Source organism: Sulfoacidibacillus thermotolerans, assembly GCF_003144315.1.
In the GTDB taxonomy this organism is placed as follows: domain Bacteria; phylum Bacillota; class Bacilli; order Alicyclobacillales; family SLC66; genus Sulfoacidibacillus; species Sulfoacidibacillus thermotolerans.
This window is the reverse complement of the sequence record NZ_MPDK01000024.1, coordinates 1-41,869: the sequence shown is the minus strand read 5'-3', so window position 1 is coordinate 41,869 and position 41,869 is coordinate 1. Positions and strand designations below refer to the sequence as shown.

43 protein-coding genes, 2 tRNA genes and 1 other RNA gene are annotated in these 41,869 nt (G+C 46.5%); 16 read left to right on the top strand and 30 right to left on the bottom strand.

Annotated features, from left to right (window positions below; genetic code table 11):
• Nucleotides 1–111 precede the first annotated feature (111 nt).
• A tRNA-Ser gene (locus BM613_RS11740) sits at nt 112–202 on the bottom strand.
• Nucleotides 203–353: 151 nt separating this feature from the next.
• On the opposite strand from BM613_RS11740, the gene BM613_RS11735 reads away from it, so the two are divergent.
• Nucleotides 354–1,922 carry a hypothetical protein gene (locus BM613_RS11735; protein ID WP_109431376.1) on the top strand — a complete coding sequence of 523 codons (1,569 nt, stop codon included), beginning with the start codon at nt 354–356 and terminating at the stop codon, nt 1,920–1,922.
• 24 nt (nt 1,923–1,946) lie between these two features.
• Nucleotides 1,947–3,224 carry a cation:proton antiporter domain-containing protein gene (locus BM613_RS11730; protein ID WP_181363109.1) on the top strand — a complete coding sequence of 426 codons (1,278 nt, stop codon included), beginning with the start codon at nt 1,947–1,949 and terminating at the stop codon, nt 3,222–3,224.
• Here the strand turns inward: BM613_RS11730 and BM613_RS11725 are convergent.
• The 5 genes from BM613_RS11725 to BM613_RS11705 form a co-directional block, all read right to left on the bottom strand.
• Nucleotides 3,184–3,684 (bottom strand): GtrA family protein, encoded by a 501-nt coding sequence (locus tag BM613_RS11725; protein ID WP_146192806.1) that lies wholly within the window; start codon nt 3,682–3,684, stop codon nt 3,184–3,186. The genes BM613_RS11730 and BM613_RS11725 overlap by 41 nt on opposite strands.
• An 11-nt stretch (nt 3,685–3,695) precedes the next feature.
• Nucleotides 3,696–4,919, bottom strand: a complete 1,224-nt coding sequence (locus BM613_RS11720; protein WP_181363108.1) for a molybdopterin molybdotransferase MoeA — start codon at nt 4,917–4,919, stop codon at nt 3,696–3,698.
• 94 nt (nt 4,920–5,013) lie between these two features.
• Complete coding sequence (locus BM613_RS11715) at nt 5,014–5,226, bottom strand: heavy-metal-associated domain-containing protein (RefSeq protein ID WP_109431372.1); 213 nt, start codon at nt 5,224–5,226, stop codon at nt 5,014–5,016.
• Nucleotides 5,227–5,247: 21 nt separating this feature from the next.
• Nucleotides 5,248–6,357 (bottom strand): glycosyltransferase, encoded by a 1,110-nt coding sequence (locus tag BM613_RS11710; protein ID WP_146192805.1) that lies wholly within the window; start codon nt 6,355–6,357, stop codon nt 5,248–5,250.
• Nucleotides 6,358–6,612: 255 nt separating this feature from the next.
• Nucleotides 6,613–6,696, bottom strand: a tRNA-Leu gene (locus BM613_RS11705).
• A gap of 109 nt (nt 6,697–6,805) precedes the next feature.
• Between BM613_RS11705 and BM613_RS11700 the strand changes: the two genes are divergently transcribed.
• Nucleotides 6,806–7,231, top strand: a complete 426-nt coding sequence (locus BM613_RS11700; RefSeq protein WP_109431370.1) for a holo-ACP synthase — start codon at nt 6,806–6,808, stop codon at nt 7,229–7,231.
• Between the two features lie 189 nt (nt 7,232–7,420).
• Here the strand turns inward: BM613_RS11700 and BM613_RS11695 are convergent, their stop codons facing one another.
• Nucleotides 7,421–7,921, bottom strand: a complete 501-nt coding sequence (locus tag BM613_RS11695) for a hypothetical protein (RefSeq protein ID WP_109431369.1) — start codon at nt 7,919–7,921, stop codon at nt 7,421–7,423.
• Nucleotides 7,922–8,128: 207 nt separating this feature from the next.
• Between BM613_RS11695 and BM613_RS11690 the strand changes: the two genes are divergently transcribed.
• From BM613_RS11690 to moaA, 5 genes are all read left to right on the top strand, one after another.
• Nucleotides 8,129–10,042: a spore germination protein gene (locus BM613_RS11690; RefSeq protein ID WP_109431368.1), complete on the top strand. Its 1,914-nt coding sequence runs from the start codon at nt 8,129–8,131 to the stop codon at nt 10,040–10,042.
• Nucleotides 10,039–11,190: a GerAB/ArcD/ProY family transporter gene (locus BM613_RS11685; RefSeq protein WP_109431367.1), complete on the top strand. Its 1,152-nt coding sequence runs from the start codon at nt 10,039–10,041 to the stop codon at nt 11,188–11,190. The genes BM613_RS11690 and BM613_RS11685 overlap by 4 nt, the downstream gene beginning before the upstream one ends.
• A complete protein-coding gene (locus BM613_RS11680) occupies nt 11,126–12,421 on the top strand; it encodes a Ger(x)C family spore germination protein (protein WP_109431366.1) in 1,296 nt (431 codons plus the stop codon). The genes BM613_RS11685 and BM613_RS11680 overlap by 65 nt, the downstream gene beginning before the upstream one ends.
• Before the next feature lie 60 nt (nt 12,422–12,481).
• Complete coding sequence (locus BM613_RS11675) at nt 12,482–12,667, top strand: hypothetical protein (protein ID WP_109431365.1); 186 nt, start codon at nt 12,482–12,484, stop codon at nt 12,665–12,667.
• A gap of 196 nt (nt 12,668–12,863) precedes the next feature.
• On the top strand, nt 12,864–13,874 hold the full coding sequence (gene moaA / locus BM613_RS11670) for a GTP 3',8-cyclase MoaA (protein WP_245926377.1): 1,011 nt from the start codon (nt 12,864–12,866) through the stop codon (nt 13,872–13,874).
• On the opposite strand, the gene BM613_RS11665 is transcribed toward moaA, so the two are convergent.
• Nucleotides 13,857–15,659 (bottom strand): ABC transporter ATP-binding protein, encoded by a 1,803-nt coding sequence (locus tag BM613_RS11665; RefSeq protein WP_245926375.1) that lies wholly within the window; start codon nt 15,657–15,659, stop codon nt 13,857–13,859. The two genes, moaA and BM613_RS11665, sit on opposite strands and share 18 nt — an antisense overlap.
• Nucleotides 15,656–17,383, bottom strand: a complete 1,728-nt coding sequence (locus tag BM613_RS11660) for an ABC transporter ATP-binding protein (protein WP_245926374.1) — start codon at nt 17,381–17,383, stop codon at nt 15,656–15,658. Before BM613_RS11660 ends, BM613_RS11665 begins: the two co-directional genes overlap by 4 nt.
• A gap of 93 nt (nt 17,384–17,476) precedes the next feature.
• Between BM613_RS11660 and BM613_RS11655 the strand changes: the two genes are divergently transcribed.
• Nucleotides 17,477–18,316, top strand: a complete 840-nt coding sequence (locus tag BM613_RS11655) for an ABC transporter permease (protein WP_109431363.1) — start codon at nt 17,477–17,479, stop codon at nt 18,314–18,316.
• Nucleotides 18,317–18,339: 23 nt separating this feature from the next.
• Here the strand turns inward: BM613_RS11655 and BM613_RS11650 are convergent, their stop codons facing one another.
• Nucleotides 18,340–18,828: a PaaI family thioesterase gene (locus tag BM613_RS11650; protein WP_181363106.1), complete on the bottom strand. Its 489-nt coding sequence runs from the start codon at nt 18,826–18,828 to the stop codon at nt 18,340–18,342.
• A 112-nt stretch (nt 18,829–18,940) separates the two neighbouring features.
• Between BM613_RS11650 and BM613_RS11645 the strand changes: the two genes are divergently transcribed.
• The 3 genes from BM613_RS11645 to BM613_RS11635 are packed head-to-tail and all read left to right on the top strand — an operon-like array spanning nt 18,941 to nt 21,641.
• On the top strand, nt 18,941–20,023 hold the full coding sequence (locus BM613_RS11645) for a type III polyketide synthase (RefSeq protein WP_109431361.1): 1,083 nt from the start codon (nt 18,941–18,943) through the stop codon (nt 20,021–20,023).
• A 55-nt stretch (nt 20,024–20,078) separates the two neighbouring features.
• Nucleotides 20,079–20,648, top strand: a complete 570-nt coding sequence (locus tag BM613_RS11640; protein ID WP_245926373.1) for an isoprenylcysteine carboxyl methyltransferase family protein — start codon at nt 20,079–20,081, stop codon at nt 20,646–20,648.
• 27 nt (nt 20,649–20,675) lie between these two features.
• Entirely contained in the window at nt 20,676–21,641 is a 966-nt protein-coding gene (locus tag BM613_RS11635; RefSeq protein WP_181363105.1) for an inorganic phosphate transporter, read from the top strand.
• A gap of 41 nt (nt 21,642–21,682) precedes the next feature.
• Here BM613_RS11635 and BM613_RS11630 read toward each other — a convergent pair whose 3' ends face one another.
• The gene (locus BM613_RS11630; RefSeq protein WP_181363104.1) at nt 21,683–22,120 is read right to left on the bottom strand and encodes a DUF309 domain-containing protein; all 438 of its coding nucleotides are present in this window, start codon (nt 22,118–22,120) and stop codon (nt 21,683–21,685) included.
• Nucleotides 22,121–22,199: 79 nt separating this feature from the next.
• Nucleotides 22,200–22,630: RNase P RNA component class A (gene rnpB / locus BM613_RS11625), an RNA gene on the bottom strand.
• Nucleotides 22,631–22,765: 135 nt separating this feature from the next.
• Between rnpB and BM613_RS11620 the strand changes: the two genes are divergently transcribed.
• From BM613_RS11620 to BM613_RS11605, 4 genes are all read left to right on the top strand, one after another.
• A complete protein-coding gene (locus BM613_RS11620) occupies nt 22,766–23,368 on the top strand; it encodes an undecaprenyl-diphosphatase (protein ID WP_181363103.1) in 603 nt (200 codons plus the stop codon).
• A gap of 29 nt (nt 23,369–23,397) precedes the next feature.
• Entirely contained in the window at nt 23,398–23,916 is a 519-nt protein-coding gene (locus tag BM613_RS11615; protein ID WP_109431357.1) for an RNA polymerase sigma factor, read from the top strand.
• 69 nt (nt 23,917–23,985) lie between these two features.
• On the top strand, nt 23,986–24,393 hold the full coding sequence (locus BM613_RS11610; protein ID WP_109431356.1) for a hypothetical protein: 408 nt from the start codon (nt 23,986–23,988) through the stop codon (nt 24,391–24,393).
• A 4-nt stretch (nt 24,394–24,397) separates the two neighbouring features.
• Nucleotides 24,398–25,267, top strand: coding sequence for a hypothetical protein (locus BM613_RS11605; protein WP_109431355.1), 870 nt, complete (start codon nt 24,398–24,400; stop codon nt 25,265–25,267).
• Here BM613_RS11605 and BM613_RS11600 read toward each other — a convergent pair.
• The 18 genes from BM613_RS11600 to rpsU form a co-directional block, all read right to left on the bottom strand.
• The gene (locus tag BM613_RS11600; RefSeq protein WP_109431354.1) at nt 25,264–26,046 is read right to left on the bottom strand and encodes a tRNA (adenine(22)-N(1))-methyltransferase; all 783 of its coding nucleotides are present in this window, start codon (nt 26,044–26,046) and stop codon (nt 25,264–25,266) included. The two genes, BM613_RS11605 and BM613_RS11600, sit on opposite strands and share 4 nt — an antisense overlap.
• Before the next feature lie 84 nt (nt 26,047–26,130).
• On the bottom strand, nt 26,131–27,273 hold the full coding sequence (locus tag BM613_RS11595) for an acyl-CoA dehydrogenase family protein (protein WP_109431353.1): 1,143 nt from the start codon (nt 27,271–27,273) through the stop codon (nt 26,131–26,133).
• A 268-nt stretch (nt 27,274–27,541) separates the two neighbouring features.
• A complete protein-coding gene (gene rpoD / locus BM613_RS11590; RefSeq protein ID WP_109431352.1) occupies nt 27,542–28,687 on the bottom strand; it encodes an RNA polymerase sigma factor RpoD in 1,146 nt (381 codons plus the stop codon).
• Nucleotides 28,684–30,594, bottom strand: a complete 1,911-nt coding sequence (dnaG, locus tag BM613_RS11585) for a DNA primase (RefSeq protein WP_245926376.1) — start codon at nt 30,592–30,594, stop codon at nt 28,684–28,686. Before dnaG ends, rpoD begins: the two co-directional genes overlap by 4 nt.
• 320 nt (nt 30,595–30,914) lie before the next feature.
• Nucleotides 30,915–31,733, bottom strand: a complete 819-nt coding sequence (locus tag BM613_RS11580; protein ID WP_109431350.1) for a pyruvate, water dikinase regulatory protein — start codon at nt 31,731–31,733, stop codon at nt 30,915–30,917.
• An 18-nt stretch (nt 31,734–31,751) separates the two neighbouring features.
• Entirely contained in the window at nt 31,752–32,381 is a 630-nt protein-coding gene (gene ccpN, locus BM613_RS11575) for a transcriptional regulator CcpN (RefSeq protein ID WP_109431349.1), read from the bottom strand.
• 418 nt (nt 32,382–32,799) lie between these two features.
• Complete coding sequence (gene recO / locus BM613_RS11565) at nt 32,800–33,573, bottom strand: DNA repair protein RecO (protein WP_109431347.1); 774 nt, start codon at nt 33,571–33,573, stop codon at nt 32,800–32,802.
• A 33-nt stretch (nt 33,574–33,606) separates the two neighbouring features.
• A complete protein-coding gene (locus BM613_RS11560) occupies nt 33,607–33,753 on the bottom strand; it encodes a YqzL family protein (RefSeq protein WP_109431377.1) in 147 nt (48 codons plus the stop codon).
• A 116-nt stretch (nt 33,754–33,869) separates the two neighbouring features.
• The gene (gene era / locus BM613_RS11555; RefSeq protein ID WP_109431346.1) at nt 33,870–34,775 is read right to left on the bottom strand and encodes a GTPase Era; all 906 of its coding nucleotides are present in this window, start codon (nt 34,773–34,775) and stop codon (nt 33,870–33,872) included.
• Nucleotides 34,768–35,169 carry a cytidine deaminase gene (locus BM613_RS11550; protein ID WP_245926372.1) on the bottom strand — a complete coding sequence of 134 codons (402 nt, stop codon included), beginning with the start codon at nt 35,167–35,169 and terminating at the stop codon, nt 34,768–34,770. The genes era and BM613_RS11550 overlap by 8 nt, the downstream gene beginning before the upstream one ends.
• Nucleotides 35,162–35,668 carry a diacylglycerol kinase family protein gene (locus BM613_RS11545; protein ID WP_181363101.1) on the bottom strand — a complete coding sequence of 169 codons (507 nt, stop codon included), beginning with the start codon at nt 35,666–35,668 and terminating at the stop codon, nt 35,162–35,164. Before BM613_RS11545 ends, BM613_RS11550 begins: the two co-directional genes overlap by 8 nt.
• Complete coding sequence (gene ybeY, locus BM613_RS11540) at nt 35,658–36,143, bottom strand: rRNA maturation RNase YbeY (RefSeq protein ID WP_245926371.1); 486 nt, start codon at nt 36,141–36,143, stop codon at nt 35,658–35,660. Before ybeY ends, BM613_RS11545 begins: the two co-directional genes overlap by 11 nt.
• A gap of 24 nt (nt 36,144–36,167) precedes the next feature.
• Complete coding sequence (locus BM613_RS11535) at nt 36,168–38,291, bottom strand: HD family phosphohydrolase (RefSeq protein ID WP_109431342.1); 2,124 nt, start codon at nt 38,289–38,291, stop codon at nt 36,168–36,170.
• A complete protein-coding gene (locus BM613_RS11530; RefSeq protein ID WP_109431341.1) occupies nt 38,288–39,274 on the bottom strand; it encodes a PhoH family protein in 987 nt (328 codons plus the stop codon). The genes BM613_RS11535 and BM613_RS11530 overlap by 4 nt, the downstream gene beginning before the upstream one ends.
• Before the next feature lie 26 nt (nt 39,275–39,300).
• Nucleotides 39,301–40,500, bottom strand: coding sequence for a sporulation protein YqfD (locus BM613_RS11525; protein WP_109431340.1), 1,200 nt, complete (start codon nt 40,498–40,500; stop codon nt 39,301–39,303).
• Between the two features lie 12 nt (nt 40,501–40,512).
• Nucleotides 40,513–40,791, bottom strand: a complete 279-nt coding sequence (yqfC, locus tag BM613_RS11520) for a sporulation protein YqfC (RefSeq protein ID WP_181363100.1) — start codon at nt 40,789–40,791, stop codon at nt 40,513–40,515.
• A 113-nt stretch (nt 40,792–40,904) separates the two neighbouring features.
• Complete coding sequence (locus tag BM613_RS11515; RefSeq protein ID WP_109431338.1) at nt 40,905–41,369, bottom strand: GatB/YqeY domain-containing protein; 465 nt, start codon at nt 41,367–41,369, stop codon at nt 40,905–40,907.
• A 55-nt stretch (nt 41,370–41,424) separates the two neighbouring features.
• Nucleotides 41,425–41,604: a 30S ribosomal protein S21 gene (rpsU, locus tag BM613_RS11510; protein WP_109431337.1), complete on the bottom strand. Its 180-nt coding sequence runs from the start codon at nt 41,602–41,604 to the stop codon at nt 41,425–41,427.
• Nucleotides 41,605–41,869: the final 265 nt, after the last annotated feature.

Below are 41,869 nucleotides of genomic sequence, written 5' to 3'. Positions count from 1 at the left end.
GTAGGTTTGTCGCCAACCCCCGTTCGGGACTTACACCCTAAAGATTCCGCCCATGCCGGGCGTACAATAAAAAACGGCTATCCAAAAATCAGATAGCCGTTTTTTATTCTTTGGCGGAGAGGGTGGGATTCGAACCCACGAACGGGTATTAGCCGTTGCTCGTTTTCAAGACGAGTGCCTTCAACCACTCGGCCACCTCTCCAAGCGAACAGGCATTATTATAGCACAATTTGCGCGTTTGTCCACCCTTATTCAATAAGAAAACCTTTACAGCATGTCATTCCTCCTCTGCGCGCACACTACTTATACAGCTTTACATTCTGAATGACCTCACCAAGAACGAGGGATGATGTATGAACTTGCTGCGCACACTGACGATCAGTCTTCTGCTGACCTCTGCTCTTATGATTGTCGATGCGCGCTTCCTGCTGCGTCCCGCTTTGCATAAAGGACTAAGCGCCGCAAATACAGACAAACAGTCAACCGCATCGTCTACTGCCAAACCATTGACTCATCGCGAGTGGCCAAAACACCGCGCGCGCGCTTCGCAAACACAGCAGCTACACTCTCTTTCTCCCTTCATCAACAATGGAGAGAAGCTGACTCGCGAATCTATCCAGCTACGTAAATTTCCTTATCCATATGATGCGATGCTTGCAATCACATCTGATACCGATGGAATGACCTTGCAAAAATTCGAACTTATTCACCGATTTTTAAATACGAAAGAAGACACTCCGCTTGGTCGTGGACTAGGCCTTGATGTTGGAGATTCCTTTTTTTTCTTTATCGGCACCGACCGTCCAGGATTTCTCGACAAGTCTTTACACACGGTTTGGCAAGATCAAATGAGCTATTTTTATCGCCTGTCACCAAATCTTTTACACGATGCCAAAGAGATCATTTTCTATAGTAAGGTCGGATGGATCGATTCCTTGCATTCCTTAGGGGATTTTTCCATGATGGACTCGCATGCAACTCTCTTTCAACGTCACTTTGCCGAAATTGCAATGAATGCTCTAAAAGAAAATCACCTTCAATATGCAGTCTGGATCAACCATGGCAACGAAAGCAACGTTGGTAATTTTGGAAATCCTGACTCAAACTATCAACAAGGAGATCTCCCCGCTTCACCTTACTATATTGCAGATCTCATGTTAAAAAGTGGCGTTAAATTTATCTGGACACGTCGCGACAGCAAGTTTGGTGAGCGCACAATGCTTTATCCCATTGAATTGCGCGATGGACACAAATGCTGGGGATTTTATCGATATACAGACGATGGGTACCAACCGCTTTTAGGCGTATTATGGAATTGGAATCCGCGTCAATTGCATAGTCAACTCTCAGTCCAGCACCTCGCTGATCTAAAATTACATCACGAATATTCGATTGTCGCACAACATCTGGGGGGAAATCCAAATCGTATGCCTTTTTATGGAGACAACCTCAAAGCTCTGATTCGCCTAAAACAGGAATATGAACAGGGACACATCCTTGTCGCACGCACAAGTCGATTATTACAGTATAATGAGGTACAACAATATTTGCATGCTAACGTGAAAATCCACGATCATCACGTAATCATTGCGATTGACGAAGTACGTGACCCTGTTTTAGGGACATATCGCCCAACTTTAGAGCAGTTACGAGGAATCACTTTCTATACGCCAAACCCTTTTGCGACATCACTGCAAATTGGCACAAACCTTGTCTCGCAAAGTCAACTGACCTATAATCCGCCTGATTCGACAGGATTGCCGAGTCTTTCAATCAAATGGTGGCCTGCGGATGTCACGGATTATACAAAGCAAGCGCCACATAACAGGTCTCATGCGCAAACTGTAAAGATCGACAAAAACTGGCTTCCACGCATAAATGAAGACAACTTGCCATGGATCTTTAAGGAAGACCATCTGTAAATCGCTAAATTAGAAACAAAGGACGTGATCGCGCTGCTCACAAAAACTGCCGCCGCCTTGGCGCTGCTCGCGGTATTAAGTCTATTTGCATATGTGTTGCCACGCCTTCCACGACTGAAGCGCTTTTTTATTCCGGACGTCGCACTTTTACTATTGCTTGGTGGCGTAATCAATGCAATCATTCCCTATGTACACACCCTCATCCTCTTTGCGACTTCTCGCACTTCATTAACAATCGCCGCTTCCTTGCTCATTTTTTATGGTGGAGCAGAACTCACAAAGGAGACGATGCGCAAAATTTGGAAACCAGTTCTTTTTTTGGCCACGATTGGCGTTGCCGTCAGCGTGAGCGTACTTGGATTTGCACAGTTTAGTTTTTCTTTAGGACATTTCACACTATTTACGGATTTATTAATGGGTGCAATTCTTGCAGGAACTGATCCAACTGTACTCATCTCGCTTTTAGATGTCATTGCACTGCGTGATCGCATAAAAGAATTACTCATCGCGGAATCTGCTTTAAACGATCCCGTATCTGCACTATTTGCAACAACTCTACTTAGCATCGTAAAACCGAATCACTCCGGACTTAGCATCCAGTTTTTAGATCTTTCGTGGCAAGTGATAAGTGCTGTAGCATTTGGTTATATGCTAGGACGCGTACTCGAAAAACTTCCGCAGCAAAGCCTCTGGAAGTTTCGCACGGTGCGCGTGATCAGTTCTTTTTTGCTCTCGAGTCTTCTCAGTTCACTCGTACATAGCAGTCCTTTTTTAATGGCTTTCACGACAGGTTTTTTTGCGCGTCCACTCGATTCACAAAGTACGTTTGATGACGAATCAGGGGAGCACAAAAGAGTCCATCTCCCAAACCGCAGTGCACTAGATCATCAGATCTTTGAATGGCTACTGTATGCCGTACGCAGTTATCTTTTTCTCGCTCTGGGTTTATCCTTCCCAATGAGAGCTTCCGCAGATGAAATCGTGGGTGCGATCTTAACTAGCTTATTATTGATCCTTGTGGCTCGTCCTCTCTCGGTGTTCACAGTAAAAATCTTAATTTGGCGCGATTTCCCTATGCGTGAGGCAATTTTTTGTGCTTGCAATCGGCAAACAGGTGTCATACCTGCGCTTTTCGCAAATGAATTGTTACAAATGCATTTTCCTCATGCCAAATCTATTGATCTTGTCGTGACTTTTTCTATCCTAGCAACTTCTGTTTTCCTTTTACCCGCCTTTCGACCTCTCGCCAATTTTTTAAAACTCAGCGAAGAAACAGGCGTGAGCGTTTCTGATCATGCATGATGCAATCCGACCAAATCCACAAATGATTCATGGGGCCTGTGAAAGCAAAGCTAATACAAATGGCAGCTGCGTTTGCCAAGTGCGGACTCCAGTTCAACAAATGTCCAAACAAGTGAACGGACAACACTTCGATCAAAAGTCCAATCACATAGACGATAAAGTAACGAATTGCGCGTTTCCAGCGCGAGGAAGAACCAATTTGCCAAGTAAGCTGTTCTCCAGCCAACCAATTGATTGGCATTGCGACACAAGCTGCAAAAATAGTTGCAGTCTCATATGACCAAACAAAGCTGACTAAAGCCAATCGAAAAACGAGCATAGTGACCAAAACATTCGCGATACTCGCAAGAAAGTAGCGCGGCCAAAAGCGACGTGCAGATATCATCGAGCGATCTCCTAGGCTGTCAAGTAGCGCAATGCGCAATTGTATTACCATTGTCGCCGAATCCCTAAGGTTCATACCCGCCACTTTTACAAAAGAATGACAGACACAAGTGTTCCTTCTACCAGTTCATCTTCTGCATCTAATCGAGCTAACGCAGTTTTCCCAATAAAATTTGTCATGACGCCAGACGAGTGTTCTCCGCTTACATCAATCCACCACTCATTGTCTAGATACACAAGGTTCCCTGCAAAAAACCTCGTATGCTTTACTTGCCTTTTATGGGGAGGATTTTTCAAGCGAGCTTTTACTGTAGGCAATACGTCCTTCTGACCTACCGCCATTTTTAACAGCGGCATTAACAAAACAAGCGAATTTACAAAAGCTGCAGCCGGATTCCCTGATAGCGAAAGAACTACCCGATCTTCGTAAGTTCCAGCATACACAGGCGTACCAGGTCGCATCCACACTCCCCAAAAGAGTCGTTTTACACCCAGTTGCTCAAGCACCATAGGGGTTAAATCATAGTCACCTACGGATACCCCTCCTGTCGTCACAAGGATGTCACAAACTGTAAGCGCCTCTTGTAAACGCTCTTTCAACTTTTCTGGTTCATCGCCCACAGGCGGAAACACTACTGCAGTACCACCTGCCTTTGTCACGAGTGCACGGATGAGAGGAGTATTGCTGTTGTATAACTGACCAGGTTGAAGCATTTGGCCAAGTGGTGTCACTTCACTGCCTGTCGCTACAATTGCTACACGCGGCTTCTGGATAACTTGTACCGAATCGTACCCTTGTGCAGCTAGTACTGCAATTTCAATTGCACCAAGTTCTGTCCCTGCGGCCAACAGCAGTTCACCCGCACCTATATCATGCCCCTGCTCTTGGATGGCTTCACTTTTAGGAACAACTCGTAACACCTGTACCATGCGCTCCCCACCGCGCGCAACTTCCTTTGTATACTCAAATCGTACAATCGCATCCGCTCCATGGGCGATAGGCGCTCCTGTCATCGTGCGTACCGCCGTACCCTGTGTTACCCTTACCTCTGGCATCTTCCCGGCCCCAACCGTTGCAATCACCTTTAGTTCAACAGGTTGTTCGCGCGTCGCATGCGCAATATCCTCGACTTTCACAGCATAACCATCAAGCATCGCACGATCATAGTGCGGAACATCTAGCAACGCGTGAACGTCGTTTGCCAATACACGCAAAAATGCCTCATCCAGTGGCACTGTTTGCGCAGGTAAAATTCTCGCAGCAGATCGTAGACGACGAAGTGCTTCTTCAATTGCAATCAGAGCATCCATTTCCATTCCCCCATACTTTTTTGGCAGATCCTACGAAAAAAAGAAGCAGACCGCATTCGCGATCTCGCGAATCCAATCTGCATCGCACACTTTGTTATGCCTTGCCGCCCCAATCATACCCTGCGTCTTCGATCGCTACTTTGACAGCCTCTTCGCTCAGTTGTTTTGTAAACTCAATAGTGGCAAGTCCAGCTGCGACATTCGCCTGTGCCTTACTGACACCTGGGAGCGCTTGAAGTGCTTGTTCGACCGCGCGTTTGCAGTGATCGCAAGTCATCCCAAGCACTTTTACCGTCATTTCCGCCATCTTTTTCACCTCCCTATTAATCTAGCCTACACTTTCCTTTCCGTCAACGCGCTTTGTTTCCATACTCAGACGCCTTAAGAAACTAACCATCTCAAGCTGTGCAGTCTCATCTACTTTTGTGATAAATCGTGTCGCATGTTGGAGAATCTCCGCTTGGGATGCTGTCCCGTCAAAGATCCTTTGCAATACTTGCAGTGCTTCATCTTCGGTGTCATATGTAAATGTGGTTTGTGAGGGGAGAACATGCGGACAAATTACTTGTCTGCTAACCAGTGTCGGGCGCTTCATCCACATGGCCTCATAAATCGATGCAGAAACGTCAAAACTTGCCGTCGGATCCCATACGACTTCTGCTTGTGCGAAAATATCAGACATAAACAGGTGGTCAACTGCGCCAATATACGCAATGTGCGCATCTTGCAACTGCTGCAAAAGTGGTTTTGCCGCCTCTATCTCTTCAATTGGACCTACCATCATACCACGCACTCCAGAAAATTGCTTTTGTAACTTCTCCATGACGCGAACAAACACCGTGAGTGATCGATCTTTTGCAATGCGACCCGCGTATAGCACGATCCGCTTGCCCGCTCGGGCAAACTGTAAGCGTCGTTGCAGTTCATGATGCTTTAATGCAATAGAGTCTGCCTCGACTCCGTTATCTTTTATTAATTTAAAATCTTGTAGATCCATTCCTGGCGCAAGGAGTTGAACTTTGTGCGCATGACGGAAATACCTCTGTGTAAACTGATGTGCAAGTTTTGGAGCAGAGATAAAAATGACCCTCGCTTCCGTGAATACTGCCTCAAGAAAATCACTCATCCCCTCCACTGCATCAAGAGTTATGGGGAAACGTGTCACTTGCACACTGAATCCAAAGCCACATTGCCGCAACCAAGTTGCAAGCGTATGCAGTTCACCGCGACCAAACTGTGACCAGTGCCATGCAACGCCATGTGGATCAAGCATGTGTATCCATGTCTTCGCCTGTACATTTACAGATATATCGGCCGCATCTACACAAGTCGTTTCTATACCAAACCTTTGTAACATTCGTTCATAACGCCGCAAGCGTGTGGTAATTCCCACTTCTTCCTGCGTCGCCGGTGCAAACAACAGTATGTGCTTAACCAATGCCAGCCCTCCAAAAAACGTTTCATGTCGCTCAAAAATAAAACAGACGTGCACTCTGCACGCCGCCTTATAGGATTTCCAACTTTATATAGAAATATGAACAACAAGCTTTCTCTAGGAAATAAAGAAAAGGGCATAATAAATGACAGTCTTCTTCCACATGTGCGAATCAACACCATGACTTATAAAAAAAAATAAAAAAATCTACAACTAAAAAGTTGCAGAATTTCCTGTACTTTTGTACTGAATCTAGGATGCGGTCAAGAGGACTTGAACCTCCACGGGGTTACCCCCACAAGAACCTGAATCTTGCGCGTCTGCCAATTCCGCCATGACCGCGTAACGTTAATGATTATAGCGATCCAAAATTAGTTTGTCAAATCCCGCACAGACTTTATGGTACACTACGAAGTAGAGTTGTCTATACAAAGTTCGGAGGGAATCGTAGATGGTGCAAGGTGTTGATATTGTGGAAATCGCACGCATCGCGCGCTTAGCACAGCGATCGCGCTTTTTGAAACGCATCTATACAGTTCAAGAATTAGCACTCATAGAAGGCGTGAATGCTGCGCGCCGCGCAGAGATTTTAGCAGGTCGCTTTGCCGCCAAGGAAGCTGTCATGAAGGCTTTTGGCTCTTTGCTCCTAAACTTCCCCTCAAATGCAAAACGCCAGCTTGCCGCTGTAGATCACAAAGCCAGGTCGATGGGTGTTTCTTTCCATGAAATTGAGACGCTCTCTCACCTGTCAGGCGCTCCTCTTTTACGATTGCACGGAGAAGCGGAGCAAATCGCGCGCCACTACAAGCTCTCTCGCTTTTCAGTAAGCCTTTCCCACACGCGTGAAGTCGCCATCGCATTTGTCATTTTAAGCTAATCGTAAAACGGCGATCCGCTTTCACTCAGTCTTATCCCTTAGGTGGCTCTATGGGTGCCGGACGCGTAAAAAAGAAGAAAAACACGACAAGAAATGCCAAGATATAAAAAATCGCCCCCTCGCTGAGCTTCCACTTTTCATTCGCCACTGAGCGTTCCTCCATTTCGCTCAAAACCATCTTAGACCATCTTAGCGCTTTCGTTTTCTTCTTAGCATCCCATTGCCTACATCTCTTTTTCTTCGCTTCATTAAACCAAAATGGCGCATCAACAGCGCCTCATATTGATGTAACACCTGTTCTGGAACCCCTGGCAGTGCTGCCACAGGTGGGGCGCTGCCTATCGGCAATCCGGCAACGACAATCGAAAAGCGGTGTGATGATACGTAGACACCAGTCGTTCCAAATACGCGCGCAATCAAAAACACTGCGGTGATCACTTCGAGTCCAGCCATAACAAACTTTGCTCCTGAAGTTGTTGTTTTCATCGTGACACCACCGAGTAAGGGACCAGACAGAGATAACATAAACCCTTCAGGAACAACAAACATCCCAACTGGCTGTAACTGCCCTGAAAGTAACAACGCAGCAGTCAACAGATCAATTCCATAATGAACTGACTTGACACCGATCAATCGCTTCAAGAGAGCGAGGTTCGTCGCTTGTGCACGTTCCTCTTGATCTCCATTCAATGTCCCCCCTCCCTTGCGTAAAGGACAGGTATTAGGTGGCCTCTGTCTCCTTTTATCTTATGTCTTCAAGCAATAAAACGTATAGACGCTCTACTTTCAAAACACTTGCTTTGACACATAAGTCACCCATAAATTGGGTAACGTAGTGCAAGACACCCACTACTGAGGCGAAACTGACATCTAACGGCTGATCGGGAGGAATATACGGTGAACGCATTTCAGGAGATACTCCGCTGGATCGTGAAGTTATCCGAAAGCGAGTCAACTTATCGCACCCGCTTTAGCTTAAGTCCTTCCGCAAGTGATCGAGAAGGGATACAAAAGCAAAGCACAAGCGCCAACGAGTCACCGTCCCCCTCGTCTGCAAAAGAAAATAAAATCACAAAAAACTCCTCCCCCTCCTCTGCTCCTCCCAAAGCAGAGAAACATAACCAGGAAAAGAAAACACCTAAACGCCTCGATCAGGCGATCCCTATTCATGATCTCAAACGAATGAGCATTGTCGAACGTCGTCAGAAAAAAGTTGGCGAAGAACGCGGAACAACCTATAATCCAATGAAACACTTGGACGATGCGGAAAAAAAACATCACCTCCCTCTCACATTTTCTGATCAAGTCGAGTATTTGCAACGCTTATTGCATTATCCGCGCAATACAGACATTCATTTTGTCACGCATTACACAAAAGCGAAGCAAAAAGTAGTGACTGCATTCTCCCATATTGCGATTGATACCAAAGAATTTGAAGACTTCATTCTCACATCAATCGTTCATCTTGAGGAACCCATTCATCATATGGAAGAACTTGCTGCACGTCTGCCTTGTAGGCAATATACTCTGGAAAACGAGCTGCCAAAACTTGCTGACGCGGTGATCGAAGGCAATGTCGTCCTTTTCTTAGGCATGGCAGAGGCGCTTGTCTGCTCTTTTTCACGCTTTGAAAAGCGCTCCATCTCTATGCCAGTCAATGAAATGGTGATTCGTGGTGCCCAAGAAGCATTTACAGAGAGCATTGAGGGCAATATGTCGCAATTGCGCCGGATTTTGCGTTGTCCAGACCTAGTTCTCGAATCAATCACGCTCAAAGACACAGCCCGTACACGCGTTTGTGTATGCTCGATGACACACGTCACAAATCCGCGCCTGCTCGCAGAAATGCACCGCCGAATCGCCAATATCGGTCCAGTCCCACTCGTCGCCTCAGGATTGGTTGAGCAGTATCTAGAAGATCATTGGCGCTCGATCTTCCCAACTCTCATCTACACAGAACGCCCCGATCTGTGCGCGCGCTATATCGCACAAGGCCAGGTTGCGGTACTCGTAGACAATGTGCCACTCGCCATCATTGCACCTGCGACATTTTGGATGCAACTGACAACTGCTGAAGACGCCGAGCTTCGCGTCTGGTATGCGAATTTTTTGCGTTTCATCCGCTTTATCGCGCTGCTCATCGCACTCATATTACCTGGTGTGTATGTAGGACTTACCAATTTTCAGCAAGAAATGATCCCATCTGACCTATTGATCGCAATGACCGCCGCGCGTCAAAATCTTCCTTTCCCAACCATTGTGGAAGTATTGATTCTCGAATTGTCCTTTGAACTGATTCGCGAGGCGAGCGTTCGCGTTCCACATGTCATCGGTTCAACGATCGGGATTGTCGGTGCATTGATTTTAGGTCAATCTGCAGTCGACGCGAACCTCGTAAGTCCTGTCGTCGTCATTGTCGTCGCTTTGACTGGACTTGGTTCCTACGCCATCCCCAACCAATCGATCGGCTACGCGTTTCGCATTCTGCGTTATAGCTTTACGATTGACAGCTTCTTTTTTGGTTTTTTTGGCATTGCCTTGATGTTTAGTCTCATGGTCGTCTATATGAGTTCGATGCAGTCATTTGGCTTGCCTTATCTCACTCCACTCGCTCCTTTGCGCAGTAAAGAAGAAGGATTTTTGCGCAAATCTGTTCTCGCCTACAAGACACGACCAGCTTCTTTGCGTACTTTGCCAACCGATCAACCGAAAATTTTAGAACAAGATGACTTACTAGAAGACGCGTCAAACCAAGCGAAAGCACCTGTAACAGCGAAGAATAGCGCGAAACAAAAGGAGACCCGTGAATGATCAAAGATGGTCACATCAGCTCCATGCAATTAATCGCGATCATGTTGATTATTATCATCGGCAAAGGTCTTGATTCAGCGATCCTGATTCTCATTCACTGGGGCCACAGCGCCCCAGAACTGTTGATGCTCGTCGGAGAAATCGGAATCGTAACCATTGTGGCACTGCAATTGCCCCTTTTTAAAGACCCAAATAAAAATCTGATCGACTTACTCATTGACACATTTGGCGGAGTAATGGGTAGCCTCTTTGGCTTTTCGCTTTTTACCTCCCTGTTACTTGATCTGGCGATGAACGTCTACTATGACATCGAACAAATTCGCGTTGTCTTTTTGCCGACCACGCCTCCCAACCTCGTGTTGTTTTTGTCAATTGTCGCCATGATCATCCCGGCGTATTACGGCATCGAAGTGCTCGGACGTACAAATCTCATCATGTTCGCGCTTATGATGGTCGTGATTCTCTCCCTGATCGCCATTTCTTTTACACTGATTAACATCGATTACATGCCCCCACTTCTTGGTCCGGGCATTCCCCAATTACTTAAGCAAGGTGTTTTGCACTCAGGATTTTTCGGCGAATATCTCGTATATCTGATGCTGCGTCCATATGTTCGCAGCTATCGTTCGTTTCGCAATAGCTTTTATATAATTGCCGGAATCTCTATCCTGTTTGGTGCAATTGGCCTGGTAATTATCCAACTTGTCTTTCCTTATCCAATCGACGATCATCTGTTTTTCCCGTTTATCGAACTTGCAAAGTTAATCTATTTTGGTAGATTCATTCAACATATTGAAGCTGTATACGCTGTAACTTGGCTCGCTGTCACTTTTGCGCGCCTTAGCTTACTGCTTTACGTCCTTTCCCTGATGGCAGCAAGCGTTGCACGCACGCCGCACTTTCGCCGCTTTGCCCCATCGATCGGTGCCATGATCTACTATGGTGCCTTGCTTCCCCCCACACTGTCGGATGCCATTGACTTTAAAGACATCATGTTGGAGAAACGCGGGTTCCCTTTCTATGGTGGCATTGCAATCTTATTTCTAATCGTGGGATATCTAAAGAAGTGGAGGAATAAACCAAATGGTGGGCAAAACCCCAGCGCCGAACAGCAAGCAGCCCCCGACGCAGCCACAGTACAACCGTAAATCCAAACGCAGAATTCAATTCAGACGAATTCTTTTGATCTGTCTTGCCAGTGTGTTCCTAGGAGGTTGTTGGGATAACCATGAACTCGAGAGCTTAGCGTTCATCACCGTCATTGGGATTGACAAAGGAAAACACAATAACTTGAAGATTACTTACCAATTTTTTACGCCCGCAACTGAATCCCCTAAGCACTCTGGTGTTCATAAACCGCTTGTCACAACGTTTCAAGCTCCTTCATTTGGCGTTGCCGAAAATATCGCCAATGTCAGCAGTGACCGCATGATCACCTCACAACAGTTAAAAGTAACGATTATCTCAGAAAGTTTCGCTAAGAAAAATGACGTTGCACGCGTATTAGAAGGGATGGTGCGATCGCGCAGTTATCGGCGTGACATCTTATTAGTCACTTCACTCGATGATGCAAGCGACACGATACGGGCTAATCTGAGTAAACTCGGTTCTACGAGTCTAGATTTTATTGAGAACATGCGCAACCAACACACTTTTACAGGATTTCTCCCTGTTGAAACACTCAATGATTTCTTGATTGCCAATGAGTCTGGCGACACCTTAGCGTTTACGGGGCTTGTCGCTCTCAACAAACAATCCTCCTCTGGAGAAAGTACTAACCAGTCTGAAAATCGAATCGCAGGACAGTTCCCAATAAAAAATGGCGATGACCCGCTGCAGTATATCGGCGCTGAGATCTATCGCGGCGACCGCGCCGCAGGAAGATTGACTGGACAAGAGACACGCATCGTGCTGTTGCTGCAACGAAAAATAGGCACTTTTTTAATGGAGTTGCCCGACATCCACCACTCAGACCGTCGCAATACCCTGTTGTTGCGTCAGATTATTGGACCGCGAATCCGCGCACACCTTGATCATGGTCAACTGCATTTCATCATCCACGTCCCGCTTGACGCGACATTAGACAGCACAACAGCAGAGATCAATTATGTACAAGACACGAAGCAACGCCGCTTGCTCGAACGCGTATTTGATCAAAAACTGCAACATGAAACCGTGAAGTTGTTACATCGCTGTCAAAAGGAGTTTCGCGGTGACCCGATCGGACTCTATCCCGCGATAAAATGGAGATTTTTAACTGAAAAAAGTTGGAGACAGTTCAACTATACAAAACATTTCAATAAAGCACGTTTCATCGTTCAATACGAAATCGAAATTACAAATTTCGGAAAGCAACGAGCACCTTTTGGTGCGCAGTAAAAAGTGCTATCGCGATCTCAAGAACCAACAGATAGATAGACTGCAAAGGGGATTCGTTTTGTGGTAGCTGTCCTTAATTACATCTTTCCGGGACTAATTGCCCTTTTGATGACCGCACCGCTCGTGCCACACTTGTGGCGCAAACGTGAATTCAGATCGCTTGCCTTGCTTGTTCTCTTTGCTTGTGCAATCATCGCAGGAGCCGTCGGTACATGGCTTGAGTTTGTATTTGGCGCGTTTGTATAGAAGGACTTGTTTCACTCATCTCACCGCTTCCTTTGCTTGACGATGTCTACTTGCGATCAGTATGATGAGAACAAGGCAACTGTATTTGCACACTGACGAGGAGGAATCGGAAGTGGAAACTGCAAAACATCCTCACCACGACAAACTTACTGCCAGTAAAGAGTTCACGAAACCGTCCGACCTCCAGCAAAAGTCCTTGCCGCTTGTAGACGAATTTTCACGTCCGCTGCGCGATTTGCGCATTTCTGTAACGGATCGATGCAATTTCCGATGCACATACTGCATGCCAAAGGAACGATTCGGCCCAAATTTCGCCTTTTTACCGCACAGTGAATTGCTTTCCTTTGAAGAGATTACGCGACTCGTTTTCCAGTTTGCAAAACTTGGCGTAACAAAGGTGCGTTTGACTGGTGGAGAACCGCTTTTGCGGCGCGATTTATGGAAACTCATCGACATGATCGCAAAGATTGACGGCATCACGGATATCGCACTTACGACAAATGGCTCTCTACTTACACCAAAACTCGCCCAAACTCTCAAAGACGCGGGGTTGCGACGGATCACGGTGAGCCTTGATGCATTGGATGACGAAGTATTTACCCGCATGAATGACGTGCATTTTCCTGTCGCTAAAGTACTAGAAGCAATCGCCATCGCATCTGACGTGGGTTTATCCCCCGTCAAAGTCAACATGGTGGTCAAGCGCAATGTAAATGATCAAAGTATCGTTACAATGGCAGAACACTTTCGCTCCACACCGCATATCCTGCGCTTTATTGAGTATATGGACGTTGGCAATAGCAACGGTTGGCGTATGGATGACGTAGTAACCGCTGCGGAAATTCTCGATACAATCGGACGGCGCTGGCCACTTGAAGCACTTGCTCCAAATCGCCCAGGTGAGGTTGCCACACGCTATCGCTATGTCGATGGGCAAGGTGAGATCGGCGTCATCGCATCGGTCACTCGCGCTTTTTGCGGCGGATGCACGCGTGCCCGCCTCTCGTCAGAAGGGCAACTTTATACGTGTCTCTTTGCAGGGCAAGGTCATGACTTGCGAAGTTTGTTGCGCAGTGGCACAAGCGACGAAGAAATAACTGCCGTGCTAAAGCAGATCTGGCATGTGCGCAGTGACCATTACTCAGAACTGCGTTCAGCGTCAACTCCCAAACTCCCGAAAGTCGAGATGTCACATATTGGTGGATAACACATATGCGCTCTCCACGCCCGATTTTTCGCATAGTTGTCGATACAATCCGCGCGCGGCAAACAACTCACTGTGTGATCCAGTCTCTACAATACGTCCCTGATCTAGCACGAAAATCTGATCGGCCGCGCGAACTGTGGAGAGTCGATGTGCAATAACAAGTGTTGTACGATCCACTGCCAGCGTCTGAAGCCCGCGTTGCACCCACTGCTCAGTTTGACTGTCAAGACTTGCAGTCGCTTCATCAAGAATGAGTACGCGTGGGTTTTGAACGGCGATGCGGGCAAAGGCAAGCAGTTGACGTTGCCCCATTGAGAGATTTGCTCCTTTCGCAAGAATGTTTGTCTGATAGCCATTTGGCAACTTACAAATAAAGTCGTCTGCCCCTACAATCTTTGCAGCATGAATCACCTGTTCCTCCGTGATCTGCGTCTGAAACAAGCGAATATTATCGAGCACCGTCCCGCTAAAAATCTGTACATCTTGCTGCACAATCCCGATCACGCGACGCAAATCTTGCTGTCGATAGTGTCTGATATCGACGTCATCAAGTAAGATCCGCCCCTCCGAAACTTCATAAAACCTCATCAATAAGCTCATCACAGAACTCTTGCCAGCTCCTGTCGCTCCTACAAATCCCACGAACGATCCTGGCTCAATGGTAAATGTCAAGTCATGCAAAACGTTTTCTCCTTGTTTGTATGCGAACGTCACGTGATCAAACACAATCTTACCTAGTCCTGACTTGATTTCCTGCGGTAGCAAAGGATCCTCAATCGCTGGTTTTGTCTGTAAAATGCGCAATACTCGATCGGCTGCCACCATGGAAGACTGAAGTGTATTCCACTGCTGGGTAAGTGAGTTAATCGGTGTAAAAAATTGTCGTACGTAGCTGATAAATGCGTACAACGTACCAAAGAGAATGACTTTGTGTAACACCTCTCCCCCACCCACCCAAACGACGAGTGCAACGGCTACATTGCCTAGTAGTTCAAGAACGCGATTAAACTGCACAGATACATAGTACTCATGAATATTTGCTGTCTGATGACTCCGATTCAACACGTCAAAGCGCTGTGCCTGCCTGTATTCCTGGTGGAACATTTGCGTAATCCGCACACCTGCTAGATTTTCCGCTAAGAATGCAACGACATTAGAGAGTCGCGTACGGGTCGTCTGATACGCTATACGCAGGCGTTTGCGAAATAAGGCGGAAACCAAAAAAATAATTGGGATCAAAAACATTGCATAAAAGGCGATGCGCACATTTAAAGCAAACATCATGACAACAATCATCACCAACGACAATCCATCACGCACCATACTTAAAAAGAACTGTGTAAAAAATTGACTAATCGTTTCTGTGTCACTAGAGACATGCGTGACCAAGCGACCAATTGCATTGCCATCAAAAAATTTCATCGCTTGGCGCTCAATATGCGTGAATAGCTCCAAACGAATTTTTTGGATGATGTTCTGCCCTGCATATTGCAGGAGAACGATCTGCAGATAGTTGGCTAGCACCCCAAGCAGTACCACCAAAACATAGATCCCAGTAATCAAAAATAATCCACGCGTGTGGATATGAGGGCCAGAGATTTCTTTGTCAATGGCGATCTTTACGAGATACGGTTGTAACACCGATGTGGCATTGTAGATGACAATTAGGCCAAATACAAGAACAAATTGCAGTGCATAAGGACGAGCAAAAGGCAGCAAGTGCAGCAGGCTGTTGGCCCCCTCGCGCGCAACGCCCGATTTGACATTGCTTGCATTCCTCTTCACACTGTCACCCCCTGCTCCCCTTGTTGCAAATCATACAAGGTTCGATAGATGCCAAAACGCTGTAGTAACTCCTCATGCGTTCCTCGTTCAACGATGCGTCCCTCATCCAAAACCAGAATCTGATCAGCGTGAAACACTGCCGATAAGCGATGAGCGATAATCAGTGTCGTTTTCTTCGTCCTAAGCTGCTTTAAACGCGTAATCAACATCTTTTCTGTATTCATATCCACTGCAGACAGGCTGTCATCAAGAATCATGATCGGTGCATTCTTGATCAATGCCCGAGCAATTGCCACACGCTGTTTTTGCCCCCCTGAAAGAGTCACGCCGCGCTCTCCGATTTGCGTGTTCATCCCTTCCTTAAATCGCACAATCTCTTCGTAAACCATTGCATCTTTTGCCGCTTGCATAAGTTCTGAAGGTGTAGCCTCCGCTTTAGCAAACCCTATGTTTTCTGCGATCGTAGTCGAAAATAGAAACCCATCTTGCGGAACATAAGCGATCGCAGTGCGCAAATCGCGCAGCACTACATCGCGAATGTCAACTCCATCAATAAAAATCGCACCTCGTGGCGGATCAAAAACGCGTAAGAGCAAGTTTGCCAACGTCGTTTTGCCTGCCCCCGTCCGCCCAACAATGCCAATGGTCTGTCCTGGCTGAACAGAAAAAGCAATCCCTTCAAGAACCTTATGTTCGCTATTAGGGTACCGGAAAAAATCGAGTTTCACTTCAATTGCCCCCTGCACATGAGGCAACGAAATCGCCGTTTTCGAATCGACGACCGAAGGACGAGCGCTTAATAATACGCGCAAACGCGCAAGCGACGCCGAAGCGCGTTGAAAGTTATTGATGACAAAGCCAATTTGCTGCAATGGTGTAATAATCATCGCCAAATACAGCGTAAACGCTACAAATTGACCTAACAAAATCTTGTGCGAAACGGTCAATAACCCTCCATAGAGCAAGGCGATAGAAAAACTTAGAGATCCAAGTAATGGGATGCTGGACTGAAAAATCGCACTGCGTTTGACCATGTGCATTTGCCGCTTCACGATTTCCTGAACCTTACGAGAAAAGCGTTGCGCCTCAACTTCTTCACTCGCGGTGGCTTTGATCAAACGAACAGCCGACAGACTTTCCTCTGTAAACTCTGCCATCGCAGAAAGCGCTTCTTGCACTTCACGCGATGCAGTCCGGATCTTTGGACCAAACCAGACGACTAAAACGGGAACAAGTAAAATGGGGATCATACTGATAAAGGTCAACTGTACGCTGATTGTTGTAAACGTCATATAAAGCGTAGCAAGCAATAAAAACACTGCGTTCGTGAGAATATTTGCCCCGCCAGAAAGGGCTTCACGCACAGCGCGCACATCGTTCATCGCATGATTTAACAAGTCCCCAATACTGCGCTGTTGATAATAATCAGTAGATAAACTTTCCCAATGTTCAAACAGTCTCTTTCTTAACTGATACTCAAAGATCCGTCCACTGCGTCCATTTAGCATTTGCCCTACGCCATAAAGCAACACATAGAGTATGCCGATTACAAGTAATTCGAACGCATAATGCGCAATGAGAACGGAAGTCAATGCCCCGCGAGAGAGTGCATCTGTGAATTCACCTAATACATGCGGAAACTGTACGGAAACAATTTCTGATAAAATGATGGAGAAAATCGCAGTAGTATAAGACCATTTTTTAGTGATGAGGTATTGTCGCAATAGATGCTTAGGGTCTTCGATTGCAACTCCCTCCCAACCCTTTTCTATCCCTTGGCATTATAGCATAATGAGACATTACGTTAGATTTGGACGGTGAATCCTTTGCCTTTCCTTCGTTTTGTACAAAAACATCGCTTAATAGGAAGTTCCTTTTCTCTACTTGGGCTCGTTGGACTCGCCTTTCTTCTTCTTCCTTTAGTTGCACTGCTCACTCACGCCCCACTTTCCACCATGTGGGAAACTCTGAGTGATCGCGCGCAACAAGCCATCTCGATCTCCATTTCCTCAACACTCCTTGCCGTTTTCGTGATTATCCTGCTTGGTACACCGCTCGGTTGGCAACTAGCGCGAAATCCCAGTCCTAAATGGCGTCTCGTCGAATTTTTTTTGTATATTCCACTCCTGATGCCGCCACTTGTAATCGGCCTCTTACTCGTGTATTTTTACGGGCCCTATGGCATGATCGGCAGTGTTCTTGCACATTTGCAAATTTCTGCATCAAATAGCGATTTGGCAATTGTCATTGCTGAAATCTACGAAGCCATGCCCTATTACATTTTCTCCTCTATTGCGGCCTTTTCACAAGTCGATCAGAGTCTCGAACGAACTGCTTTGGCACTTGGATTGACGCCTTGGCACACTTTTTGGCGTGTGACCCTCCCCTTAGCGTTCCCCGGTCTTACGGTAGGTGTTGCGATGGCTTTTGCACGAGCGCTCGGTGCTTTTGGTGCAGTGATCATTGTAGCTTATGATCCACATACACTCCCTGTAGAAATATGGATTTCATTAGAAGAACAGGGATTACCAACAGCTTTGCCCTTGGCACTTATTTTACTCTTGATTGCACTGCCTCTTCCTTTGCTCACTGTGTTGTGGCGTACACTCTACAATTTGCGCAAAGACCGCATAGAACCATCTATACACGACAAATAAGAAAAACGCCATGCTATACCCACTTAATTTTGTGTTTGTGTCTGGCGCAACGATTTGTAAAAGTGACCGGTTGCCGTCGCGATGATATCGCCCACTTCATCCGTGACATACGCTGTAAATAAGGCGAGTCGGTAGCTATTTTGCGTTGGTGTAACCTGACAGCGTAAAGTGCCATTTACCGCTTGTTTAACAAAATTCACTGTCAAATCAAGTGTCACTGCTTTTTTCAACTCGCCATCTAAAGCAAAAGCTGTTTCTGCCATCGCTGTATCAATGAAAGTTGTAATCACTCCCCCATGGACAATCCCATAGCGATTGCGCAGGTCATCTGTAATTTTCATCTGATACCAAAATCCATTTGCTGTCTCCTCGATCGCCTCAAAATGCATCACTTCCAATAAAAACGCCAAAGGTTGATGATATGTGCGATTTTTTGCCTCAATTAAATGGTAGATTTGTTCTAATTCTGGTTCACTCATCGCACGCAGCAATTCATTAATCTTTTCGCGCATCTGCATCCCTCCTCTTTCCCACAACAACATTAGTTTCATCATAAGCCTTGGATGAAAACAATGCCAGCAAGACAAACTATCCATATAGTAAAAATTTGGGGTGACCTACACAATGCCCATGATTGCTGCTGTGGAAACTGCCGTTCCTCCTTATATCGTTACGCGCGAAGAAGCAAAAGAAGTCGCTCGTCAACTTTTTGCCTCCAGTTTTCGCGATCTCGATCGATTATTACCTGTATTCGATCATGCCGCGATCGAAAAGCGCCATTTCTGCGTGCCACTCGAATGGTTTACGACTCCAAAGTCATTTCAAGAAAAAAACGAAACCTATCAGAAGGCCGCTGTTGAGTTAGGAACAAAAGCTGCTGCCGCCGCTTTAGACAAAGCCCAGATTCAAGCACAAGAAGTAGATGCCATCTTCTTTGTTTCTTCCACAGGAATCGCCACCCCGAGTCTCGACGTTCCAATTGCACAAGCTTTGTCACTGCGCGAAGATGTAAAGCGAATGCCTCTCTTTGGACTTGGTTGTGCTGGTGGGGCATCTGGACTCGCGCGTGCATCTGATTACATAAAAGCGCATCCAGAAGATATTGCGCTACTCATCGCAGTCGAGTTGTGCGGACTGACCTTTGTTCATGGCGATCACTCCAAAAGCAATCTGATAGGCACTGCATTATTTAGCGATGGAGCAGCCGCAGCCCTCATCATTGGAGAAGAACGCATCGCAAATACCGGTTTAAACTTGCATGGGCCTCGTATCGTCGGCTCCAAATCGCAACTTTGGCCAAATAGCGAAGCTGTCATGGGATGGGATGTACGTGATGAAGGGTTATCGGTCATTTTTTCGCGTGACATTCCCTCACTCGTCCGCCGAGAAATGGCCGATCAAGTCAGTCAATTACTTGATGACTATCAAATCACAAGACATGAACTGAGTGCTTTTATCGCACATCCTGGTGGGGCGAAAGTACTGGAAGCTTATCAAACCGCTCTTAGCATCCCAGAATCATGGCTGGACGCGGCACGTGAAGTCCTTTCAAGCTACGGAAACATGTCTTCGCCTAGTGTTTTATTTGTACTAAAGAAAATGCTTGAACAAATGCCAAAAACACTTTCCACAACAGCAAAATACGGCATTCTAGCAGCTCTAGGCCCAGGCTTTTCGTGTGAACAAGTATTGCTAGAGTTCACTTAGAACCAATGATTTCCTCGCCCTTTTACCGCCTATATACAGTCAGGAGATGTCTCTTATGTACCTTCACATTGCATTCGCCTTCCTTCTTTTTCTCGCACTTGAGCGCATCTTAGAATTGCGCTTGGCTGCGAGAAACGCTGCTCGCATGCGAAAGTCAGGTGCCGTTGAAGTTGGTGCAACCCAAATGCGCATTTTCTATGCTTTGCACAGCGGTTTTTTCTTGTCTTTACTAAGCGAAATTTGGTATGCTAAATCAGCGTTTCACAGTTTATCGATCCCCTTTTTACTACTCTTTGCGTGTGCACAGTGGTTACGCTTATGGAGTATTCTTACACTTGGCGACCGGTGGAACGTGCGGGTATTTGTAACTCCTCTAGAAAAACCAGTAACACGTGGCCCCTATCGCTACATTCGCCACCCAAACTACCTGGCAGTGACTTTGGAATTTATTAGCTTCCCACTTATTTTTCACGCATATTTCACTGCAGTTGTCTTTTCTCTTCTAAATTTTGCGATTTTACGTCGCCGCATCGCCCTTGAAGAAACCGCATGGCTGCAGTGGACGGAATATGGCGAAATCATGGCTACGCGCAAGCGCGGTTTCTTTTGGAAAAAAACGTTGTAATGGGTTAATGAACGGGGACTGATCACCTTGTGGTTTGCGTTTTTTCTTATCGCCATTTTCCAAGGCCTCTCGGGATGGAATGACGGCGGAAATTTACTTGGATTATTTGAACACGCGGGTACAAAAACACGCAAATCCCTCACACTACTCGTTATCGGGATTGCCGTTGGTCCCTTTATTCTTGGATCGCACGTAGCAAAAACCGTGGGACAAGAGATTATCTTGCTTCATCACGGGGACATACATGTGCTAAATGAAGCATTGCTTGCAACTTTAGCTACGCTTGTCTTAACTTGGCTCGTTCGCCTGCCAACGAGCACCTCGCTTGCCCTGATCGGTGGACTCATCGGAGCCACGATCGAATCAATCGGAATTCGTGCAATTCACTGGCACGGATTTTGGATGACAATTTTTTCTGTGCTCTTATCTGTCGTGTTTGGGTTTCTCGCTGGAGCGATCAGTTATCGAATTGAACGCCATTATCGACACCGCGTCACTCGCCCGCTCGATCCTTTGTGGCGACGACTATCCTATATTCTTTCATTTATCCAAGGAGTCGCCTACGGAGCAAACGATGCGGAAAAAGCAATTGGGCTTGCCGCTTTACTGCTTCTTCTTGCCCATCAAACCGGACATTTCACAATAACCCCGCTTCTTGTAGGGGGTTCTACCGCTATTTGGTTAGTTGGTTGTTTACTTGGTGGGCAACGCATAGCAAGGACAATTGGAGAAGCCTTTTATAAACTAAAACCAAAGCATGTCGTCGCCATTCAAAGTTCCGCAGCCCTCGTTGTCATTACTGCAGCTACACTTGGCGGCCCAGTGAGCACGACGCAAACGAGTGACAGCGCCCTGTTTGGTGTAGGGCGCGATTTACACCATCAGCGTTTAGAGATAAAAAAAGTAGTGCGATTATTCATTGCTTGGGGGTTAACTTTGCCGGTAGCCGTCATCTTTGGCCTTTTTGCAGCATGGATCACACACCTTCACTGACTCTCACAATCTCACCAAAGATGAAAGAACATCCGTTAACTTCATGGGATCCTTTCCTCATCATGGGACGGAGGGACAAACGTATGAAGAGCAGACTGGATCGCATCATCCTCAATCCAAATCGATACAATCGGAAGTTGTAAAGCAGCAATCTTTTCCTGTGCAACTGTTTGGTCATACCACTCACTGGGAACTTTTGCAAAAACGCGATCGATCTCCTGACGCAAGCGCTCCAAGTTAATCTGCTCATAAACTGGCATATACGGTTCCAGATATTTGCGAGCACGCACCCACATCGCATATCCACCACGAACATTTCCACTTTGCAAATGATACAAACACACTGCAGCCTGAATCAGACCCTTTAGCACTTGTGGACGGCCACTGTCAAGCCATAAAGCTTCTCCATATTCATGGCATTCATAATAATCTCTCTTTATGTTAAAAAAATATAAATAACTCAGTAAACGTGGGTCCACCGCACAGAGCCTCCACACCATCCATCTCATTTGAGCAACATTAAAGAACCCAGGAGGCTTGTTGCCTTTTGGGTTCTTTTGAAAGAAGCAACCGATAAGCCGAGTTCTGTTCCTCGCGTGCTGCAAACGGCGATGTTTCGCCCTTATAGGCCACTCTCGCCTCGCACGGCATGAGGCGGCAATCATCTATCTAGGCGACGCGTTACCGCGCCGCTCAAGCAACCTACCCGAGTGCGTGACGGGCCGCCACAATGCACTCCTATGCGGTCTTGCTCCAGGTGGGGTTTACCTAGCCAATGCGTCTTCGCATCGCTGGTGCGCTCTTACCGCACCGTTGCATCCTTGCCTGTGCGCTCTACATAACGAACGCCATCGGCGGTCTACATGTCTGTGGCACTTTCCTTAGGATCACTCCCACTGGGGATTACCCAGCACCCTGCCCTATGGAGCTCGGACTTTCCTCCCGCGCGACCTTTCGGTACTGCGCCGGCGATTGCCTTGGTTACTTCCCTGAATTTATATTGAACCACACGTAGTCGTCATATGCAACAGGATGTATTAACCAAAAAGTTCCGTCCCCCAAAATGAACAAATTCCTTCTTCAACACGTCTCTTACCATGAGCACAAATAAAGGGAGTGGTATAATGAGTTGGGATGTACAACTGTATTTTTTGATTTACCATATGCATACTTATACCCCGTGGTTAAACGGTCTAATGATTGGACTGGCACAAGATGGCCTTTATATCTACGCGGCACTATTACTCGCTTACTGGTTTTGGGGTAAGCCTTCCAATTTGCGTCAGATCCACCGTGAAGCTGCTCTTTCTGCAGGAATTACAGGAGTGTTCGGCTTATTGATCAATGTTCTTATTGCACATTTCTTTTTTCGGCCACGCCCCTTTGTCACATTGCATACAGTCCCACTGATTCATCACGCGGCAGACGCGTCGTTTCCAAGTGATCATACGACAGGGTCAACTGGTCTTGCCGGGGGAGCGTACTTGCGCGATCATGCCATGGGGACATTTTTTGCGATCTTAGCACTGTTGATTGGTTTTTCCAGAGTATACGTCGGCGTACACTATCCAACTGATGTACTCGGTGGATTTGGAGTCGGACTGTTCTCGACATTTGTAGTTGCAGCAGCCAAAAAACCCATGGATCACTTGATTAAACAACTCATCGCAAATTGGGAAAAGATCAGCGCACGTCTTTCGCGCGTGGAATCTGCAAACAAATCGTGATTCACGATAGATAGGAGGCGGATGGGAACTTGACGGGAGATGAAGAACTCCTCAATGCTCTCGTTCGCCAGGCACAATTGGGAGATGACACGGCGTTTGCAGCATTAGTTGCTGCCCGCCATCGCCAAGCCTATCAGACGGCGTATGCTATTTTGCACTCGCCGCGCGATGCCGAAGAGGTCACACAAGACGCCTTTTTAAAAGTGTTTCGCAAATTGCATACACTAAAGGAACCGAGCGCCTTTTCGGCGTGGCTGACGACGATCGTAACCCGTCTAGCGATTGACCATATGCGCTCACAAAAACGGCACCAGGCGGAACCCATTGAGAATGTTGCTGAAATTCCAGAGCGTGAAAATGACCCGACTTTACGCACAGTTATTGAAGAAGCGCTTGCACAACTTTCTCCTGACCACCGCGCGATTCTCTTACTTAGAGAGCGTGATGGCTATGAGTACACAGAAATTGCCCGTATTTTAGGCGTGCCAATTGGAACCGTAAAATCTCGCCTAGCCTATGCAAAACAAGCTTTACGCAAATTTTTATAATCATTGATACAGACGTATTTAAACCTTTGATTGCAATACAGCGAAACTCAGAAGGGAAAGGGAACCGCTATGCGAGACGATCAAGAGACAACCGCTTCAGAACCACTTGATCCCAAAATTAAGGCTGCTTTACTCTCTGCCTTTGCCGTCGAACCTAGTCATGATTTAGCCGTCCGCATCGTTGAAGCAGCCAGATGCGCGCAAAGTAAGCGACGCAATCGGCTTGCTTTGGCCACGATGATCCTAAGCCTCATCGGCATCGCTTCGCCGCTTATTGTACTTCTTGTAACCCCTGGACGCATGCTGGGGTATGCACTATGGCGAATTTATATGGGGCTTCAAGGGATACTGCTACAAAGCTCCCTGAACGGCTCTTCTGGTTCGTCGTTAGAAACGGCGGCTGTGACTAGCGTCCTGATCTTGCTCGCTATAGGTCTTGGAATGTCTGCTACGCGTCTAGCGCGCACAAGTAGGTGAACGTATGAACTGCACACAAAGACCAAAATCAATTTTTATTCTTGGGATCCTGCTCTTGTTCGTTCTTTTTTTGTCCTTTGCTGGTTCGATCCGTCTCGCCTACGCGAACACCTCATCACAGCCTGACAAAGTGAATCATGCAATCATCATCCCTAAACAGCAAAATGTAGATACTGTAGTCGCAATTGAACAGCCCGTGATTGTAGAAGGTAGCGTAACCAACTCTATTCTCGCAATTGGTGGAAATATCGTCTTACGACCCGGATCGTATTCTGCTTTTGTTCTTTCTCTTGGCGGCAGTATCACACAGGATCAAGGCGCAACTGTTACAGAAGGAATATTTGCTCTTGGTCCCAATACGAAAATATTCACTACACTCACTCTTGCAGGGCTTGTGAGTCTGGGTCTGTATTTCTTAAATGCAAGCATAGCAGCCGTTTTATTTGTTACATTCGCTGTAGGAGGCAGTTTGATCTTTCGAAGAGATCTACGTGTGAGTGCGTTGATTGGAAGAAAGTATTTGCGACTATTTACAACTGGACTTGTCATTACAATGATTCCAGCACTACTCACATTTGCAAGCTATGCATCCCCGCGAATTTGGATCGCTACATTCGCAATCCTTCTCCTGTACGCACTGCTTGGGTTAACTGGCATGATTCTTGTCACCAATAAAATTGGACGTACGATTGTAGAATTTATTGGACGGGATCCAGGACGAATTGCAGCATTATATGGAGCAATTGCTATTTTACTGTTATGTAACGTGCCACTCGTTGGTTTTCTTGCTTTTGTTGCACTATGGATTTTAGGAGTGGGTAGTATGTGGACTGTGATGCTTCATCCAGAACTTGTTCGCCATGTCCACGATTAGAATGTAGAGACCCCATACACGCTGCTCATCAGTTCAAGAAGTGCATCGAGCTCGCTTTTTAGCTTATTAATCCGCCCTTGCGCCCGCTCTGAACGTCCAGAGTGCGCTTGCTTTAGCACGCGTTTAAATGCACGCGCTTCTTTTTGCATTTGTAAAAGCACCTGTGGGGATTTTGCGTGCAATAAAGTTTCACCAAATACGAAGCGCCATTTTACCTGAGGAGCAAGTTGCTCATACGCTTCACGCAAACGTTGTGCGCGTGGTGCCATCGCAACCCGTTGCTTTGTACGATGGGGTTGCAGACACATCACTTCATAATGTATCCCCTTATCAATCAATCGCACATCCTGACATACCTCATAGCCACCATGAAGAGCAAAGTAACGCATGAGCCCCGCCTGCGCCATCGGCTGTAAAACAAGGCGAACTGCATGATCTTGCACAAGAACCTGATCGGCATGTTTGGATGTAAGAATATCCCACATTGTTTGTCCTCCCATACCTGCTATGACAACAGCATCGACTTCTTCCTTTTGTAGGACAGTGAGTCCATCCCCCAAACGCACTTCAATGCTCTCCTGCAACTTCGCTTGTAAAACTGCTTGAGCGGTTGCGGCACACGGTCCTTTTGCCACTTCCACGGCAATCGCTCGCTTTGCACGTCCAGCTCTAACCAATGCAATCGGGAGCAAACCATGGTCACTTCCGATATCTGCAAAACACTCCACTGTCCCTATTTGATCAGCAACCGTCTGTAATCGTAAAGAAAGCTCATGCATACTTCCATCTCCATATTCTGTATCACTAAAAAGATAAAAAACTGCCGCCTCTCAGGGAATTGGCGACAGTTAAGAAACCGTTATTTAACAGCCAATTTGTCTTGCAATGACAAGGCGCTGTACTTCAGAGGTCCCTTCTCCGATCTCCATAAGTTTCGCATCCCGCATAATACGCTCTACAGGGAAGTCCTGTACATATCCAGCCCCTCCATGGATCTGCACCGCTTGGTCAGCAGCACGCATGCAAATTTCAGATGCGAACAATTTCGCCATTGCTGATTCCTTTGTAAAGGGTCGATGTTGATCCTTCAGCCATGCCGCTTTTAAAACCATATCCCGAGCAAGTTCAATATGCATCGCCATATCAGCTAATTTAAACTGAATCGCTTGGAATTTCGAGATGGTATGTCCAAATTGAACACGCTCTTTCGCATACTGTAATGCTGCTTCATAGGCGGCACGCGCAAGACCCACACTGAGAGCACCTATGCTAATGCGCCCACCATCCAGCGTATAAAGGAACTGCTTAAATCCCGCCGATTCACTCCCAAGCAAGTTTTCTGCCGGCACTCGTACATCTTCTAATGATAATTCAACCGTATTGCTTCCACGCAACCCCATTTTTTCATACGTGCGCACAACAGAAAACCCTTTTGTATCAGTAGGGACGATAAACGCCCCAATGCGATTTTTGCCTCGCTCATCTTTTCCAACTACAGCTGTCACGACAATCGTTTTAGCATAGCCAGCGTTTGTAATGAACGACTTACTGCCGTTGATAACATACGAGTCACCATCGCGAACTGCGCGCGTCTGTGTCCCCCCTGCATCAGAACCAGCATTTGGCTCCGTCAAACCAAATGAACCAAGCGCTTTGCCACTTGCTAAAGGAGTTAGATACTTTTTCTTTTGCTCTTCTGTACCAAAGTAATAAAGTGGACCACACCCAAGAGACACATGAGCTGCATAACTCAATCCTGTACTTCCACACGCACGCCCGATTTCTTCTACTGCAAGCGCATAGGAAATTGTATCTCCCCCAGCTCCTCCATACTCTTCACTGATCGGCAACCCGAGTAAACCTAATTCTCCAAGCTTTTCAAAAGTTTCAATTGGAAAGCGTGCATTGCGATCCACTTCTGCAGCTTTTGGCGCAATTTCCTCTTCAGCAAATTCCCGCACCATCTTCACAATCATCGATTGTTCTTGCGATAAATCAAAATTCACAGACGTCACCCCACAAGTTTAATATCACGGCTGCAATTCGAATGTGTACACCCGACAGCCCGTCCGACTTCATTCATTTCAAGCCGACTGATCGTTCAGTCGGAGCAAATGATGAAAGCCCTTACTCAACGACTCTTTTATTATAGCGAATCTACCGGTCCTTTGACAGTGTATAAAAACGCAAACTGTTCACTGTACAGTGCGCTGTACAACCGCCTTAGTACAATAAGCGGAGAACATACGCACTGTACAATTTTGTAAGATCCATTTACTCTAGAAAGTCTTTTAAGCGCTTACTGCGACTTGGATGACGCAATTTGCGTAGCGCCTTCGCCTCGATCTGACGAATTCGTTCACGTGTAACCCCAAAAACCTTGCCCACTTCTTCAAGTGTTCGCGTCCGTCCATCATCTAATCCAAAGCGCAACCGCAGGACATTTTCTTCGCGCTCGGTAAGCGTGTCAAGAACATCTTCGAGTTGTTCCTTCAACAATTCATAAGCTGCTGCATCAGCTGGTGCCAAAGCATCGTCATCCGGAATAAAATCACCTAAATGCGAATCATCTTCTTCGCCGATTGGCGTCTCGAGAGAGACAGGTTCTTGGGCAATCTTCTGGATCTCTCTAACCTTTTCTGGACTCATGTCCATTTCGGCTGCAATTTCTTCTGCACTAGGTTCTCGACCCAATTCTTGAAGTAACTGACGCGAAATACGAATCAGCTTGTTGATCGTCTCAACCATATGCACCGGTATCCGAATTGTCCGCGCTTGATCTGCAATTGCGCGCGTAATCGCTTGACGTATCCACCACGTCGCATACGTGCTAAATTTATATCCTTTACGATAATCGAATTTCTCGACGGCTTTAATTAATCCCATATTTCCTTCTTGAATTAAATCTAGAAAGAGCATCCCGCGCCCAACATACCGCTTAGCAATACTAACCACCAGACGCAAATTCGCTTCTGCCAAGCGCCGTTTCGCCGCCTCATCGCCCTCTTCAATACGCTTTGCAAGTTCAATTTCCTCTTCTGCCGAGAGCAATTGAACGCGACCGATCTCTTTGAGATACATACGAACTGGGTCGTTGATCTTAATTCCCGGGGGAATGGTCAGATCATTTAAATCAAATTCCTCATGCCGCACATCTTCTTCGGCCAGTTCCATGTCAGAAGGGAGATCATCATTCGCACGCGGATCGTCATCTCCCTCATTGATGACTTCAATACCAAGCTCATTTACCTGATCAAAAAAATCTTCAATCTGATCGCTGTCTTGATCAAAAGGAGATAGCCGGTTCATGATCTCGGTGTATGTCAAGACGCCTCGCTTTTTCCCAGAGGCAAGCAAGTGCTCCCTCACATCTTCAAGCGTTCGCCCTGAACGCATATCGTCTTGCAACTCCTTGTTCATCGTCCGCTCCTCCTTCCGGTTCTTGGCGCCTGCACGATAAGCGCAGGCTTACTACCTTTCGCTAATTCACTGCGCAATCGCCACAGTTCCTCCTCTGCTTGCTTCATCGCGAGCGTATCACCTTGTTCGAGCGCTCTTTTTAACTCGCTTGATACGCGCGCCATTTCGCGCTCTAAATCATGGTCTATAAGACACTGTATATAATCGCGAACCACTTGCGGATCGGGCGCATGATCGGGCTCCGCGCTCTCAATCGCTTCTTGCAACAATTTCGTCGCAAACTGCAGCACCGCGGAATCATCGATCGTTGCCAAAAATAGTTCCGGATCCGCGTGTTCATGTTCAGCATAAAAGGCGTACAAATAAGCTTGCAAAGCACTATGCATCGGCAAAGAAAATTCAGAGTGGACACTCATTTGTACTTGTTTCACGACATCAGAATCGAGTAACATATAAACCAGAAGTTGCCGTTCAGCTACTTCATGTCTTAATGGTAGCCGTTCATCGATGGGAGTACTTTTGCGACCCGATTCCAGATCTTGCGGCATATGCCTAATAGTATCCCATTTTTTTGCAAAGGCATTCGCCTGAGGACGCTTGCTTTTTGTGCGCAATTGCGTCTGCAGATCATCTCTTAGCGCTGCAACAGAGATGGAATACGTCTTACTTAGCCACTCTAGCATCGCTTCGCGCTCGATCGAACTATCCTCCTCAGCAAGGATATTCACTGCATCGCGGAGATAGTCGAGTCGATCACTTGTCAGATGATTTGGATGCTTGTGCGTTAACTGCAGCAATTGAAACTGCAATGCACTCATCGTCTGCTCGAGGCATTCCGCTTTAAAACGATCCGCCCCAAGTTCTCGAACTGCTTCATCTGGATCTTTCGCATCGGGTATGCTCGCTACGCGCAAAGGAATCTCCATTTCGCGCAAAATTTCAATGCTCTTTAGCGCCGCCTTTTGCCCAGCTGAGTCGCTGTCATAAAGCAGTATCACGTCATCCAAAACAACTCTTCGCAAGATCGATGCCTGTTCTTGTGTGAGCGCCGTTCCAAGTGTTGCAACTGCATTCGCAAGGCCATGTTGATGAAGTGCAATCACATCCATATACCCTTCTAGCAATACCACTTGACCTGTTTTGCGTATGGCTTGACGTGCAAGTGCATATCCATACAGCACATTTCGTTTGCGAAAGATCGGCGTTTCCTGCGTGTTCAGATACTTTGGCTCTTCTGAGCCAAGTGCGCGACCCCCAAACCCGATCGTGCGGCCTTGCAAAGCTCCGATCGGAAACATTACACGGTTGCGATAGCGATCCACTAACTCCCCATCAGACGTAAGCATTCCTAATCCCGCTTCGACAATCACATCTGTCGAAAACTCGCGTTTACGCAAAAACCGCACCAGTTCTCGGCCGCCCCACGGAGCAAACCCCAATTGAAACTGAGCGATTGTTTTTTTTGTAAGTCCGCGTCCTAAAAGATAAGAAAGCCCTTGCGCGCCTGCAGGATGATTCATTAAAATATGATTGTAAAATTTGGTCGCTAGCGCATTAACTTCGTAAAGTTGCTCCCGTCGTTTGCGATCTTCACTTTCTAGAGGATCGTTCTCGACCTGTGGCATAGGCAAGCCTGCTCGTTTAGCCAGACGCTCAATTGCCTGGGGAAAAGTGAGTTGCTCGATCTCCATAAGAAACGTGACGGCTGTCCCCCCAGCCCCACACCCAAAACAGTGATAAAACCCCTTGCCGGGCGTCACGTGAAACGATGGTGTTCGCTCTGAATGAAATGGACACAAGCCCACTAAAGAGCGTCCAACCCGCTTTAGCCGTACATACTCCGAAATTACGTCTACAATGTCGACTTTCTGACGCAGTAAAGCAAGAAATTCCTCTGGAATGCGCATGCTCACAGAAGTTAATCCCCCTTCGCTCAATGCGACTTTGGATTCTGATTGTCATGCGTCATCTTTTGTTTTATCTCATACGTAACTTTATTCGCCAAGATTCTACACTTTCCTGCTTTCGACGCACAGAAATTTATCGACACTGTCAGTTCGTCCACAAAGTATTCGACATTTGTCTAGTGTAACTCTTGTCAGCGACATCTAAACCTACTTTCTTTGCCCTTGTATATAGATGTACGCGATAAAACAGAAATAATCCTTCCGCTTTCCGACAATCGGCAAAATGGACACAAAAAATCCGCATTTGCAACAAAAGTTTCTTATCTTTCCCGCGCCTCGATCAAGCTTAAGATGATACCTGCCGTTTCTTCTACAGCGCGCCGTGAAACATCAATCACAGGACACCCCAGCTGCTTCATCACATAATCTGCATAATTTAATTCCTCTAAAATTCGTTGTTCACTTGCGTAATACGCTTGTTCGTGAAGTCCAAGATGGCGCAATCGCTCTTGGCGAATCACATTTAACTCTTTTGGATTAATCGTAAGACCAACCACACGATTTCGGGGAAGTTCAAATAATTCATCTGGCGGCTGAACCTCAGGAACGAGTGGCACGTTAGCCACACGCACGCGTTTATGAGCTAAATACATGCTTAGTGGCGTTTTTGAAGTGCGCGAAACTCCTACAAGGACCACATCGGCTCGCAACAACCCTCGAACATCGCGACCGTCGTCATATTTAACTGCAAATTCGATCGCCTCCACCCGTCGAAAATATTCATCGTCCAATTGGTGGACTAAACCTGGTCGCAACTTTGGCGTTGCACTAAAAACGTCTTCAAACGCAGACATCATCGGCCCCATAATATCAACTGCGCGAACGCCCACACGCTTTGCTTCTGCGCGCATCGCCTCCCGAAGAGCTGGTAGAATCAATGTATATGCAATAAACCCACCCATTTCATCTGCTGCCGCAACAATTTCTTGAATCGTTTGAACGGAGTCAACGTATGAAAAGCGCCGGATTTCGAAATTTCCATGATCAAACTGACTCGCAGCCGCCCGCACCACAAACTCGGCAGTTTCCCCCACTGAATCTGAAACTACGTACACGATCGCCGGTAAATGAAATTCCATCTCTATGCCCCCAAATGATTAGACATTTCGCAGCGAACCAAGCTCAACAACAAGCCTTGTCACAGTAGTTTTGGTAATTCGTCCGACCACCTCGAGTTGTTGTTCACTCCCACAGCGAACGACAGGGAGCGAATCGACTTCGGCCTCTATTAATTTACGCGCTGCATCATACATCGTGGCTTCTAGATCAATGGTCGTGATATTTGGCATTCTTGTCATAGCAACTGAAACAGGCACCTCATGTAGATTGGACTGGCCAATAGCAACTTTGAGCAGATCTTTGCGCGACGCAACACCAACTAAAACGCCTTCATCACGCACGACAAAAAGTGTGCCTACATCCTCTAAAAACATCGTAACAACCGCATCATATACCGTTGTATGTTCATGAACGACAACGGGCAGCGATTTGTAATCTTTCACTTGGTATTTACGAAACAAGTCGCCCACTAAGTCCTTTGCATGATGATCGCCGATATAAAAATACCCAACCCGCGGGCGCGCATCTAAAATTCCCGCCATGGTTAAAATAGCTAGGTCAGGACGCAGTGTTGCACGTGTAAGCGACAATTCGTCAGCAATGCGCTCCCCAGTAATCGGACCGCGATCGCGAACAATAGCGACAATTTGCTGTTGTCGTTTTGACAGTTCGATCGTTTTTCACCTCGCTGACCTATTCCTGCATGACTTGGCGCAAACGAAAGCGGCATGGTACAATCAATCTATGAATAAACGGAAACTAGAAAGGTAGGTTCAATCGTTTGCATATTCTTGTAAAAATTTTAGCCCGCCTTGTCTTAATTATTATATGTGGCTTTGTGTCTGCACGCTTTTTCTCTTATGAAAAGGGAACTCCATTTGGCTTTAATCGAAAGACGATGAAAAGCCGATATTTTTGGATGGGTGCTGTCACTGGGATCATTTTTGTTTTCTCAGACTATCGGTTTGCACACTTTTTTTCTCTTCCTCAGTGACAAACCACAAGCTGAATCTCTAAAGTTGCAACTGACTCTATTGTACGCGAAGCCACTTGAGAAAACAAAGTGGCTTTTTTTATCCAAATTCTCTATTCCTGCAATTGTTGAATTACTTCAAAAGAACGCAAGACAATTCCTGCATATTCACGCAAAAACAATGCAATTGCAACGTAAATTTGCTTTTGCAAATTCACCTCGACACGAACTTCGCGCAACTGATCAACATGAGCCTGACTCATTTTTTCCATAAGCAGACGCACGCGTGGATGCAACATAAGTGCACCCTGATTTTTTTCTTCTCTTTGACAAGATGGACAAAGAAAACCGCCATGTAAAAAACTAAAAACAGATGTTTCATGTGGTAGGGATGAAAAACACGCAGCGCATGTTGTATAAGAAAGTGACAGTCCAAGCCACGGCAAAGTCAAAATGGCTAAATGTGCAAGCGCAAAAAGCGGTGCATCGGCAGTGCGTAGTCGCTCCAAACTAGCTATCATATCCTTATACAATTGAACCAGGACAAATTCTTCTCGTGCACAGTCTTGCACTGCCTCGCTTATGCGCGAAAACAACTCCAGCATGGCAAGTGCATAAGAAAGCCGCTCCACATGACTTCGTAAGTCAGCATACGCATCTAGTAATGATGCTTGTCTGATCACGGCAATTCCTGCAGCGGGTCTGTACAAAATAAAATCACTTTTTGCGAGTACCTGAGTTGCTGCTGACAACGCATGACCTGGTCGTTCAGCACGCGGAGCAAGTACCCGCAAAAAACCCAGTTGCGGAGTTAAGATGAGAAGTAACCGATCATCTTCACCTTTTGAGTATGTTTTTAGAACTATGCCTTGAATCCGAACCAGCATTTTGGCGCTCCTTCTGAAGTTGCGAAAAAACAACTATGGAACAGAATCGGCTTCTTCTTGTGCGATAACCGCCTGTGTCTCCTGATCGGAGGAATTCACGAGAGCTTCATGCTCCTTATAGAGCAAATAAGCATCGATCGCTCCTGTCAGAGAAAAGTAGTTCCATAAAAAGTCTCGCATCGCAATCATCCTTTCGGCACCCATAAAACAAAACCAATTACCTATAGGATGAAGCGAAGACACACAACTATACGATGAAAGAGCTGGAAGAAAACCAGCCCATTTTTTGCACACAATTACTCCTGTTCATAACCAAATGAGCGCAGCAAATGTTCGCGATTACGCCAGTCTTTTTTTACTTTGATCCAAAGTTCTAAAAAAACTTTTGAACCAAATATACTCTCAATGTCGTGACGCGCCAACATGCCGACCTTTTTTAAGAGATCCCCGTTTTTCCCGATCAAAATTGCCTTTTGTGAGTCTCGCTCAGTGTAAATGAGCGCATTGATATAAAGCACATCTCGGTCATCTCGCGTTTCTAACTGTTCAATGACCACTGCAACTGAATGTGGAATCTCCTCACGCGTCAATAGCAAAACCTTTTCACGAATCAATTCTGCAATGATAAAACGCTCTGGGTGATCAGTAACAATGTCCTCTGGGTAGTACATCGGTCCCTCTGACAAGTGTTCATAAATTACCTTCGTCAATACATCGACTTGCTCACCTGTTTTTGCGGAGATCGGAATAATATCTACAAAAGGATAAGCTGCTCGATACTCGTCAATCAAACGCAAGAGTTGAGACTTATCCGCTACACGATCAACCTTATTTAGCACGAGCACGGAAGGAACACGCGCCTCTTTTATCTTATCGAGTACATATTCATCTTTTTGTGCTCCAGCAAAAGAAGCATCTGTTACACACATAACTAAATCCACTTCGCGAATTGAATTTTCCGCAATTTCCATCATATACTGACCTAATTGATGACGCGGTTGATGCATACCCGGGGTGTCAAGAAATACCACTTGCCCTTCTTCGCGCGTAAGAATTCCACGAATGCGAGTGCGTGTCGTCTGGGGTTTATCTGACATGATCGCAATTTTTTGCCCGACTAAGCGATTGAGCAGAGTGGATTTCCCTACATTGGGTCGACCAATAATAGCAACAAAGCCTGATTTCCGTTGATGCTCAGCCATTCAAATCCTCCTTTACAAATGCATAAGGTAATAATTCTCCTAGCGTTGTCTGTAGTCTTTCACCTGCAACATTCGCTAACAATACGATCGTATTTTCTGACCCAAATTCTGATAATACCTGACGGCAAGCCCCACATGGTGCGATGGGGCGTGGCGCATCTGCAATCACAGCGATTGCGCGAATTTTGCGTTCTCCAGACGCGATCATTCGAAAAACGGCCGAACGCTCTGCACAATTAGTTAACCCGTAAGAAGCATTCTCGACATTACACCCTGTAAATACAGTTCCAGAATCCGTTTGAATTGCTGCTCCCACTGCAAACTGCGAATAGGGGACATAGGCGTTTTCGCGTACTGTTTGCGCCTGCTGCAGTAAAAAATTAAAATTATCCACTTGTATGTACATCCTTTCCGCGTAATCGCAGGTGTACTGCATATCCAGAAACCGCAACCATTAAACAGAGCACGCCGATCAATACGACACCGATGAACGGCGGCTGTAAAAGTGTACGCAGAGTCCGCCAATGAATTGGATTTAACTTGTCATAAAATACGAGATACGCAACCGCAACAGCATTAGCCGCAGCGATCAATACTGCGGCCGCAGCTACATCTTTTGCGACTTTAGCCAAAGGATGAAATTCTGAAGTAACCATATCAACGACATGTTCAATTGCAGTATTTACCATCTCCAAGGTAATCACTAACGCGATCGAAAACAAAACGGTGGTGATCTGCAGTACATTGATTGAAATCACTGTACATAAAAAGATCACGACAAAGGCCGCCAAAAAGTGCACACGCATATTGCGCTGTGTCGCCAAAGCATAGGCCATGCCATTAAACGCATAGCGAAAACTGCGCACGAGCCCTTTCATTGCCTCACCGCTCAAAACCGAGTGCACTTAACACTGCTTCTTGCAATCGCATCATTTCTTGTTCTGTCTCCTCCGTTTGATGATCATATCCAAGTAAATGGTAAAAGCCGTGTGCAGTTAAAAATGCGAATTCCCGTTCTACACTGTGCCCATACTCCGCCGCTTGCTCGTGTATACGCGGCCAACAAAGGATGATATCGCCTAAAGTCACGATGGGCAAAGGATCTGCAATTTGCGGTTCGTCTTCCCCTTCTAACAATGCAAAAGATAAAACGTCTGTCACCTGATCGCGATCGCGATAGTTTCGATTAAGTTCTTGAATCGTCGCATTATCGACAAGTGTGATCGAGACCTCTGATTTTGGCAAGTCCGCACGCATTGCAATTTCTTTGCAAACAGCATTTGCGATTTCTTCCATACGCTTAGCATCGAGCGCCGCATCCAAAACTTCATTTGAAAAATGGATGACGAGATCCTCCGCTTGTTTCACATGCACTCCCCCTTTTTCCATTGATCAGCCCTTGCTGTGATTGTCCACAATCTTGGCGGGATCAGGATACTCAATACGCTCATGATAGATTCCTTGTAATGTACGCATAAACGCCTCTACCATACGTTCCAAATCTTTAAACGTAATATCACATTGATCGAGTTGACCATCTTGTAATCGATCTTTCATAATCTTGCGAATCAGCGCCTCAATTCGCTGTGGGGTTGGTTTCCCCATCGAACGCACAGAGGCCTCTACTGCATCGCACATCATGACAATAGCAGCTTCTTTAGACTGTGGGCGCGGTCCAGGGTAGCGATACTGATCTACATCAGGCGTATGGTGTTTATCCTCCTCTACCGCTTTGTTATAAAAGTACCACAGGACCGTTGTCCCATGATGCTCTGCACAAATATCGCGGACAGGCGCTGGCAATTTATACTCTTCAAGCATTTTCAACCCATCTGTCACATGTGAGGTAATAATTAAGTAGGAGAGATTGGGAGACACCTTATCATGCGGATTTTCTCCAGAAACCTGATTTTCCACAAAAAATAAAGGGCGTTTCATCTTCCCTACATCGTGATAATATGCCCCAACGCGGCAGATCAAAGGATCTGCACCAATCGCCTCTGCAGCCGATTCTGCAAGATTGCCCACGATCAGACTATGGTGGTAAGTCCCCGGTGCTTCAAGCAGTAATCTACGCAACAAAGGATGGTTGGGATTCGCGAGTTCAAGTAATCCCATATGGGTTACTACGCCGAATGCCGTCTCTAAAAAGGGCATCAAGCCAATCGTTAAAACAGAAGACAATAACCCTCCAACAATTCCATAGATCACTTCAAAAGCAAGTTCGTGCAGCCCAGAGTCTGTAGATGTCAAGATAAAGTGCATAACAATAATCGTACACGCATTTAATAACGCCGTTAAAAAACCCGCCCGCATAAAAACACTGCGATGTTGAACGCGTGTCATCGCCATGACTGCACCAAGCGCCCCAATGAGCGGTGTAAAAAAATGTTGAAATTCAAAACCAAACGCCGCACTCGTCAAAATAGACAGGAGGAGTGACGAGAGCACGGCAAGTGATGATCCAAAAAACATGGCAAGCATCATACTCGCCATGGCAATCGGCAAGGCATAGGAAATGTCTGGAGGGACACCCACATCTACAGCTGACTTGGCAAGCAAAATCAAACCAGCAGAAAAAATAATCACGATAGAATAGAGCAACAAGTATACATTATCGCGTGAAATGCGCAGGCTGCGCAATTGGATAAAAGCTGCTGTAGCCAAAACTAATAGCGCAATAAAAAAGAAAAACCCTATATAAATCCCATAGTCAGGTTGTGTTTTAAGCAACTTCAAATCTTGTAATTCGCTCATCATCGTCGGTGTAATCAATTGTCCTCGCCGAACAATCACGTCGCCGCGATTAATCCACACATCTGGCACACTGCGTTCAGCAGCCAATCTCGCTTCTTGAGTCAACACCTCGTTATACACGAGATTGGGCTGCAATACGGACAAGACAATCTGACCGATAATTACGCGCAATTGCTCGTCCACCTGCAGAGTCACCAATTGTTGATCGACAATCAGTGAAGCACGCTCCATGTCGCGCGCTGAAAAACTAGCTTGCAGCAATTGCTGAACAATGCGTACCGCATCACTACTTACCACCGTCAGTTCACTTGGCGGCATCTGCAAGAGAGCTGCAATTACTGCCGACGGCAATTTGCGCGGTGCCGACTGACGCACTTGCGTGACGGCGGTATCAGGACTAAGCGTTGGTTCACCACGAACGATGTTCACTGCATTAAACAGGCGATCTAAGGCAGCCAATGCATCTTGTTCAGTCGCTGGATTGATGTCATAACGAGGCGGAACAAGTGCTGCAGCGGCCTGCCGGGCTGCCTGCGTAGCATAAGTGTCAACAGCATCAATCGGCGCGCGAATCGTCACTTGACTGACCTGACCGGCAGATAAGTCGTACCTCTCAGGTAAGACTGTACCGACAAGCGTAAAAAACAGCACAAAGGTCAAAAACAGATAAATCGCAATTCGAAAGCGCGCACCAAACCGCAAATTGTAATCCTTTAGCAACGTGGTCACCGCGGATTTCGATCTTTTTGGATTTATCATCCCCGCTCGACCTCATCCTTTGCATATGCATGAATAATTTTTTGCACCAGTTGATGGCGTATAACATCAGATTCTTCCAACACGACAAACGCAATTCCATCAATATCTGATAAAATACGAAGCGCTTCACGCAGCCCCGAACGTTTGCCGCGCGGCAAATCAACCTGTGTAATATCTCCGGTAATCACCATCTTTGAACCAAACCCAAGCCGTGTTAAAAACATTTTCATTTGTTCGGGAGTCGTATTTTGCGCTTCATCAAGGATGACAAACGCATCCTCGAGCGTCCGCCCTCGCATATACGCAAGAGGTGCCACCTCTACTAAACCGCGCTCCATAGAACGCGCAAGTTGTTCAGGTCCCATCACATCGTGCAATGCGTCATACAGAGGTCGCAGATAGGGGTCAACTTTTTCCTGAAGATCCCCCGGCAAAAAACCCAAGTTCTCTCCAGCCTCAACCGCTGGTCGGGTGAGTACAATGCGTTTGACAAGCCCATTTTTTAAAGCTAGATATGCGAGCACCACTGCCAGATAGGTCTTCCCTGTTCCCGCCGGGCCCACACCAAAAACAATGTCGTGCTTTCGAATCGCTTCTACATATGCACGTTGACCAATCGTTTTTACGCGAATTACTTTCCCTTTAAAACTTTGCGCTAAATCCTCTTGAAAAAGGTCTAAAAGATGGGCAAGGTCGCCCTTTTTCTGCAATTCAAGTGCATACAGCACGTCACGTTCAGACAGCGGATGTCCTTTTCGAATAAGTTGCTTGAAGACTCCAATCAATTCAACAACTTGCTCCACAACCATTGGCGTACCCTGTACGCTCAGTTCATTCCCTCGATTGATCAGTGTACATGCAAATGCCTGATCTAACATGCGAATATACGCGTCTTGGGGTCCGAAAATTGCTCGCGCTTCCTCATTATCGCGCAGAAGAATCTTTTGCGAGACTACGCTTTCTTCACTCAATCGCGCTCCCATCTCCTCTAACTATTCGCGGCCTAAAATCAACCTGTAATTTTCTTCCCTGTCTCTGGTTTTTGAGGGGAGATCGCTTGATTAATCCCTATATCCTGCAGCACTTCTGTCCACACAGTCATATATAGCTTACCATGCTCGAGTTTGCGCTGTAAAATATTTTGACGAAGAACTTTCCCCTCCCCTTTACACTTTGCGAGAACATCTGTCGCCGCAAACTGTAATCCGCGTGCAGTAAGGGCCGATTCAGTCAACGCGACGGTATGAGGTATCGCTTCATAAACAGTCTCCTTGCGCAAAACAAGGGGCAACGTCAAGTCCCAAAGCTTCAGAGGAACATCTATACTCTGAACCTCTTCATGTGTATAGGGCGGATGAGAAAACCCCCAAATTTGCAAGGCAAACTTTCCAAGCATCAGATAATCATGCGAAACATGCTCACCACTTAACAAATCTACCGTCGTCTTTTGTGACAATGTGACATCTGAGCGATACCATACGATACCGCGGACTATCCCACTGGCATGTACAGACTTGCCATCTTCTAAAACACCAGATATGAGTATTGTCCCAGGAGTTACAAATTGTCCGGGTTTCACTACCGCCTGTCCGTTATCTGCCAAAACAATCGCGACGACCCCCGGCACTTTTGCCACAATATCTTGCGGAGTAGTTGGCTGAACCTTCGCACCTTGAATGCGCGAAATCACCCGGATGTAGATTGAAGTCCCATGCATTCGTACGCCAACCCATGACAGATCAGGCAATGCATCTAACAGCGCAAGTTGTAGAGCATCTTGATCGACAACTCGGTACAACAACCCACCAGGATATACATGTAATTTTTGTAGCGCCGCCTGAATTACTTCCGGTTGATCTGTACCTTCAATCTCCACATGCCAAATAAAGCCAGACAACGTGTAAAGAGCAAGAACAAAAAAAAGAGCGCCACCAATAAATGCTTTTCTGCGCCGAGCTCGCCATAAAACAAAAGGAAGCCCCCATTTATTGATAAATTGCACTTTAGCTGATGCTAGACGCACTGCCCGTACTAGTTCCTTTACATGAGCCAAACTCAGAGTCAACTGATATTGTTCGGAGGCAACATGCTCCACATCAAATAGGGGGACTCCGCGAGCGATCAGAGCCGACAGTACAGTTCGGCTCTGATCTTTTAGGACAAGCACGCGCACAGAACCACTGAAAAACTCTGCAATGCGTATCGCCACCGTTTTTCCCCCCTAGTGAAAGTCTACACTAGATACTGTGCCTTCGATGACAAGCTGTTCTGGAACAATGACCTTAAACGCCAAGCGAGTGCCTTTAATCGCCACTTCTCCTTTAGCAAGAGCGATGCGAATGAGCTCAGGTTCAAAGGAAAGAATGGACTTATAATTGTCAACAACGACTTGTTCATTGCCTATCAACATGACGCGAGGCACATGCAACAGGGTGTCCTTGGGGATTTCTAGCAATTCAGCCGCCATGTGCTCCGTTTTATCTCTCCACCGGCGTTTCATGGACATCCCTCCTCGAAAGACGTTTATGCCATAATAGAAAGAGATATGCCGCATAACAAAAAGGCGACCCTAACGGGTCGCCCATCTCACTGCAAAAGTATGCGGTTTACAACCTATTCATGAGCTGCGGATCGACTTGCGAGAACTTCTTGCACGACTTGACTCACGGTCTTTCCTTCCGCTCGCGATCCCACACGTTCCATCACTACAGGCATTACTTTTCCCATGTCTGCTCGCGAAGACGCTCCCGTCTCACGAACCACGTCCAACACGATCGAGCGAATTTCATCCAGAGCAAGCGGTGCTGGCAAATAGGAAGATAAGACCTCAAGTTCTGCTTCCACAGAAGCGATAAAATCTGCGCGCTCAGAGCCTTTTACAGCCTCTAATGCATCTTTGCGCTGCTTTACCTCTTTGCGAATGACAGACAAGATTTCTTCGTCCGACAGTGCGTGGTGAGACTCAATCTCTTGATTCTTCATCGCCGCTTTAATCAATCGCAAAACAGACAAGCGAACCTTGTCCTTGTCCCTCATAGCCTGCTTTAATTCTTCTGATAGGCGATCGGCTAACTTCACGCGCCTGTTCGCTCCCTTGTCGTAAGTTCCCGAATTCACTTTCAAACAGCACACTTTAAAATTTCTTTTTGTTCTTACGTGCAGCTTCCGATTTCTTCTTTCGAGCCACGCTTGGCTTGTCGTAATGCTTCCGTTTCTTTACTTCGGCGAGGATGCCGTCCTTTGCAGTAGCACGCTTAAAGCGACGGAGCGCGCTATCCAAAGATTCGTTCTTACGGATCTTGATCTCGGACATACAGGTTTCCCTCCCTCCACCGAACACTTGCAAGACTAGCCAAAGCTAGCCACATACATATCAAAGCAGATTATATTCCACTACAGCAAATACTGTCAACCTAGGATACCGTCGCAGGTTATTCATACTTCAAACTGAGAATCTCACGTGACATGGACAGCCTCTCCTTCGTTCTCCTCTGCAAATGAAACGGTATGCACGACATGTGGCTGTTTTCGCGGCATCAGCATAAAGACAACCCCTAGTGCGAGCAGAACAAACACTG

Excerpts from the sequence above, each read along its gene's own strand:
- BM613_RS11580 (WP_109431350.1), bottom strand. The coding sequence starts at position 31,733 with ATGGAATTTCATTTACCGGCGATCGTGTACGTAGTTTCAGATTCAGTG.
- recO (WP_109431347.1), bottom strand. The coding sequence starts at position 33,573 with ATGCTGGTTCGGATTCAAGGCATAGTTCTAAAAACATACTCAAAAGGT.
- BM613_RS11650 (WP_181363106.1), bottom strand. The coding sequence starts at position 18,828 with ATGCGCGAAAAGATTAATGAATTGCTGCGTGCGATGAGTGAACCAGAA.
- BM613_RS11685 (WP_109431367.1), top strand. The coding sequence starts at position 10,039 with ATGATCAAAGATGGTCACATCAGCTCCATGCAATTAATCGCGATCATG.
- BM613_RS11680 (WP_109431366.1), top strand. The coding sequence starts at position 11,126 with ATGGTGGGCAAAACCCCAGCGCCGAACAGCAAGCAGCCCCCGACGCAG.
- rpsU (WP_109431337.1), bottom strand. The coding sequence starts at position 41,604 with ATGTCCGAGATCAAGATCCGTAAGAACGAATCTTTGGATAGCGCGCTC.
- BM613_RS11600 (WP_109431354.1), bottom strand. The coding sequence starts at position 26,046 with ATGCATGAGCTTTCTTTACGATTACAGACGGTTGCTGATCAAATAGGG.
- BM613_RS11720 (WP_181363108.1), bottom strand. The coding sequence starts at position 4,919 with ATGGATGCTCTGATTGCAATTGAAGAAGCACTTCGTCGTCTACGATCT.
- BM613_RS11735 (WP_109431376.1), top strand. The coding sequence starts at position 354 with ATGAACTTGCTGCGCACACTGACGATCAGTCTTCTGCTGACCTCTGCT.
- BM613_RS11535 (WP_109431342.1), bottom strand. The coding sequence starts at position 38,291 with ATGATAAATCCAAAAAGATCGAAATCCGCGGTGACCACGTTGCTAAAG.
- BM613_RS11640 (WP_245926373.1), top strand. The coding sequence starts at position 20,079 with ATGTACCTTCACATTGCATTCGCCTTCCTTCTTTTTCTCGCACTTGAG.
- BM613_RS11715 (WP_109431372.1), bottom strand. The coding sequence starts at position 5,226 with ATGGCGGAAATGACGGTAAAAGTGCTTGGGATGACTTGCGATCACTGC.
- BM613_RS11605 (WP_109431355.1), top strand. The coding sequence starts at position 24,398 with ATGAACTGCACACAAAGACCAAAATCAATTTTTATTCTTGGGATCCTG.
- BM613_RS11530 (WP_109431341.1), bottom strand. The coding sequence starts at position 39,274 with ATGGGAGCGCGATTGAGTGAAGAAAGCGTAGTCTCGCAAAAGATTCTT.
- BM613_RS11645 (WP_109431361.1), top strand. The coding sequence starts at position 18,941 with ATGCCCATGATTGCTGCTGTGGAAACTGCCGTTCCTCCTTATATCGTT.
- BM613_RS11700 (WP_109431370.1), top strand. The coding sequence starts at position 6,806 with ATGGTGCAAGGTGTTGATATTGTGGAAATCGCACGCATCGCGCGCTTA.
- BM613_RS11620 (WP_181363103.1), top strand. The coding sequence starts at position 22,766 with ATGAGTTGGGATGTACAACTGTATTTTTTGATTTACCATATGCATACT.
- BM613_RS11560 (WP_109431377.1), bottom strand. The coding sequence starts at position 33,753 with ATGCGAGACTTTTTATGGAACTACTTTTCTCTGACAGGAGCGATCGAT.
- yqfC (WP_181363100.1), bottom strand. The coding sequence starts at position 40,791 with ATGAAACGCCGGTGGAGAGATAAAACGGAGCACATGGCGGCTGAATTG.
- dnaG (WP_245926376.1), bottom strand. The coding sequence starts at position 30,594 with ATGCGCATTCCAGAGGAATTTCTTGCTTTACTGCGTCAGAAAGTCGAC.
- rpoD (WP_109431352.1), bottom strand. The coding sequence starts at position 28,687 with ATGAACAAGGAGTTGCAAGACGATATGCGTTCAGGGCGAACGCTTGAA.
- era (WP_109431346.1), bottom strand. The coding sequence starts at position 34,775 with ATGGCTGAGCATCAACGGAAATCAGGCTTTGTTGCTATTATTGGTCGA.
- BM613_RS11610 (WP_109431356.1), top strand. The coding sequence starts at position 23,986 with ATGCGAGACGATCAAGAGACAACCGCTTCAGAACCACTTGATCCCAAA.
- BM613_RS11725 (WP_146192806.1), bottom strand. The coding sequence starts at position 3,684 with ATGAACCTTAGGGATTCGGCGACAATGGTAATACAATTGCGCATTGCG.